Below are 57,671 nucleotides of genomic sequence, written 5' to 3'. Positions count from 1 at the left end.
CAGGTTCGGGACGGGAAGAAGATCGCCGACCTGGGTGCGGCGCTGCGGCCTTTTCCGGCGGTGGCGGCCCGGTTCGATGGCGGGGACTGCTCCTTCGATCATGCCGTGTTGATCGTGGCGTTCTGCGAATCACCACCGAAGGGCATGCCGGACGCCGCGTTGCCTCGCTGTATCGATTTGTTGTTGGCTGCCGCGTCGGGCGTGGAGGCCACGACCACGAAAGTACGGAACGTCATCGCGACCTTGGAGCAAGTGTTCGAATCCGATGAGATTCCGCCCGCCGAAGATACCGATCGGAACGAGCTCCGGATCGCGTCGACGTTGAATGGTCGGGTGGTGGTGCGCGGGGATTTCGACGCTCTCACCGGCGAAATGTTGTTGTCGGCGTTGTCGAATCTGACGATGCCCACCCCGGCACCGGATGGAACCCCGGATTCTCGGTCTGCGGCGAAACGCACGGCGGACGGGTTCACCGAACTGATCCGCCGTTACCTCGACTGCGCCAAAACCGGTGTCGATGGTGGTCAGCGTCCGCACGTGAACGTGCACATCAACGCCCGTGATCTCGCGGAGCACCGTGACTGCGCCGCAACACCCGCTGCTCCTGATGGTGGAGCGGCTGTGTCGGATCTCGATGTCGGGCACATGCCCTGGCTCGGACCACTGTCGGTATCGCAGACCAGACTCCTCGGGTGCGACTGTTTCCTCTCGACCGTGCTGCTCGACGATCACGGCGCGCCGCTCGATGCGAAACCCGGGAAACGGTTGGTCACCGCGGAGCAGCGAGTGGCGTTGATCGCCCGGGACAAGGGTTGCGCCTTCCCCGGCTGCACATGCGTGCCCGCCTGGACGGATGCGCACCATATCCGGCACTGGGCCAACGGTGGCCCGACGGTGATGAACAACCTTGTCCTGCTGTGCCGTTCGCATCATCGATTGATGCACCGAAAAACCGGATTCGTCGGGAAATGGGAAATCCGAATAGGCACCGACAACAAACCCTGGTTCATCCCACCACCCTCGATCGACCCCGGCCAGCACCCACGGCCCGCGAACACCACCTTCAAAACCTGAGGTAGTACTCCTCGGGCACAACAGAACACGGGCCAGCACCGCATCGAGCAGATCTCGATGCGGTGCCGAAAGCCGTGAATTCCGTCAGACCGCCTGCGGAACTTTGGTGGTGCGTGGGAATCGCTCCCGAATCTCCGCTGGCGTGACAACTCTCGGGTCGAGGGGTTGCTCGTCACGCAGGTGGCGCTCCAACACCTTGCCAGTCATCGGCGCGATGACCTTCAGAGCAGTGGTCATGTTCTTCGGTGAACTGCCGACCCGGACCGCAGTTCGCACCGCGGGCGCAATTGCCCTGTCCAACAAAGCGGGTTGATCGAAGCCGCCCATGGTTCGCATCCAGCCCGGCAATGTTGCGATAGTGGCCGGCGCGACCAATCGGCTGAACGTCGCGAACTTCGTCTTCCCCTGCGCCCTTGGCGTTCTCAACAAGTAGTGCATCGCCCGGTTGGCACGCTCGGAGGTACACAATCTGGGCCTGACTTCAGCGAAGTACTCCCGTACCTCATCTCGCGAGCGCGGAACGTCGGACGCTTTGCATGTCTGCAGTTCGGCGGCGATCACGCATTCTTCCCAGTACCGCTGCTCTTCGACGGCGGAGAGTGGGCCCGGCCCGTACATCTCGTAGCACTTGAGCACCGAATGCCAACCGGTCACGTGGATCCACAGTTGTGACGCCGGATTGTTTGCACTGTAACGAGTTCCGGTGATCGGTTCGATACCCGTGGCCTGAGCGTGAACCGTCATGAGATGGTCGGACAACGCCAGTGCCGTCCGCCCGTCGGCAGTGGCGACGGTCAGGAAGTACGCCAAGGTTCGGTCGAGTCGCCCGGCGGGATCGCTGTAGATCCCGCTCATATCTGCCACCGCGGCAGCAAGGAAGGGGTCGAAGTGCTCGAGCACCACTGACCGCTGGAAACCGATCAATGCTGTCGGAGCCGCCCAGATCTTCCAACTGGGTGATCCTGGGCCGAAGAAGCCGTAATCCTCACGCGGTCGATTCATCGTCAGTTCAGACATTTCATTCCTCCCCGTTCGTTGACCCTGCACCGTTCATTTCGTAGGCACCAGACAAGGCGACTACTTGCTGCCAGACGTACTCGAATCGCTCGGCCGCGAATTTGGGGCGCCGAATAGATGCGAGAGCCAACCGCTGCTGATCTTCACTGGCGCTGGGTTTTCCGTACAACTCCACCGCTGCAGCACTGAAGTCGCGGACCAGGACGTCGAAGATCTGATCCAGCACCCCATCGCTCCGCTGCCCCTCGTCCAATCCCAAGATCTCGGCTTGTTCGAGGATTAACTGGCCGTAGACGACGAGGGTGAAGAGTTCGGTGATCGCCAGGCCGAAGTCCAAGTCGACCTGCTGCGCCGCATCCGGTGCAGCTTCGGCAAGGAGGGTCACGAGAGCTTCGGCCTGCTCCACGAACAGTGCGACGTTGGGAACATCCGCAAACTTCGCGTACACCGCTCGCCAGTCGTCGAATCGAACCTTGGACAACCCCCGTGCCGGGCCCTGACGGAACAGGAACTCGTCGTCGGCTGCGTCGTTACGCGTCGGAATCGCCGGAAATGACTCGGGGGCAAAGAGGTACGCCGGCATGAACTTGGCGATCAGGGCGAGATTGACGGCGACGGTCCCCTCGAGCTTGGGCAGCCCGTCGACATCCATCTTGGCCACCGCGAGGTAGCTGTCCTTCTCGAAGCCCTTTGCCGCAGCGATGTCGGAGAGCAGTCCGATCACCTTCTGTGCCTCGGTTGTCACCTTCATCTTGGTGACGGGATTGAACAAGAGGTAGCGGCGGTCCTCGGGCGATGCGGTGCGGAAGTAGTCCACCGCACGATCCGAGAAGAGCCTCATCGCCAGCAGGCGCGCGTACGCGTCGACGAATTCACGTCGTACGTGTGGGAACGCCGTGACGGGATTGCCAAACAGGATTCGATTGTGCGCGTGGGTAATCGTCTCGTACAAGGCATGAGTCGACATTCCGATTCCGCCGAAGCACAGGTTGAATTTTCCGATGTTCACGGTGTTGAGTGCGGCACTGAATGCTGCCTCGCCGGTATGCAGGATATCCTCTGCCGCAACGGGATAGTCGACGAGTGAGAACTCCGCTACGTACATCTGGGCCGGAACGATGTTCTTCACCACGGTAAATGCCGGATGGTCCGAGTCGGCGTAGAAAAAGACGTACTGATCGGCGCCCTCCACTCCGTCGACGCGACCGAAGACAGAGACCGTGTTGGCGCAGTTGCCATTTCCGATGTAGTACTTCGAACCGCTGGCCAGGTACCCGCCGCTGCCGTTCGACGTCAAGACCATGTCGGTGGAGTAGACGTCGGCGCCGTGCTCTTTCTCGGACAATCCGAATGCCGCAACGCCTCCGGAAACCAAAGCGGAAGCTGCTCGCGCCCTTGCAGTCTCGTTGTCGCTCTGCCACACCGGCCCGAGGCCGAGAATGGTCACCTGCCACGGGTACCAGTAGTTGAGTCCGTAGAAACCGAGGATCTCGGACAGCGCGGCGATACGGCTGGTATCCCAGCGCTTGTCGGAGTCACCGCCGCTGTCGCGGGCGGGGGTCAGGAAAGTCGCGAACAGGCCTTCCTTTGCCGCGAAGTCGAGGAAGTCGGAGTAAAAGGTCTTGTCGTGATAGTCGGCCAGAAGTCGATTCTTTCCACGCGCCTCGAACCAGTCGACGGTCGCGCCCAGCAGTCTCCGCGTGGTCGCGTCGAATTCCGGCCGATCGTAAGTGGAGGGATGGAGCAACAGATCATTCGGCACTAAAGAGGTCGACGCTGTCATCGCGGTTGTTCTCCTAGAGATCTCGGCAGAGGCGCCTCACTGACCGCCTCTTCGAATACAACGCCACCGTAACAATTGATGACGACGAATACAACGGTTGCGTATGATTCACGAAGAATTGGCAGGCAGATTAGGGTGGGAGCGGAGGTGAGGCACACGATGACCAGGTCACAAGCTGACGCAACGGATACACCGCGACGCAAATACGCCCCTCGCATGGCGCCCGAGCAACGACGCGAACAGCTGCTCGACGCAGCATTCGAGGTCACCGGCCGCGTAGGTCTGCACAACCTCAGCATGGAATCCGTCGCTGCCGAAGCCGGCGTCGGCAAGCCCGTCCTCTACACGATTTTCGATACCAGGACCGATCTCGTCGCCGCACTCCTGCGCCGCGAGCACGAGCGAGCCATCACTCAGGTGCTCGAAACCATGCCGACGGATCTGAGCGAACTCGGCCCAGCGGCGTCATACACCGGAACCGTTGGCGCCTTCGTCGACGCCGTACTGGAGAACCCGACGCGCTGGCGCCTGATTCTGACGTCTGTCGAGAACGCCCCCAGCGAGTATCACGGCTTGCTGAAGCTCTCTCGCGGAGCTGTCTTCGCCCGCGCCGAAGAACTGGCGCGTGCCGGGATTGCCCTCGAACCGAAGCTCGAAGGCCTTGATCCGGTTCTCCTCGCACACACCATGATGTCGTTTGCCGAAATGCTCGGACGACTGGCCGTCAGCGACCCCGAAACCTATACCCGAGAAAGACTTTCCAGTTTTGCCGTTGCGCTCGCTCAGTCGGTCGGGCGTTAGCAGACCACTGAAACCTGTCGGTCGGATCTGCTTCAATACACGCATGACATCACCATCGATCGAACCGCTACAGCTTTTCGAAACGTCTCCGGGCAACTGGTCACTGATGCTCACCGACCAGCATTTCGGCAAGGTAGCAGCGGTATTCGAGCAGGTAGAGGGTTTCGAAGGCTCCGGCTACGACTGGGCGTCGGTGGCCCATGCGGTGGTGGGTCGCGACGCTCCCCATCTGGACGGCCGCTTCGGCACCGATCCCGAGGCCGGCATGTTTGTTGCGTACGGCGGCGACAACGAAGCTCTTGGTGAACTCGGAGTGCTTCTCGCCAAAGCGTATTCGGATGCCGAGTACCTCGGCGGCCTGGTCGCCATTTCCGAACTCGACTAGAGCTCCTACTGAAACGACACCGGCCCCACACCTAGGTGCGGGGCCGGTACCGAACAAAAGATCTAGCCGACCAACAGCTCGGCAATCTGAATCGTGTTGAGAGCGGCGCCCTTACGGAGGTTGTCCCCCGAAACGAAGAGCGCGAGTCCGCGTCCCTCCGGGACACCCGGATCCTGACGGATACGACCGACCAGCGACGCGTTGCCACCGGCAGCGGCCAGCGGCGTCGGAACCTCGACCAACTCCACTCCGGGAGCGTCGGCGAGGATTTCCTTCGCACGAGCGACCGAGAGCGGGTTCGCGAACTCTGCGTTGATCGCGAGCGAGTGTCCGGTCACGACGGGAACGCGCACGCAGGTGCCCGAAACCAGCAGATCAGGAAGTCCGAGGATCTTGCGGCTCTCGTTACGGAGCTTCTGATCCTCGTCGGTCTCGCCGCTTCCGTCGTCGACCAGCGAACCTGCCAGCGGCAGGACGTTGAACGCGATGGGGGCGACGTAGTTGTTCGGGGCCGGGAAGTCGACGGCGCTGCCGTCGTGAACCAGCTTCTCGGCGTCACCGACAACGGCGCGCACCTGGCCGAGGAGTTCCTCGACGCCGGCGATGCCGCTACCGGACACAGCCTGGTAGCTGGAGACGATCAGACGCTGCAGACCGGCTTCGTCGTGCAGAACCTTCAGCACCGGCATCGCTGCCATGGTGGTGCAGTTGGGGTTCGCGATGATGCCCTTGACCAGGTTCTTCGTGTCCTGCGGGTTGACCTCGCTGACCACGAGGGGAACCTCGGGATCCTTGCGCCATGCGGAAGAGTTGTCGACAACCGCCGCACCGGCCGCGGCAAAGCGCGGGGCCTGCACACGAGACAGCGTCGCACCGGCGGAGAAGAGGGCGATGTCGATGCCCTTCAGATCCTCGTCGGACGTTGCTTCGGCATCCTCGACAACGATCTCTTCGCCGCGGAACGTCAGCTTCTTACCGGCGGAGCGTGCCGATGCAAAGAACCGCACCTTGTCCGCGGGGAAGTTACGTTCTTCGAGCAGAGTGCGCATGACGATGCCGACCTGACCGGTCGCACCGACAACAGCGATTGTTGTCATCAGAAATTACCGTCCTGTTCCTGCGTGTACTACAGCTTCTTCGTCGCCGCCGAGACCGAAAGCGGCGTGGATAACGCGCACGGCGTCGTCGAGTTCGGTGTCCTTGACCAGCACGGAGATGCGAATCTCGGAGGTCGAGATGAGATCGATGTTGATGTCGGCCTTGGCCAGGGCCTCACAGAACGTGGCCGTGACGCCCGGGTGGCTCCGCATTCCGGCACCGACCAGGGAAACCTTGCCGATGTGGTCGTCGAACAAGATCTGCGTGAAGCCGATGTCTTCCTGACGCTTGGTCAGGATCTCGACGGCGCGGGGGCCGTCGGCGGTCGGCAGCGTGAAGGTGATGTCCGTCTTGTTGGTCTCCACCTTGGAGATGTTCTGCAGCACCATGTCGATGTTGATCTCGGCATCGGAGACAGCGCGGAACACCTTGGCAGCATGTCCCGGTGTGTCCGGCAATCCGACAACGGTGATCTTGGCTTCGCCGCGATCGTGCGCGACTCCGGTGATCAGGGCCTCTTCCACAGGAATGTCCTCCATCGATCCGGACACGATTGTTCCGGGCTTGGTGGTGTATGACGAACGGACGTGCACGGGCACGTTGTAACGACGGGCGTACTCGACGCACCGGAGCATGAGCACCTTGGCACCACACGCTGCGAGTTCGAGCATTTCCTCGAAGGAAACCGTCTCGAGGCGGTGAGCGTCGGGGACGATGCGCGGGTCGGCGGAGAAAACGCCGTCGACGTCGGTGTAGATCTCGCACACGTCGGCGTTGAGCGCAGCTGCCAACGCAACGGCGGTGGTGTCGGAGCCACCGCGTCCGAGCGTCGTGATGTCCTTGCTGTCCTGGCTGACGCCTTGGAATCCAGCGACCAGAACGATCGAGCCTTCGTCGAGGGCGGTACGAACACGGCCCGGCGTGACGTCGATGATCTTGGCGTTTCCGTGGCTGCCGGTCGTGATGACTCCGGCTTGTGAGCCCGAGAACGAACGAGCTTCGGCGCCGAGGGAGTGAATTGCCATCGCTACCAAGGAGTTGGAGATGCGCTCACCCGAGGTCAGCAGCATGTCCATTTCACGGGCCGGCGGGGAAGGGCACACCTGCTGAGCCAGGTCGAGCAGCTCATCGGTGGTATCGCCCATCGCTGACACCACGACGACGACATCATTGCCGGCCTTCTTGGTCTCGACGATCCGTTCAGCGACTCGTCGGATGCGCTCGGCGGTTGCCACCGAGGATCCGCCGTACTTCTGGACGACGAGAGCCACGCGTTTCTACCTCCAGGTCGAAATTGTTTACAGATACCAGAGGTCGAGCTTACCGAGGTGGTCCTGGGACTTCCCGATGCGTACTGCTGTTCGCCTCAGATCCGCGCGGGATCAGTTGCGAGATCCGCGCTCGCATCAACGTCGCAGAACGCGAACCACCGGCAACGTAACCGACCACCGCGACGGCAACTCCGCAGGCGAGAAGCACGCGGATACTGCTGACCAGGGAAACTGCCAGCGCGTCGTACACCGCCACAGCCGCCTCGGACGACGGTATGTCTGAATTCTGTAAATAGACCCGGCGCACGACGGCCAGCGCCACCAGCAGGGCGATCATCGCCACCGCCGTCGCCAGCCCGACCAGGGACAGCGCGCGCATGCGCCCCGGTGCAACTACGACGGCCGCAATCGCGCAGGCCACCGACGCCCACGGCAACCAGGTCGCTGCTCGGTCGAGAGTGTTCGAGAAATCCTGGGCCCGCACCAACTCGTCGGATTGCAGGATCTCGAACTGCGGATCGAGCGCCGGGAGGCGATCGATCACGGTGAATCCGCGATCGCGCAGGTTCGTCCTCAGTTCCGTCATGACCGGTTCGAGGGAGACGGTGACCGTTCCGCTGTCGTCGGCCCGAACTATGCCGTCGGCGGCTCGGCCGGTCACCATCGCGGCAAGTTGCGCGTGCGCTCGACGGTTGGCCGCGGTCCAGAGCGTCGCAAACTGGTCGCTCGAGACCAACGACTGAGCGGCCTCACGAACAAGTCTCTCGGCCTGTCTCGTCACCACCTGCGGAAACTCGTCCAACCGCTGCGTCAATTCCTCGGTCAGCCGATCAACGACCGCCGATTGGACAGCGGGGTCGGCAGCCAGCGGGGCAACGGACTCGACATAGCTGTCGGTGTCGTTCACCTGGGTGTGGACGAACAGCGCGAGCACCGAGCCGGCAAAACCGAGACCAGCGAGAACGATCAGCAGTGAACAGACGATCCAGCGGATCGAGCGCATCACGTGTGCTTGGCGCGCGCCGGTCGAATCTTCGCGGTGATGTGGTGAATGCGGTGATCGTCAGCGGGTATCCGGAAGGTCTCGGTAACCCGAACGGTCATCAGGTTGCGCCCGAACAACCCGGCGTCAAGGAGGTAGTCAGCCGTCAGGTCGTCCCCGTCGACCGTCCACTCCACCTCACGAATGTCGCGGATCACGCGATACTGAGGACCTCCGGAAAGGCTGCGCCGCAAATGATTCCCCGAAAATCCGGTCTTCAACCCGACCTCGTGACGTACCGCGTCCGGAGCCAGCGGTACGGAACTGCCATCGTGACTACGGAGCGCGTCGAGGTACGTGCTCGCCACGGCGATTCGGGGATCCATGGACGACAGTCCACCATTTTCGAGGCCGAAACGGCAGCACAATTCGGCGACAAATTGGACATGAGGGCGAACCCCACCGATTTCTCGCGAAATCCAGGAGTAGAGTGCTGTGCATGCAGCGCGCACTCCTTCTTGGTTGCCGCGACGGGGTCTGATCCAGACTGGCCTCCCGCCGCGGGGTTTTTGTGCGCCGGTCGACCAAGCCTTCCGGACTCATGGTCTTGACCAACAGGTCATCAGGCCAGGTCCACAATCCTGGAGATCACACCAATGTCCCCCGCTGACGCATTCACCACCGGCACTCGCACCATTACCCCGCCCACGAAGCCGGCACCTTCCGACCAGCCTGCGTGGAACACGCAGAAGAACTCGTCGATGCCGACGTTCCGCTACCGCCCGTTCGCCGAAGAGGTCGAGACGGTCACGCTGCCCGACCGCACCTGGCCGGACAAGATCATCGACCGAGCACCCCAGTGGTGTGCCGTTGACCTGCGCGACGGCAACCAGGCGCTGATCGATCCGATGAGCCCGGCGCGCAAGCGTCGCATGTTCGATCTCCTGGTCCGTATGGGCTACAAGGAGATCGAGGTCGGATTCCCGTCCGCGAGCCAGACCGACTTCGACTTCGTTCGCGAGATCATCGAGGACGGCGCGATCCCGTCCGATGTCACCATCCAGGTGCTGACGCAGTCGCGTCCCGAACTGATCAAGCGCACATTCGAGGCGTGCGAAGGTGCCGAGAACGCAATCGTGCACTTCTACAACTCCACCTCGATCCTGCAGCGCCGCGTCGTGTTCCGCGCCGACAAGGACACGATCAAGAAGATCGCCACCGACGCCGCCGAACTGGTCCTGGCCGAGTCGAAGAAGTACCCGGACACCAACTGGCGCTGGGAATACTCGCCCGAGTCCTACACCGGCACCGAGCTCGAGTACGCCAAGGAAGTATGTGACGCCGTCACCGAAACCCTGGGTGCGACGCCTGCCAACCCGGTCATCCTGAACCTGCCCGCCACCGTCGAGATGGCGACACCCAACGTGTACGCCGACTCCATCGAGTGGATGGACCGCAACCTGGCCCGCCGCGATTCGGTCATCCTGTCGCTGCACCCCCACAACGACCGCGGCACCGGCGTCGCTGCAGCCGAGCTGGGCTACCAGGCCGGCGCAGACCGCATCGAAGGCTGCCTGTTCGGTAACGGTGAGCGCACCGGCAACGTCTGCCTGGTCACCCTCGCGCTGAACATGTTCACGCGCGGCGTCGACCCGCAGATCGATTTCTCGAACATCGACGAGATCCGTCGCACGGTCGAGTACTGCAACCAACTGCCCGTCCACGAGCGTCATCCGTACGGCGGCGACCTGGTCTACACCGCGTTCTCCGGCAGCCACCAGGACGCGATCAACAAGGGCCTCGACGCCATGAAGGTCGACGCCGACAACCAGGACTCGGACGTCGACGACATTCTCTGGCAGGTCCCCTACCTGCCGATCGACCCCAAGGACGTCGGCCGCAGCTACGAGGCCGTCATCCGCGTGAACTCGCAGTCCGGCAAGGGCGGCGTCGCGTACATCATGAAGGCCGATCACGGTCTGGTGCTGCCGCGTCGTCTGCAGGTCGAGTTCTCGCAGTCGGTCCAGAAGATCACCGACGGCGAAGGCGGCGAGGTCTCGCCGAAGGAAATGTGGGACGTCTTCCACGAGGAGTACCTCGCCCCCGTCACCCCGCTCGAGCGCATGAAGCAGAAGGTCACCGCCTCCGAGGAGGACGGCGGCACCGACGCCATCACCGCCATCGTCAAGGTGAACGGCAAGGAGCAGGAGATCTCGGGAACCGGTAACGGCCCGCTCGCTGCCTTCGTCGACGCGCTGGGAAGCATCAACTTCGACGTTCGTGTCCTCGACTACTCCGAGCACGCAATGTCCGCCGGCGACGACGCCCAAGCGGCGGCCTACGTCGAGTGCGCAGTGACTGGCCCGGACGGTCAGAGCACCGTCGTCTGGGGTGTGGGTATCGCCACGTCGATCACGACGGCGTCGCTGCGCGCCGTGGTTTCGGCAGTGAACCGCGCGAGCTGACACTCACGCAATACGAACCCGGCTCTTGAACAAACCCTGGTCTCACCTGATTTTCGGGTGAGACCAGGGTTGTTTTCACGGCACAGAAGTTCTTCGGTCCGTGTTTTCGCTTCGGCATGACATAGGTCCCGAAAGAGTCGCTTAGCGAAGTTAACAAACAGGATTCACCCATCGAGGATGATGCAGCCGACCCCGGCACGTGAGATAGTCACCTCAGACAAATCCGACTTGTGAAATGGGGCTCGACAATGGATTCCTTTTGGGACTTCCTCTGGCTGATCATCATCAGCTTCGCGTTCATCGCGTACCTGATCCTGCTCTTCTCGATCATCACCGACCTATTCCGCGATCACAAGACTTCCGGCTGGGTAAAGGCAATCTGGATCGTCTTCCTGTTCTTCATTCCGCTGCTCACCTCGCTCGTCTATCTGATCGTCCGAAGCGACGGAATGGCCCAGCGCTCCATGGAGGCTGCTCAGCAGGTCAAGAATGCACAGGACAGCTACATCCGTGAGGTTGCCGGAAAGTCCCCGGCCGAGTCCATCGCAGATGCAAAGGCACTTCTCGACGCCGGCACCATCAGCGAAGAAGAATTCGCAGCGCTGAAGGCCAAGGCCCTCGCCTGATTCAGGCCCTCACTAATCAGTGAGGATTGCACTACCGAAACGGGAGCGACACTAATCGTGTCGCTCCCGTTTCGTATTCATTCACCATCCGCCGTTCATTCACCGACCGCCCGGGCGACGTCGCGAAAAGCGTCGAGAACCACTCCGATAGCCGGGCTGCGGTCGATGTGTAATCGAGTTGCCAATTCATAAACGCGTGCAGCGCGCACGCCTGCCACCGGTTTCCTCGACACTCCAGGATGTGTGATCGCGTAACGCGGCATCAAAGCCACACCGTGGCCCGCCGCCACCAACTCTTCGATAACTCGGAAATCGTTTATCCGATGAGCGACTCGAGGTTGGACCCCGGTGACAGATGCAACGGACAACAGAACGTCGTCGACCGGAAACCCGCCGCGCACGCTGATCCAGTTCTCGTCGGCCAATTGTTCCAACCGGACCGAATCCTGCTCGGCGAGTGGATGATCAGGCCGCAGCACCAGATCAATCGGTTCACGCATCAGCGGTTGCACGCTGACCCGGGGAAACGAGGTCTCGGCGCCGCGTTCGTCACGGTGAGTGAGGATCACGTCGTGATCGGCCAACAGTCCAGGGACGGCCGACGCCGGTTTGTCGACGTCGTGGGCGTCGATGTCCACGTCCGAGTTCTTCAGCGCCGTCAGGACGCCGGGCAGCAGGAGAGCTGCTCCGGAGGGAAAGAACGCGACTCGCACCTTGCCGCGCGGCGAGCCTCGGTACGACGCCATCTCGTCCGCTGCCCGGTCGAGCGCCGCCACCACGTCGTCGGCGCGGAGCACCAGCGCTCGACCAGCGTCGGTGAGGCGCAGCGTGCGCCCGTCCGGTTCGAGGAGCGAGACCCCCGCCTCTCGGCCGAGGATCTTGAGTTGTTGCGAGACGGCGGACGGTGTCATCGAGAGAGCGAGAGCAGTAGCGCCGACGGTTCTTCGGTCGGCGAGCTCACGGAGGATCCGCAAGCGCGTGGCATCCATACGGTGACGAATATCCATGTAGCAAAACTACATGGATAGTGCATCTATATTCGCTTGTTCTGATGCTTCGTACGGCTCACGATTAACGTCATGACTCCCCGCGACCGTCTCCTCGGCCTGACCGTGATCGTCTTGTGGGGTCTGAACTTCCTGGCCATTCGCGTCGGCCTGGATCATTTCCCGCCGTTCTTCTTCGCGGCGCTGCGGTTCCTGATCATCGCGATTCCGGTGGTCATCTTCGTGCCGCGTCCGCAGGTACCGCTCCGTTGGTTGCTGCTCTACGGATTCGGTTTCGGATTCGGCCAGTTCGTCTTCCTCTTCTGGGCGATGCATTCGGGGATGCCGACGGGTCTCGCATCACTGGTCCTGCAGTCGTCCGCGCCGTTCACCGTCCTACTCGGCGCGTTCCTGCTCCGCGAGAAGCTCAGCGTCTGGCAGGTCTCCGGGATCGCCGTCGCCGTAGTCGGTATGTCGTTGATCGGCTGGGACCGTTCACACCACGCGGCACTGCTGCCAGTGATCCTCACGCTCCTCGGCGGCCTGTCCTGGGCGTTCGGCAATCTCGGCAGCCGCTTGGCCGCAGCGAACACCGTCGGCGAGCCCGCACCGATGCGCTTGATGCTGTGGATGTGCGTCATCCCGCCGTTGCCGATGCTCGCCCTGTCCGCGGTGGTCGAAGGCCCCACCGTCGGATGGCACGCACTTGGTACCGCGTTCAGCGCCGACGCCTGGCCGTCACTGGTCGGGCTGGCCTACATCATTCTGCTCGGCACCATCGCCGGATCCGGGCTCTGGACGATGCTCATGGGCCGCTATCCCGCCGGCATGGTGGCGCCGCTCTCCTTGCTGGTACCGGTAGTGGGAATCGGCGCGTCCTGGCTGTTCCTGCACGAGGATCCGAGCCCGTTGTCCCTGGTCGGGGCAGTCATCGTGATCGCCGGAGCGAGTGCCGCACAGATGAGGCGCAAGCCCGCGAACACTGTTTTCTCGGACACACCTGCAGCCTCACCACCGGCGCGACTCGGCGTCTGACGATGCCCTGTGCCAAACTCGGGCCGTGGGAACTGGACTATCGATCACAGTGCGCGGAAAGCTCGCCATGCGAGCTGCCGCAGCAGCATCTTGGGCATCGCAGAAGGCCGGTCGCGGCAAGGGTTCGATGATCGGCGGGTTGATCGCCCTCAAGATCGACCCGACGCTCATGACTCAGCTCGGACGCGGCAAGCGCACCGTCGTGGTCACGGGCACCAACGGCAAGTCGACGACCACGCGTATGACCGCCGCAGCGCTCGCGACACTCGGTGACGTCGCCACGCAGGCCGACGGCGCCAACATGGATGCCGGGATCGTGGCCGCTCTGGCCGCGCGTACGGACGCAACGCTGGCAGCACTCGAGGTCGACGAACTGCACGTCCCCCACGTAGCCGACGCCGTGAACCCGGAAGTGATCGTGCTGCTCAATCTCAGCCGCGATCAGCTCGACCGGGTCGGCGAGATCAACATGATCGAGCGGAAGCTCCGCGCGTGCGTCAATGCGCATCCGAACGCGGTGATCGTCGCCAACTGCGATGACGTACTGGTCACCTCCGTGGCGTACGACGCCGCCAACGTCGTGTGGGTTGCTGCCGGCGGCGGCTGGGCCGGCGATTCCGTCAGCTGCCCGCGCACCGGTGAACCCATCGTGTGGGAGGGAAAGCACTGGCGCAGTACCGGTTCCGACTTCGCGCGGCCCGAGCCGACCTGGTGGCTCGACGACGACAATCTCTACGGCCCCGACGGCCTGAAGATTCCGATGACGTTGACTCTCCCCGGAAAAGCCAACCGCGGTAACGCCGCTCAGGCCGTAGCTGCTGCGGCTGCTTTGGGCGCAGATCCGGTCGGGGCAGTTGCCGCCGCGTCGACGGTCCAGGAAGTCGCCGGCCGCTACAGCACCGTCGAGGTCGGACCGCACTCCGTTCACATGCTGCTCGCGAAGAATCCCGCCGGTTGGCAGGAAGCGCTGTCGATGATCGATCCCACGGTGGACGGCCTGGTCATCGCGGTGAACGGTCAGGTGCCGGACGGCGAGGACCTCTCCTGGCTGTGGGACGTGAAGTTCGAACACTTCGAAGGCGTAAAGGTAGTGGCCGCCGGCGAACGCGGAACCGATCTCGCCGTTCGCCTCACTTACGCAGGCGTCGAGCACACCCTCGATCCGGATCCGTTGCGCGCCATCGCTTCCTGCCCTCCCGGACGCGTGGAAGTACTGGCGAACTACACAGCCTTCCGTGATCTCAACACCGCCATCGCGAAGGAATCTCGCAATGTCTGACTCGACAATTCGCATCGGACTGGTTCTCCCCGACGTCATGGGCACCTACGGCGACGGCGGCAATGCCCTGATCCTGCGTCAGCGTCTGCGGATGCGCGGCTACGACGCCGAAATCGTGGACATCACCTTGAGCGATCCGGTCCCCGATTCGCTCGACGTGTACACATTGGGTGGCGCCGAGGATTCCGCTCAGCGACTCGCAACGCGCCATCTCGCGAAATACCCTGGCCTGCAACGCGCCGCCGAGCGCGGCGCACCTGTTCTGGCGATCTGCGCTGCCATTCAGGTGCTCGGCAACTGGTACGAAACCTCCAGCGGCGAACGCGTCGACGGTGTCTCGATGCTCGACGTCACGACCTCTCCGCAGGAGAAGCGTTCCATCGGCGAGGTCATCACGAAGCCCTTGATCGACGGGCTCACAGCACCTCTCTCAGGTTTCGAGAATCACCGCGGCGGAACAACTCTGGGTAGCTCAGCCTCTGGATTCGCACGTGTCACCCATGGTGTCGGAAACGGCGTCGGCGACGGATTCGAAGGCGTCGTACAGGGTTCGGTGATCGGGACGTACATGCACGGACCCGCCTTGGCCCGGAATCCGGAACTCGCGGACCTCCTTCTCATGCGGGCCTTGGGCGTCAACGAACTCGAACCCCTGCATCTGCCCGAGGTCGACAAGCTCCGCAAGGAGCGGCTCGCGATTCGCTGAGCCTGTCGTCCGTTCGGACGACTGTTGGTGGGCGGCGGCACCTCGTAGCCTCATTCCATGCGTCTTCGTGTGGCGATCTGTATTGCGGCGACTGCGATCATTGCCGTCGGGTGTTCGACGCAGGGCAGTGGCGGGCCCAAAGAAGCAGGTGGGACCCAGGAAGTAGGCGGGCCCCAGCAGGCAAGTGTCACTGCTGATCCGGTTTCAGAGGCGAGCGCAACGGCGCCTAGCATCATCGTCCTGGACGCCTCGGGGTCGATGAAGCAGGACGACGCTCCCGGTCCTCGAATCGATGCCGCCAAGAACGCGATTCACACTCTTGTCAGTGGTCTTCCAGACGACACAGCGCTCGGTCTGATCGCGTACGGCACCGCCACAGGTAGCAGCGACGCCGAGAAGGACGCGGGTTGCCGCGACATCAAGACCGTCGTGCCACTCGGACCACTCGATCGAAATGCATTCGCAGCGGGAATCGACGGGTTGTCCGCGTCGGGATACACGCCGATCATGGCTGCGCTTCAACAAGCCGCCGCCGCACTCCCGACCGATGGCGAGCGCACGATCATCCTCGTCGCCGACGGAGAGGACACCTGCTCAACCGAACCTCCATGTGAGTCCACGGAAGCGATACCTCACGATCCTGACCTGACTATCCACACAATCGGATTCAAGCTCGACGCCGCTGCGTCCGGCCAGTTGAAATGCATCGCCGACGCGACCGGGGGCATGGCGATCGACGCCGCCAACGCAGCGCAACTCACCGCACGGCTGGCGGTTGCCTCGAATCCCGAATCCGCACGGGAGCGACTCTCCACCAGCGGCTTCCGTAACCTTCGGATCGGCAAGACGGAGGAGGACGCACGGAAAGCGGCCGACGATCTGGCGTCGGTATCGAAGACCGGAACGGTGGTGGTCGAATGGCAAGACTGCGAATTGACCTTTACCGATGGCGTTCTCGTCGAAATTGCACCCCGGACCGGTGCTGTCACACTGGACGGACTGGCCGTCGGCCAGAAGATGCAGCGCGCCGCCGAACTGTACGGTCCCTTCACTGCCACAACCAATTCCGACGGCGAATCGGTTGCAGTCTTTCCGGCCGACTCCGAAGCAGGAACCGGGTATCGCATCACCTTCACACCCGAAGGCAAGAAAGCGGATGAGGGAACTATCACCCGCATAGTCCTCTGCCGGTGCTTGCCCGCGACTGCGGGATCATCGGCGGGCGGTACACCCACCGAGATCGTGAATCTTGTTGCCGTCGACGGTTCCGGCAAACCCAAATCCGGTTGGAGTGTCAAGACACCGGCCATGAAGATCAGCGAGTGCTACGGAGCATCTCAGTCGGCCGTCACGCCGGGAGTCATCACCTGCGGAAGCACCGCAGACGGGGCGGACGCGTGTTGGGTCGGCCCGGAGCCCGATTCGATTCTCTGCCTGCAATTTCCCTGGGGAACAGAACTGATCACCGCTCGAGGCGTGGACGGCGTCGAGGCCTATCCGCCGCCCGCCGACCCGACTCCCTTCGGGCTCGAACTCGAGAACGGCCTTCTCTGCCGCGTCCGGCACGGCGGTTCGTGGCCCTCTGCCGAATCCGGCCCCCGTCTGGCGGGCGCCTACTCCTGCCGAGGGCAAGGGACGGATACACCCATCGTATGGGCCGAAAGCACCTATCCGATCGATCGTTCCGAAGATCGGTGGACCGTGCTGGTCGGACCGTCGAAGGGACCGCTGGAGACCGTCGCCGTCACCAAGGCGATATTCCTTGCCGCCGAATGAGCGCTCAGACGGTTTCGGATTTCCCCTCGGTCAGAACCAGTTCCACGGCCAACAGCGCGGCGCAGGCCAGTCCCGCGACCAGTTCGGGCACCGCCGTGTAGGTACCACCGAGCACGACGACTATCGCGACCGAGAACGGCACGAGGGTGCGTACCGAGGAGTCGTGTAGTCGAACGTGAATGAACCACAAGGCGGCAAGGATGACCGCGACCGGAACGGTGACGGCAGCACCCGTCACCAACGCGCTGCCGTCACCGTGATGAGTCCAGAAGTCGACGCGCGAAGCCAACCCCGCACCGATGGCGGCAGCGGCGGCGAAGATGAAGTAGTGACCGAACCCCCAGACGAAGGGTGAGACGTTGTCACCGCCGATCACTTCGCCTGCATTGCGTTGGAAGTAGAGCCACCACAGGCTGAAAACAATCAGAATGCCGCCGATCACGACGTAGGTGACCTGCGCTGCCGGATGCTCACCGTCGACCGCGTCCTGAATCGCGATGGTGGTCGAGAGGATCGTCTCGCCCAGAACGATGATGAAGAACAACGAGTACCGCTCCGCGATGTGATGCGGGTGCCACGGCGTCATGCCCGGCTTCTCCGACCAGATCGGTACCGCGAATTCGCACAGAACCAACACCAGGAACGTCGGGACGTAAATGGCGGATGGAACGAAGTAGAAACCGATCCAACCGATCTGGACCAACACGATTCCGAGAGCGTATCGACGAGCCGTGAGCGCATGTTCGGGGTCGTTCCGCGACACCCTGAGCCATTGGATGACCAGGGCTATTCGCATGATGACGTAGCCGACGATGATGAGCAGGGCGTCGTCGTTGAAGAAGCGGACGATGCCGGCTGCAAGGACCAGCGATCCGAGGATCTGGAAGATGGTCAGCAGCCGGGCGATTCCGTCGTCGTTGTCGTACGCCGAGGTGAACCACGTGAAGTTCAGCCACGTCCACCAGATCGCGAAGAATGCCATCGCGAAGTGCCCGACGCCCGAAGCCGCGTGCCCTTCGCTGATCGCGTGGTGCAGACCGGTGGCCGCTTGAGCGACCGCCACGACGAAGCAGAGGTCGGTGAGCAGCTCGAGCGGCGTCGCCACCCGATGCGGCTCGTGCGGATCCCGCGGAACCAACGGCCGGATGAACGAACTGGTGCGATTCACGAAGGGCAGAGTAGCGCGATGATTGCCGACGCGCTGCCCGTGACTGCAACCTGTCGTCTCAGATATTCACGCCGACGCCCCGATCTGGGCTCGGATTTCCAACTGATCGGCGAGTTCGGCGCCTATCGCCCCCGCGCTCCCCAAGGTGAAGGCGATCTGCCGTCCCCACAGGAAATAGCGGTGAATCGGGTAGTCGACGTCCGCTCCGATTCCGCCGTGCAGGTGCTGGGTCGCGTGCACCACGCGCAGGCCGCCGCGCGACGCCCACCATTTGGCGACCAGCGCAGCTGCTTCCGCTTCGCTCTCGACTCCGCTGTCCATCAGCCAGGCAGCGCGGTGCGTGGTCAACCTTGTGCTCTCGGTGTCGAGGTATGCGTCGGCGGCCCGGACGGCAACTGCCTGGTTGGTCGAGAGTGGACGACCGAATTGCACTCGCTCGGAGGTGTATTTCGCCGTCATCGCCAGCGCTTCCTCGCAGACGCCGGTAGCCAGGGCCGCAAGAGCCACCCGTGCACGCCGCAACGTCCAGTCTCGAACCACCGCGCCGTCGGCGGGAAGTGCGTCAGCTGCAGTAACCGCAACCCCGTCGAACTGCACAGCACTGTTGCTCTCGCGGTTCGTCACCGCAAGCGGTGTACGCACCAGCGCGTCCCGGTCCGTGGGCACGATCATGACGCTGACACTGCCGTCCGGCATCGTCACCGGAACGACCAGCGCGGCCGCGAACTCCGCGGCAGGCACGGAGTCGACGTGGCCTGACAGAACCCAACCGTCAGGCGCCGGCTCGGCGCGAACCGCCGTCTCGGCGTTGTAGCCGGTGTCGAATGCGCCGGTGACGATCACCGAGCCGTCGAGCAGTCCCGGAAGCCACGACGCTTTCTGCTCCGTGCTGCCGAACTCGGAAATCGGCAGCGCCGCCGTGGAAATCACCGACCAGAGCGGCACCTGGGCGACCCGGCGGCCCTGTTGTTCGAGCACCGCAGCCAGGCCGAGCATTCCGAGTCCTGCTCCCCCGACCTCTTCCGGCAGAGCGATTCCCAGAACGTCGGAGTCGGCGAGGAGCTTCCACAGTTCGGCGTCGAAACCGCTGGTGCTCTCCACTTCCCGCAGTCGGTCCACTCCGGACTTCGCCGAGAAGATCGATTCACTCAGATCCCGCACGGCGGACAAGTTGTCGTCGAATTCGAATTCCATGTCAGCTCTTTTCGTTCTGTGCAGCGGGCCGGCGACGCGCAGCAAGCGCCATGCCCAGGCATTTTGCGGCGACAATTTCACGCATCACTTCGTTGGTACCACCACCGAAGGTGTTGTTCTGGGCGCGCCGACCCAGGTTCTCGACCCGCCCTTCCAGTACCGCTCCGGGTGTACCGGGGCGCAGTAAGCCTTTGGCACCCAGCACTTCCTGCAGCATGCCGTACGCACTGACGACGGCTTCGGTACCGAAGATCTTGGCCGCGGCCGAATCCCCGCCGCCCAAGGTGTTGGCGGCGACGTCCGCCACCAGTCGCAGGTTCATCAGGTCGGCGGCGCTGAGCAGCGCGTAGACTTCCGCCAATTTCTCACGTACCCAGCCGATGTCGTAGACGTGGCCGTCACCGGCGGGTTCTGTCTTTGCCCACTCGACCACCTCGGCGAAGAGCTCGTTGGCGATGCCACCGCGTGCTGCCAGGGCAACACGTTCGTGGTTGAGCTGGTTGGTGATGAGCTTCCACCCCTGATTGAGCTCACCGACGACATTGCTGATCGGCACCCGAACATCTTCGTAATAGGTTGCCGAAGTGCTGATTCCGCCCACAGTGTGAATTTCGGTGACCGAGAACCCCCGCGAATTGGTCGGTACCAAGACCACGGAAATGCCCTGATGCGTCGGCGCGTCAGGATCGGTGCGAACGGCAAGCCAGACCCAGTCGGCAAACACACCCGCACTGGTGAAGATCTTGTTGCCGTTGATGACAAGCTCGTCGCCCTCGATGCGGGCGCGTGTTTCGAGTGCCGCGAGATCGGTGCCCGCATTGGGTTCGGTGTAGCCGATGGCAAAGATCAATTCACCCGCCAGGATCGGACGCAGGAAGAAGTCCTTCTGAGCTTGCGTCCCGTGCTTGATCAGAGCGGGTCCGACGGTGTTCAGCGTGACCAGTGACAGCGGCGCATTCGCGCGAATCACTTCGTCGTAGAACACATACAGAGCTTCGGGGTTCTCACCCCGACCGCCGAATTCCTCCGGCCACCCCAAGCCCAGCCAACCGTCTTTACCCATCCGGCGCAGGATACGATCGAAGACGGGGCCGCCTTCGGTCTGATCCACGAGAGCACGGCGGTCTTCGTCGTTGATGATCTCTGCGAAGTATGCGCGCAATTCCTTGCGCAGAGTCTTCGACTCCTCCGACAAATCCAAGTACATGGTGAAGCTCCTAAGATCTACGAACGCGGCAGGCCGAGTACGCGCTGCGCGATGACGTTGAGTTGGATTTCGACGGTTCCGCCGCCGAACAGAATCGAGGGAAGTCCGATGTGGTCTATCGCGTAATTCGCCGACGGGTCGACAACTGCGGCGCGCGGTCCGAGCAGTCGCAACAGGTCCCGCGAGCCCTCGCGCTGCGCCAGGGCGTTGTACACCTTCGACACGCTGATCTCGGCGCCCGGTTCCTGACCCGCCAGTCGCGCCGACACTCCGCGCAGATTCATCGCGGACAGTGCCAACTCACGAGAGATACTGCGGCCGAGGCCTTCCACTGCATCTTCGCGGGGGCAGTCGTGGCTCGCGTCGGCAATCACCTGACGGAACAGTCGACTCGAACCGTGATGCAGCGTGCTGCCCATGCTCAAGCGTTCGTTGGACAGCGTTGTCGCAGCCAGTTTCCACCCTTGCCCCGGTTCGGCCACCAGGCAGTCGTCCGGGACGAAGACGTCGTCGAGGAATACCTCGTTGAATTCCGACTTGCCGGTGGCTTGCTTCAGCGGACGTACGTCGACGCCCTTCGAGGTCATGTCGACCAGGAAGTACGACAGCCCACGATGTTTCGGAGCGTCCGCGTCGGAACGCGCCAGGCATACTCCCCAATCTGCCTCGTGCGCACCCGAGTTCCACACTTTCTGACCTGACAGGACCCAGCCACCGTCGACCTTGCGCGCTTTCGTGCTCAGACCGGCCAGGTCTGATCCCGCGCCCGGCTCACTGAACAGCTGGCACCAGATGATGTCGGCGCGCAGCGAAGGCTCGACGAACCTGTCCTGCTGCTCGGCGTTGCCGTGTTCGAGAATCGTGGGCAGCACCCATTCCCCGATCACCGTGGACGGTTGAGCCCAACCTCGCATCGCGAATTCATGTGCGATGACGGCCTGTTCCCTCGGTCCCGCTCCCAGCCCGTACGGCGCCCGATAGTGCGGGGCAACCAGTTTGGCGTCGGCAAATCGGGCGCGTCGAGCGCTCCCCTTGGCCGGCGCCCAACTGGCGCTGGTGGTTCCGTCGTCGGGCAGCAGCGCAACCTCGTCCAGAACCCTACGAACCTGCTCTCGTAACTCCGGCAGCATTTCCGGGTCGACAAAGGAGAAATCCCGTTCCGAATCGGCGGACCGGTCTCCCAATGTGTGTGCCCACTTCACCTCGGAACCCGCCACTGCCGCGATACTGATCGCCCGGCGCCAGTACAGATGCGCGTCATGCTCCCAGGTGAATCCGATTCCGCCGAGCAAAGTTACACATTCGAGGGCGTTCTCGATGCCGACGGGCAAAGCGGCCAACGCAGCTTGAGCCGAGACAAGTTTCTGCTGATCCTCGTCGTGGTCTTCGGATCGAGCGGCGTCCCACGCTGCAGCACAGGCAATCTCGGAGCGGACCAGCATCATGGCCGCCTTGTGCTGAACTGCCTGGAAGCTTCCGACCGGACGGCCGAACTGCTGCCGGGACTTCACATAGTCGACTGCGGTCCGTAGCGCCCACCCGGCGATACCGCTCGCCTCCGCAGCCAACACCGTGTTGACGATCAGTTCGGTTCGGTGCGCCTGGAGGCCGTCGACGATCAGCCCAGCCTCGACCTGGTGATCGGTCAACGTCAGTGTTCCGATCGACCGTGTCAGATCCACCCCGTCTTCGATCACCACCGCAGCGGAAGTCGACGGTTCGAGCCGGAACCACAACTCGCCGTCTTCGCTGTTCGCCCGCACGAGAACGACATCAGCTCCGGGCAGACCCAGAGTGGGGTCGGCAGAACCGCTCACCGTCCACCCAGCGTCGCTTCGAACCGCGCGCAATCCCGCGCCTGTACAGACTGCTCCGGTTGCACCGGCGGCCAATTCGGTCAGCATTGCTTCCGCAGCCGAGCCTGCGGCTGTTGCGAGAATCCCACTGGCGATGACCGTCGGAACGTACGGTCCCGGATAGAGCGCATCACCCAATTGCTCGACTACCACTGCAAGTTCGGCAAGACCCGCCCCGTCACCGCCGTACTGCTCCGGCAGGTGCACTGCGTGCAGGCCCTGACGGACCAACCCATCCCACGAGTCCGGCCGATCACCGGCGGCGTACCGCTTGACGTTGCTCCGCGTATCGGCGATTCCACCGAAGCGGTTCGCGAATGCGGCTACCGCTTCCGCCAGGTCACGGTGATCTTCGAGCAGGGGTAGTGCCATGGCAGGTTCCTCAATCTTCGATTCTTGTCAGATGCGTTCGAGAATCAGGCAGGTGGTTGCGGCGGACGCGCAGATCGCGATCAGTGCGATGGACTTGTTCCGGCGCTCCAATTCGTCGATGACATTGGCCAACAGTCTGATTCCGGTTGCACCGGCCGGGTGGCCCAGTGCGATTGCGCCGCCGTTGACGTTCAGCAATTCGGGATCGACGCCGTGAACCTGCGCGAACGACATCGGTACCGAAGCAAATGCCTCGTTGACCTCGAACAGATCGATGTCGTCGATTGTCAGCCCGGTGCGTCCGAGCACGATGTTTGCCGCGTCGACGGGACCGTCGAGCATGAACTCGGTGTCACCGCCGATGACGCACTGCGCCAGTATCTTTGCCCGTGGCCGCACGCCGAGGGCCTTGGCTCGATCCTCGGACATCAGCAGAGCGGCACTCGCACCGTCCGAGACCTGCGAAGACGTTCCAGCGGTGTGCAATCCGCCCTCTTGAACGGTGCGCAGCTTCGCGAGCCCTTCGAGAGTCGATTCGCGCAGACCCTGATCACGGTGAACCGGAACGTCAGAGCCCGGAGCGACCACATCGATGATGTGCGAGTCGAAGCGTCCTGCCTCCCAGGCTGCTGCGGCTCGCTGCTGCGAGCGCAGCCCGAAGGCGTCGAGATCCTCGCGGCTGAAACCGCGCTTGACAGCAATCCGATCGGCCGCGGTGTACTGGTCGACGGTATCGAGTGACCACGACTCCGGACGCGGCGTTCCCAGACCGGTACCCACCTTGTACGTCAACGGAGCGCGGGACATCAACTCGACACCGCACGCCACACCCACGTCGACTGCACCGATGGCAATCTGCCCGACGATCAACTGCACCGATTGCTGCGCTGTGCCGCACTGCGCGTCGATCGTGGTGCAACCCGCTTTCAACGGAAGGCCCGCATGCATCCAGGACGTACGCACGATGTTTCCGAACTGCTCACCGAGAGGCGTCACACAGCCGCCGATGACCTGGTCGACCGCGTCAGGATCCACGCCCACCCGATCCAGCACGCCTCTCTGCGCATAACCCAACAGTTCCGCCGCGTGGACTCCGGACAGCCAACCCTCACGCTTGCCGAACGGCGTTCGTGCTGCGTCCACGATGACGGGCTTCATGCCAACTCCTCGGTTCGTAGTGCCGGGTTCTCCGGTAGTGCTGCGCCGTCCAGACCGCGTACGGTCAGGGACCACTCGTCGATCAGGTCCAAGCTGACGCTCGAGCGCGCGGTGAACTCGGTGTCGCAATCACACAGCGCTGTGACCGCTTCCACCATTTCTTCCATAGATTCGACCTGATCCGGCCGGATAGTCTCACCGACCAGGACTCTGGCGCCCTCACTGAGCACCGCTGCCCGCGGTTGAACCGTGTTGACGCGAACCCCCTGGCCGTAAAGTTCCACGCCCATGCCGTTGCTCATCCTGTTGAGCGCTGCTTTGGACGCGCCGTACACGGTCATGGCAGTTCCCGGTTCGACCCACGTGAACGGCGGGCCATGCCACGGTTTGACGGTGCCACTGGACACGTTCACGATCCAGCCGTATCCGTTTGCCACCATCCCCGGCACCACGGCTTGCATCAGATCGAGCGGTGCATGGACATTTGCCTCGAACATCAAACGTCGCCGCCGCAGTGGGTAATCCGACAGCGGCTGATAGATCGCCGCTGCCGCGTTGTTCACCAGGATGTCGATCGTCCCGCCAAGCTTCTCGATCGCCAGCGGCACCACCGTGTCGCGCTGCTGCTCGTCCGTCAGATCTGCGACAACTATCTCGACTTTGGTTCCGTACTTGGCAATTCGAGCCGCAGTCTCTTCGAGACTGCCCGGCAGGGTTGCATGCGTGCCGAGCGTCCGAGCCACGAGGGCGACGTCGGCACCCTCGGCTGCCAGTCGCTCCACGACGCCCGCACCGATTCCGCGACTGGAACCGGTGACAAGCGCTCGGCGGCCGTCAAAGCGCCTCGTCATGCTATTTGAACTTCGAGGCGAAGCGATTGATGCTCTCCGCAATCCGAGTAACTTCGTCGTCACGTAGGCCGTGACTCATGCCGAGCGTCATTCCTCGGGCAAAGACCGCGTCGGCTTCCGGCAATCCTTCGGCCGGCTGACGGAACTCGATGTTGTTCATCATCGGGTGACGAGTGACGTTGCCGCTCCACACAGTTCGTGTGTCGATACCGTCGGCCTCGATGGCTTCCTGCAGGTCGCTGCGCGTGAAGGGGGCGTTCTCGTTGATCATCACCGGGTAACACAGCCACGCCGTGTCGAGACCGTCGAGTTCTACCGGCGTCGTGAAGAATTCAGGATGGGCGCCGTATGCCGCCGTGAAGGCCGCAAACGTTGCCTTACGCGTCTTGTAGTTCTCTTCCAGCTTGTCGAGCTGCACGACGCCGTAGGCTGCGCCGAGTTCGGAGGGCTCGAAGTTCCATGACATGAGCTCGAAGATGAAGTCGTTGTCGTAGTCGACGCCGTCGAGTTCTTCACGGAAGACTCGGCCGGACTTGGTACTACCGAACAGATTCGGCTCGCTGCGACGGCCCCAGCGGCGAAGCAGCAAAGCCTGGTCGCGGCTGGCTTCGTCGTCGACGCACACCATTCCACCGGTTCCCGCGCACGTGATGATGTGTGCCATCGAGAAACTGGTGACGACGATGTCCGCCCGAGACCCGGTGGGAGAACCGCGGAGCGTGGCGCCGATCGCGTCACACGAATCCTCGATCACCTTGAGTCCATGGCGATCAGCGATATCACGAATGACGTCCCAGTCCGGGCAGTTGCCGGCGAGGTTCGGCATCAGGATGGCACCGGTCTTCTCGGAGACCATTGCCTCGATCTTGGTGACGTCGACGTTGAACGTGTTGGGTTCCACGTCCACGAACACCGGCACCAGACCGGCACGCACGATCGGTGCGATATCGGTGGAGAACGTCAACGGCGACGTGATGATCTCGCTTCCCGTAGGCAGTCCGAGCAGCTCGACTGCCAAGTACAAACCCGAGGATCCCGAGTTGCACATGACGCCGAACTTCTTGCCTGCCAAGGCCGCGATACGTTCTTCCATCTCGAAGACGTTCTTGCCGATGCGCAATCCTTGATGACCGCTGCGCAAGACGTCGACAACCGCCTGTATTTCTTCCTCGCCGTGTGTAGCCCTGGCGTAGGTGATCCGCTCACTCATCTTGTTCCTGCTTTCTCGAATAGGCGGCAGATTCAGCGATCTGCCGAGAGGACGAGCGCACTGTGCGGGACGGGAGAGCCGCCGGTCACGAGCACGTTGTCCAAAGTTTTGGTGGGTTGGTTGGTGGAGGTACCGCGGATCAGGCGAACACCTTCGGCAATACCGTTGACGCCGTGGATGTATCCCTCACCGAGTTGACCGCCGTGGGTGTTGATCGGCAGGCGACCGTCCAGCTCGAGATTGCCGTCGGCGATGAAGTCTTTTGCCTCACCCCGACCGCAGAATCCGTACTCCTCGAGTTGAAGCAGAACCATCGGAGTGAAGGCGTCGTAGAGAATTGCGGCATCGATGTCGTCCGGGCCGATACCGGCCTGGTCCCATAGTTGGCGCGCCACGAGTTCGACTTCCGGCATGCTGTCGATGTCGTCGCGGTAGTAGCTGCTCATCGAAATCTGTTGTGGACCTACACCTTGCGCAGCACCGCTGATGATCGCAGGTTTGTGCGGCAGGTCGCGGGCGCGCTCCGCGCTGACGATGACCAGCGCCTGTCCACCGTCACTTTCCTGGCAGCAGTCGAGCAGACGGATGGGGTCGGCGATCATGCGCGAGTTCTGATGATCCTCGATAGTGATCGGGCGTTCGTAGAACCAGGCCTTCGGGTTGTTCGCGGCATGCTTGCGTGAGAGAACCGAGATCTGACCGAAGTCGGCGCTGGTTGCCCCGTACTTGTGCATGTAGAGCTTGGCGAGGAAGGCTTCCTGCTGCGCCGGGGTCAGAAGCCCGTACGGGTTGATCCAGTTCCGATACTCCTGGTCCGTCGACGCGTTGTACGCAAAGGGTGGTGGCCCGGCGCCGAATCGGTGACCTGATCTTTCGTTGAAGGCACGGTAGACGACCACGACGTCGGCGACACCACTGGAGACGGCAAGCGCGGCTTGTTGAACCGGTGCACAGGCGCCGCCGCCGCCGTGTGGAATACGACTGAAGAACGTCAGTTCCGGGATCCCGAGAGCGCGTGCGACCGCAATCTCGGGATTGTTCTCCATGGTGAACAGTGCAAATCCGTTCACCTCTTCTGCCTCGATGTGAGCGTCGTCGAGCGCGGCGATCACGGATTCGCACGCCAACTGCCATTCACTGCGACCGGAGTTCTTGGAGAACTCGGTGGCGCCGATCCCGGCGATGGCGGCTTGCCTCGAAAATCCTCGTGTCATGCGATTACCCTTTCCGCCGGTTCGAGGGTCACGTCGGCTGTCACGTGCGTTCCGCGAGCGTTCTTGCCGAGAACCGTCACGGTGAGCGTCCGGCCGTCGGTGTCGATCACTTTGCCGGTGAACGTCATGGTGTCTCCGGGAAAGCTCGGAACACCAAGCCGTAGTGATGTTTTGACGATTCGCGATCCCGGGCCTGACCAGTCGGTGATGTAGCGGTCGATGAGCCCGTTGGTGGTGTTGATGCTCATGAAGATGTCGGGAGTTCCGCGATCCTGCGCCTTGCCCGGATCGTGATGCACGTCCTCGAAATCCTGAGAAGCGATCGCCGTGGCGACGATGAGCGTTCGGTCCAACGGCAGTTCGAGGCTGGGAAGGGTCGAACCTACCTCGTAATCAAAAAGATTCGTCATTGCACCGATCCCCGTCGCCTCAGTTGCGGCAGCATCTCGCCGTGAGCGTGCTCGGAGAACGCCACTTCGAGTTCCATACCGAATTCGAGTTCCTCGTGATCGATGCCCGCGATGTCGGCAACCAGACGCGTGCCTTCTTCGAGATCGACGAGTCCGACGGCGAGCGGGTACTCGAAGGCAGGATCCTTCGGGTGATGAATGACCGTGAAGCTGTGCAACGTGCATCGCCGCGTGGATTCGACTGTGTCCCAACTGAACGAGCGGCATTCCGGGCAGGCGGGCGCTGGCGGGTGGCGCAGAGTCTTGCAATCCGCACACCGTTGGATCTCGAGGCGACCCTCTTTGGCCGCGGAGAAGAAGAAATCGTTGTCGTCGGTGACGGTGAGTCTCGGCACCGCGGTGTTGCGGGAGCCAGTCTCGCTCATGCGATTACCTCCTGGGCTTCGGGCTTGGTATCTGTCTGGGTATCTGGTTTGAATCTGAGCAATCGAAAGCGCTCTTCGACCAGCGTCTTTCCGTCCTGGTCCACGTACTTCTTGAACAGGGTGATGAAGCACCCGTGACCGAGAGCCGTCTGTTTGAACGGTGAGATCGCTTCGATGGTGAAATATGCGGTGACGTGGTCTCCGGGACTCAACTCCGCGAAATACTCCTGCTCGACGTTGGTCGCGACTACGGACGTGTAGCCGGCCTCGTCCAACAGCCCGAGTAGTCGTGAATAGGCGAAATCCTCGGAGGCTCCGTCGGCGCGAAGTTGTTGGACCTGCCGATAGCGGCGGTAGCCCGCCATCACCCAGGTCGAGATCATGGCGGGTGGGCAGACGACGTCTCGACGGCCAGTGCTGCGAGCAGCGTCGGCGTCGACGTAGATCGAGTTGCGGTCGTCGTGTGCCTCGACCCAGTTGCGGATCATCGCCTCGTTGACGGCGTAGCGGGCGACGCGGGGTGGTTCGGCCTCTGCGCCGATGAAATTCGGAAACTGCGTCTGCAGGCTCTGCACTGAAATCCTCCGTGAACGAAAGTTGAGCAAGCGCTTGATTTTGAAGCTAGCATAGGAATCCGGAAGTGGAAACACGCGATCTCACCGACGAATTGGTTCGAGCCGGAGCCATCAGGCAGGATTGCGCTACGTTCGACGCCGGCAGCCCGGCACCCGCGAAACCCTGCTCTGAGCAGGACCGACAACCAGTGGAGATTTCAGTGGCATCACCAGATCGTCGGGAGAAGATCCTGGAGAGCTCAGCCGAGCTGTTCGCCAGGAAGGGTGTCGCCACCACGACCGTTCGCGAGATCGGCGACGCCGCTGGAGTGTTCTCGGGCAGCCTTTACCACTACTTCAAGTCGAAGAATGCGATAGTCGCCGAGCTCATGCGCGGCTTCATCACCGACATTCAACTCCGCTTCGATCAGGTGGAGAAGACGGCGAACGACCCCGAGGACGTCCTACGCGGCCTGATCCGCGAGACCCTGGTCGTCATCGAACTGCACCCGCACCCGACGGCGATCTACCAGAACGATCGGGCGTATCTACGCGACAACGATCTCCTGCAATCCGTCGACGGGCCTTCACGCCAAGTCCGCGAGCACTGGATGAAAGCGATCGCCGAAGGCGTCGATCAGGGAATCTTCCGCAAAGACGTGGCCCCGGAGATTTTCTATCGATCGGTTCGCGACACCCTGTGGTCGACCACGCATTGGCCGGACCGCCAGAAGTACACCACCGAAGAGTTCGCGGATCTGATGATCACACTCTTCCTCTCGGGATTCAGGGTCGCCTGACGAGATCCGGCAGATCGACGTGTTTCGGGGTTCGCCCCTGCGGCAACAGGATCGACACCGCGAATACGACCACCGCGCAGCCCGCGCACACCAGGTAGGCGACGGAGAATCCGGTCCACGACGTGGAATGTTCCGAACCGCCGATCACGAACGCGGCGAGGATCGTTGCCACCGTCGCGCTGCAGATCGTGCTTCCGGACGTCCGCAGAAGTGAGTTCACCCCGTTGGCTGCCGCCAGTCGCTGACGAGGCACGGCAACCAGAATCAGCAGCGAGAGCGTGCTGTAGACGATGGCGGTCCCGACTGCTGTGATACCCAGTGCTGCAACCACTCCCCACAGCGGCTTACCGGCAACGGCGTGAATCCCGTACCCGCCGGCGAGGAACACGGCACCGGTCAACATCGCGGTCCGTGAACCGAAGCGGTCGGTGATCCGCACCGCAACCGGTGAGAACAGCACCATCGCGATACTCGCCGGAATCTGGCAGAGCGCTGCTGCGATGATCGACAGGCCGTACCCGGCGCCCGGCCCCTTCATCCCCTGGAGGAGTTGTGTAGTGATCAGTGTGTTCCCGAAAAATGCGAACCCGACCAGCAGAGCCGCCAGATGCGGGATCAACACCGCACGCTTCACGAGAGCACGGACGTCGACCAGCGGATTGACGTTGCGCCGCTGTTGAATTACCCAGAGCGTGAACAGCACCGCCGACGCGGCCAGCATGGAGATCACCGCTCCGCTGGTCCATCCCCAACTCGATCCCTGAGTGATCGGCACGAGCAGAGCGATCATCGCGGCGCTCAGACCGACAGCCCCGACGCCGTCGAATCTTCCCGACGGATTCGGCTCGGACTCTCGAATGAACAGCACCGCAGCAAGAGTCACGGACAGCCCGATGGCGGTGGTTACCCAGAACAGGACGTGCCAGTTCGAGTACTGCGCGATCATCGCAGAAAACGGTATGCCCAAAGCGGTTCCGACGCCGAGCGTCGAACTCATCATGGCCACTGCGCCGTTGACCTTGTTGCGTGGCAATTCGTCACGCAGCATGGAGATTCCGATGGGGATGACCGCCGACCCGGCTCCCTGCAACGCTCTCGCGAAGATGAGGACAGCGATGTCCGACGACAGCGCACACAACATCGAGCCGAGAGTCATCATCGAGAAGGCAACCAGAAGCATCTTCTTCTTGCCGAACATGTCGGCGAGCCGGCCGAAGATGGGAGTGACGACGGCGCCGACCAGCAGCGTTACGGTCACCAGCCAGGACACGGCCGTGCGTCCAGCGCCTGTGAAGTGCGGCAACTCCGGCAGCAGTGGAACGATGACCGTCTGCAGAACAGCCTGGAACACGGCGGCGGCGACAACGATGGGAAAGAGGAAGCGGGAGCGCGGCTGCGCGAGACTCGCGTCGGGGGTGGTGGCTGCAGGCGTGCCCGGCGGACGGTCGAGCGTCGTCACCCCACACCGCCTGTTCCCACTAGGTAAATATCCGTTCACCTACATTAGGTGAACGGATATTTACCAAGCAAGAATTGTGATGCCGCTCACCCGTCGAGCAGCTTTTGGACAAGTGGTGCGTACAGCGCAACCACTTCGTCCTGGGTGCCGGTGGCATGGCCGGCCATCATCCGTCGGCGCATGATCGCCACTCCGACCACCATCGACATCGCCAGTTCCGCGCGCAATCTCGCGTCGGGGCCGGACAGGCGAGCGGCGAGGGTGTCGATCATCTGCGTCGAATAGTTCTCGCGCAGCTTGCGGTTGCTCTCTTCACTGACGCCGCTCATGAACAACAAGCTCATGGACAGCGGCTTGTACGACTCCAACGGCTTGGTGAACAGCGAGACCATGCGCTCGCCGAGCGAGTCGTTCGGGGCGTCGAAGACCGTGACCGCTGCTGCCCGGAAGTCGACCAACTCGTCGTACAACTGCTCTTTGGAACCGAAGTACTTGATGATCAGAGGTGCGCTGACGCCTGCGTCTTCGGCGATGTCCTTGAGCGTGATTTCGCGGTACGGCCGAGTCGCGAATGCTTTCCCGGCCGACGCGATGATCTGCGCACGCGTCTGCTCGGACGTACGACGCACCTGCTGACCTTGCTCCGTGCCGCTCATCAAGCGTTCCGCGACAATTCACGACGGCCGGACAATGCCCGACCCAGCGTCAACTCGTCTGCGAATTCGAGATCGCCACCCATCGGAAGACCCGAAGCCAACCGAGACACCGTCAGCCCCGGAATGTCTCGCATCATGCGAACGAGATAGGTAGCTGTCGCCTCACCCTCCGTGTTGGGGTCGGTGGCGATGATGACCTCGGACACGTCGACGCCGTCCTCCTGATTTGCGATGCGAGCCAACAACTCCCGGATGCGCAACTGGTCCGGCCCGATCCCCGAGAGCGGATTGAGCGCACCGCCGAGCACGTGATAGCGACCCTTGAACTCACGGGTTCGCTCGACAGCCTGGACGTCCTTCGGTTCCTCCACGACGCAGATCACCGTGCGATCGCGACGTGCGTCGGCGCAGATGCGGCACTTCTCCTGATCGGACACAGTTCCGCACACCGTGCAGAACTGAACGCCGTCACGGATGCGCTGCAATGCATTTTTCAAACGGTCGATCTCGGGAGGCTCCACGGAGAGCAGGTGAAAAGCGATGCGTTGAGCGCTCTTCGGCCCGACTCCGGGAAGCTTCCCGAGTTCGTCGATCAGATCCTGAACCGGACCTTCGTACACGCGTTCTCGTTTCTAGAAGCCGGGGAGACCGGGAAGGCCTCCGCCGAGTCCGCCGGCCAACGGGCCGAGCTTCTCAGCAGCGACTTCCTGTGCTTTGCGCGAAGCGTCCTCGATCGCGCCGATCACCAGATCCTGCAGCGTCTCGACGTCTTCAGGGTCGACGACCTTGGGATCGATCTGCAGACCAACAACCTCGCCGGTGCCCTTGACCGTGGCGACAACCAGTCCGCCACCGGCCTGACCGGTCACTTCGGCCTGAGCCATTTCCTGCTGCGCCGCCATCAATTGCTGCTGCATCTGCTGAGCCTGAGCCAACAGAGCAGACATGTCGGGTGCTCCACCTGGTTGCACGAGCGGTCCTTTCTACAGAGTTATCCCCACCAGCGTAGTCGGTGCGCGCTACCGTGAGCGGGTGCGCCGGAACCAGTCAGACACCGTAAAACCGTCAGGTAGGTCAAACATGGCATCACGTGTGTTCCGCTCCACTGCCCTGATCGCCGTGGTCGGGGCTGGGCTTCTGAGCGCTGCGTGCACGATTCCGACCGAGACTGCCGAGGCCACGACTTCGGTCGAGGTGTCTCCGCTCAGCACTGTGGCCGCTGGCGTCCCCGCTGCACTCACCGGCAAGGTCGTCTTCCTCGATCCCGGGCACAGCGGGGCGAACGACGACAGCATCAACACCCAGGTCCCCACGGGCCGCGGCGGCACCAAGAACTGCCAGACCACCGGCACCAACACCGATGCCGGGTTCCCCGAGCACACCTTCAACTGGGAAGTCGCGAGCCTGGTCAAGAGCGAGCTCGAAGGACAAGGCGCAACTGTCGTCCTGAGTCGACCCGATGACGTCAGCGTCGGATCATGCGTCGACGCACGTGCCGAAGCCGCCAATTCCTCCGGCGCCGACGTAGTGGTGAGCATTCACGCGGACGGCGCAGCGGCCGGGGCCGAGGGCTTCCACGTCTGCTACTCCGCGCCCCCGCTGAATACGGTGCAGGCCGGCCCGTCCGTCGCCTTTGCCGAAACCATGCGCGACTCACTCGTCACCGCCGGGCTCACCCCGTCGACCTACATCGGTGACGACGGGTTGGCGCCACGCGCCGATCTGACGGGTCTCAATCTGTCGCAGCGGCCGTCGATTCTGGTCGAACTCGGCAACATGCGAAATGCCGACGAGGCAGCGCGCATGACGAGCCCGGACGGTCAGCAGGAGTACGCAACCGCCGTCACCAGCGGAGTCACCGCCTTCCTGACAACCCCCTGACCTCGCTACTGTGGAGAAATCCCGATTGTCCACAGGAAACTCGGCACCGTCCCGCTAGCCAGCTCACCTGGATACGGTTCTGCCATGGGGCCGATACTTCAGGTAGATTTCGCTGCTCTGCAGCAACTTTCAGCTGATCTGTCTCGAATTGCGGATCAGATCTCGGGGATCGATTCCGCCGGACCGATTTTCGAAGCCGCGGCGGCCCTGACCTCGTCCGCTGTCGCGGCTGTGTCGACTGGGAATGCCGGAGTCATCGCCGACGCGTACCGGTACCTGGCTACGCAATTGGGACTCATGGCGTCGGGAACCGCTGCCGCAGCACGTCTGTACGACGCTGCCGAGGGCGAAGTGGTGTCCGAACTGCGCGGAACCTACTGATGCAGTCCACCATCTCTCAGCTTCGAACGTGGTCACCGGAGAAATTGCGCACGAGCGCTTCGGAACTGATCGACATCGACCGGCAGATCGAAGCTCTCGGCAATGACGCCGGACGCAGCATCGACGGCGTCCGCGAATTCTGGCAGGGACAAGCGTCGAGCGCGGCGGCAGTGCAGTGGTCTGGCATCTCGCTTTCCTCGTCGCGGCTGTCGATTGCTGTTCGCATAGTTGCGGATCTATATGGCAGAGCAGCCAATACGATCGGTGCAGCGCGAAAATCAGTTCTGGACCTGGTCGAGGAGGCGACTCTCGAACACGGCTTGACGGTGTCAGACAGTGGAGCTGTATCGGCGCCTGAGACGAAGCAGCCGTGGAATCTGGCCGACGTCATGCAAGATTCCGAAAACGCCACGGCTGCAGAGATTTTTCAGCAGAGGATCTCCACTGCATTGACGGCACTCGACGATGAAGAAAACCGGGCCGCGACTGCTCTGGGTGAGGCATTCCGGGAGATCGGATCACTCCTTGGCAATCAGACTGATCGCCTCAACCGCACTGTCGTCGACATCATCGATGGGAGGTCGACACTCCCCGGGACACCAACGGAGCTACACCGACTGTGGGAATCGCTCACTCCCAACGAGAAAGACGCGTTGGCGAGGTGGGATCCGTCCATCGGTAGCCGCGACGGCCTTCCCGCTCTAGACCGGGACTACTACAACCGGCGGTACCTCTCTGCGCTCGAGCAGTTGCCGGATCGAACGGTAGCTGCCGGATACACGGCCGTGCGCGGCGAACTGCGACCGGACACGTTCCTTCTCTCGGTCACGGATGGGCACGCCGTAGTGGCAGTCGGTAATCCCGATGCCGCCGACAACGTCGCAACACTGGTTCCCGGAACCGGCTCCGGGCTGTCGGGCGTCGGCGGAGATCTGCAACGAACCAAGGCCATGTACGACTCGGCGGTGAGGGCGGCGCCAACGGAAGCCACATCAGTGATCCTGTGGTCCGGATACGACGCTCCCCCAGGCATTCCCGATGCAGCCTCGGATCAGCACGCCAACTCCGCGGCACCGAGGCTGGACAGCTTCCAGGACGGGTTACGAACCTCGCATGACGGTCAGCCGTCGCACAACGTGGTGATCGGTCATTCCTACGGCAGCACCGTCGTCGGTGCTGCGACTACCCGTGGCGCTTCTCTCGACGTCGACGAACTGGTTTTTGTCGCAAGCCCGGGCGTCGATGCCGAGCGCGTGAACGAACTGAGCCTGGACGGCGTCGACTCGGACGAGGTGGCGCGCCATGTTCATTCGACGACGGCCTTCTGGGATCCGGTCCAATTGATCCCCAAGATCCTCGGAGTCCACGGGTTCGACCCGTCGGATCCGGAATTCGGCGCGCAGATATTCGCCGGATCACCCGGGCAGCCTGGGTTCGGAGTTCACAGCGACTACTGGGAAAGCGGAAACCCCGCACTCACCGAATTGGGGCGGATCATTACCGGCCCATGAAAGAAGGCGCCGTACCGGTGAAGGTACGACGCCATCTCGGTGATGCAGGATCAGTTAGACGAGTTCGCGCTTGAGGTTGTCCAGGACCTGGGCCTGGATGCGCTGCAGACCCTTCGGGGCGAACGTGCGCTCGAAGAATCCGCCGATACCGGTGGCACCCTGCCACTGGGTGAGCGTCGTCACCGTCGTTCCGGTGCCGTTGGGGGCAACGGTCCAGGTGGTGACGAGGCTGGAGTTCGCGTCCTTCTCGGTGATGACGTTGCCGTCGACCGTAACGGTGGCCTTGACGTTGCGCGAGCGCTTTTCCGTCGCCTTCAGCGTCCACTGCGCGACGGTGCCGTCACCCTGGCCGCCTTCGACGACCTTGTAGTCGAGGTACTGCTCGGACAGGATCCGCGGGCGAACCGTCTCGTAGTCCGCGAGCGCCGCGAGCACCTTGTCGGGTGCTGCTGTGACGACTATCGAACTCATTGCATTGACCTGACCCATATGCCCTACGTCTCCTTGCTCGACCAACGCGGCTCGATACCGCGAATGACTACCCGAATCCGCACCTCGAACTGCGCAGATATTCCTTTCCATACTGCCTGCTGCGCCCGGGTATCTCGACCATCTACCCATTCCGTGTGAGCTGGTTCACCACTCGGAGCATTTACCGAGTTCGATTGCAACAACTCGATCAAATTCGGGCATTAATACCCCTCCGGATAGCTTGCACACGCAACTACCGATAGCGTCAGGGTGTGACTCTCTCGTTCAATGGGGTAGTTCAGAAGTTAGATCGAATCCGGACAAAGCAAGGCCCGGGTTCCGATGCTGCGCGTGAAATGGGGTTCGAGCAGCACAGAGAAGGCGTCGAACGCCTACTCGCGTCATACCGCGCCATTCCCGCCGATGCTTCTGTACGCCTGGCAAAGAAGACATCCAATCTGTTCCGCGCTCGCGCCAAGACGTCGGCCCCCGGCCTCGACGTCAGCGGTCTGGCAGGTGTCATCGCCGTCGATGCGCAGGCGCACACAGCCGACGTCGCCGGCATGTGCACCTACGAAGACCTCGTCGACGCGACGCTGCCCTACGGTCTGGCGCCACTGGTCGTACCTCAACTCAAGACCATCACCCTGGGCGGTGCGGTGACGGGCCTGGGCATCGAGTCCACCTCGTTCCGCAACGGCCTGCCACACGAGTCGGTGCTCGAAATCGACGTACTGACCGGCAGCGGCGAGATCATCACCGCAACGCCGGACGGCGAACACGCCGAACTGTTCTTCGGTTTCCCCAATTCCTACGGCACACTTGGCTATTCGACGCGATTGAAGATCGCACTCGAACCCGTCAAAAAGTACGTCGCCCTGCGTCACGTGCGCTTCGATTCGTTGAAGAAGCTCGAAGAAACGATGGATCGCATCGTCACCGAGCGCGAGTACGACGGGATCGCCGTCGACTATCTCGACGGGGTGGTCTTCACCGATTCCGAGAGCTACCTCACACTCGGCGTACAAACCGACGAGGAAGGCCCGGTCAGCGATTACACCGACCAGGACATCTTCTACCGGTCGATCCAGCATCCGTCACTCACACAGCCCAAGACGGATCGCTTGACCATTCGGGACTACCTGTGGCGCTGGGACACCGACTGGTTCTGGTGCTCACGGGCTTTCGGTGCACAGAACCCGAAGATTCGACGCTTCTGGCCCAAGCAGTACCTGCGCAGCAGCTTCTACTGGAAGCTGATCGCCCTCGACCACAAGTACGACATCGGAGATCGCCTCGAAAAGCGCAAGGGCAAGCCCCCGCGCGAACGCGTCGTCCAGGACGTCGAGGTACCCATCGAACGAACCGCGGACTTCGTCTCGTGGTTCCTCGAGGAAATTCCGATCGAACCACTGTGGTTGTGCCCGTTGCGTCTTCGTGAGCCCAGCCCGGCCGCTGCCTCAGCTTCTCGGCCGTGGCCCCTCTACCCCCTCGAACCCAAGCGCACCTACGTCAACATCGGCTTCTGGTCTTCGGTGCCGATCGTTCCCGGCGAGCGCGAGGGGGCAGCAAATCGACTGATCGAAGAAAAGGTCAGCGATTTCGACGGACACAAATCGCTCTACTCCGACTCCTACTACTCGAAGGAAGACTTCGAGGAGCTGTACTACGGCGGCGACCGGTACATCGGACTCAAGGAACGCTACGACCCGAAATCCCGTTTATTGGATCTATTCTCTAAGGCGGTGCAACGTAAATGACCACGTTCAAAGACTCCAAAAGCCAGGACAAGCTCTCTATTGCCGAGATTCTCGAGACGCTTTCCGACGGCATGCTGCCGCTTCGATTCACCGCGTACGACGGCAGCACCGCCGGCCCCGAAGATGCCGACTACGGACTGCACCTCAAGTCGACTCGCGGAACCACTTATCTCGCAACGGCGCCCGGCGATCTCGGCATGGCCCGCGCGTACGTCTCCGGCGATCTCGAAGCCGAGGGTGTTCACCCCGGTGATCCGTACGAGATCCTGCGCATCATGGGTGACGAACTCCACCTCAAGCGCCCGTCGGCACTGACACTCGCCAGCATCACCCGCTCACTTGGCTGGGATCTGTTGCGGCCCATCGCCCCGCCGCCCCAGGAACACCTTCCTCGCTGGCGTCGCGTCGCAGAAGGACTGCGTCACTCCAAGACTCGTGACGCCGAAGTCATCCATCACCATTACGACGTCTCCAACACCTTCTACGAGTACGTCCTCGGCCCGTCCATGACGTACACCTGTGCCGCCTACGACAATGCGGAACAGACGCTCGAAGAAGCCCAGGAGAACAAGTACCGCCTGGTGTTCGAGAAGCTCGGACTCCAGAAGGGTGATCGACTTCTCGACATCGGTTGCGGCTGGGGCTCGATGGTTCGCTACGCGGCCCGACGCGGCGTCAAGGTGATCGGCGTGACTCTCTCACGCGAGCAAGCGGATTGGGCACAGAAGGCCATCGAGGACGAGGGCCTCGCCGATCTCGCCCAGGTCCGTTTCTCCGACTACCGCGACGTGGCCGAAACCGGATTCGACGCAGTGTCCTCCATCGGCCTGACCGAGCACATCGGCGTCGGAAACTACCCGGCGTACTTCGAGTTCCTCAAGGGCAAGCTGCGTGAAGGTGGGCGCCTGCTCAACCACTGCATCACCCGTCCGGACAACCGAAGCAGTGCCAAGGCAGGCGGATTCATCGACCGGTACGTCTTCCCCGACGGGGAGCTCACCGGTTCGGGTCGCATCATCTCCGAGATCCAGAACGTCGGTCTCGAGGTGCGCCACGAGGAGAACCTGCGCGAGCACTACGCACTGACGCTCGCCGGATGGTGCCAGAACCTCGTCGACAACTGGGACGCCTGCGTCGCCGAGGTCGGCGAGGGAACCGCACGCGTCTGGGGCCTGTACATGGCCGGCTCACGACTCGGGTTCGAGCGCAATGTCGTTCAGCTGCACCAGGTTCTGGCCGTCAAGCTAGGCCCCAAGGGTGAGGCGCATGTGCCGCTTCGCCCGTGGTGGAAGGCCTAGGGAGCTCCGCTCCCTGTGAGTGGTTAAGGAGTCTCTGCACTCCTTAACCACTCACAGGCCCCGCAGGGGTTCTCCCCTCTTCTCTCCCAACCTCCCCGCCGCAAGACCATCTCCACCTCGTGCGCAACCTGGCACGGGGTCTTCATCACCTCGTCGAATCCGTAGACCAACCGCGGACGACGCGCCAGCTCTGCCGCGTTGTCACGACGGCGATCACGGAATGCCACCTCGGCCATGGAATGCGCCCACCGACCGTCGAGACGCACGATCAGCGGCACACTGACTTCGCTGTAATCACAATCCTCGTACAGCGTGCGACCGTCGACGCGAACCGGTGATTGGCGTCTGGCCGCGGGCAACCCGTGTGCTTGCTCCACATCCACCGCATAGTGATATTCGAGAGTCGATTGCACCCCGTCTGCCAAAAGCTTCACCGCACTTTCGAGGGCCTTCCGGTATCTACGGGGTGAGCGCTCCTCCATGCGTCGGCGGATGTCCGTCAAGCGGATGCGGCCGTTGGTGACTGTGGTGATGAGGCTGACATAGGCCTCGCGCGGAGTCGGTTCTGCGACGGCCAGATCGAGTGCTGTATCAGCCTTGCCGGTGCGCGGCATCTGCGCGTCGACGCCGATGTGACGATGAGCCCTCGAACGGTGGACCACAACGCCGGGATGGAGGACAGTGCCGATCAGGGGTGATGGATGTCGGTCGGCGCCGAGGCCACGAACGAAAGTGGCGGCCTGAGAGATTGCAGACTTCCCGTACGGAACGGTGATATGTACGGGTGCAGTGTTGTCCGGCCGACGCATCGACCATTCCTCAGCGGCGGTGTGATGGCTGAGCATCGACGACCCGCCACCGTACAAGAGCGCGGCCTCGAGTACGGCATACCTGGTCAATGGGCCCGTGGTGACGGAGTAGACGCCGCGAAGAACAGTTTGCCAGCGTCCGACCTCAACTCGTTGTTTCACGCGAGAGCGAGGAAATCCGATGGTGTGAAGTTGGGTGTGAGTGACCAGTCCGTGCTGAGCATCGACGACGGTCTGCAATGCATCGATTTCTGTATGTGAAGGCATACGACGAGCCTGCAAATACATACAGAAGGAATTCGCCGAGAAAACCAACCTGTGGATAAAGCTGTGCGCGGTTAGGAAGTGTTGAGACTCCCTAACCGCGCACGGGGGCTATGCCCCTAGCGAAGCCGGCGGGGTGAACCGCGGGCCGTACTGCGCAGCGAGTTCCTTTGCGCGAGCGACGAAGCCGGCCGTGCCGCCCTCGTATCCGACGATGAACTGGTGAACGCCACCGGTCCAGGCCGGGAATCCGATGCCCATGATGGAGCCGATGTTGGCGTCCGCCGTGGTGATCAGGACGTTCTCGTCGAAGCACTTCTGCGTCTCGATCGCCTCGATGAACAGCATGCGGTCGATGAGGTCCTGGATCGGAGCATCGGAGGTTCCGGAGTTGAAGTTCTCGCGGAGTCCGGACCACAGGCCGGTGCGCTTGCCCTCGGCGTAATCGTAGAAGCCCGCTCCACCGAGCTTGCCCTTACGATCGAACTTCTCGACGAGGGTGTTGATGACCTCGCCGGCCGGATCTGCCGGCAGTTCCTTGCCCTCGGCCTTGGCGGCGTCGGCAGATTCCTTGCGGATCTTCTGCATGAGGGTGAGGTTGAGCTCATCCGAAAGCTGAAGCGGCGCAGCCGGGTAACCGGCCTGCATACCGGCCTGCTCGATGGTGGCAGGCTCGACGCCCTCGGCGAGCATGCCGATGGCCTCGTTGATGAAGGTTCCGATGACACGCGAGGTGAAGAAGCCACGCGAGTCGTTGACCACGATCGGCGTCTTGCGGATCGCCTGGACATAGTCGAACACGCGAGCCAGAGTCTCGTCGGAAGTCTTCTCACCGCGGATGATCTCCACCAGCGGCATCTTGTCGACGGGCGAGAAGAAGTGGATGCCGATGAAGTCTTCCTGACGCTTCACGCCGGTGGCGAGACCCGTGATGGGCAGCGTCGAGGTGTTCGAGCCCAGCAGTGCCTTGGGATCGACGATGTCCTCGATCTCCTGGAACACCTTGTGCTTGAGTTCCTGACTCTCGAAGACCGCTTCGATGACGAAGTCGACGCCGGCGAAATCTGCCGGGTCAGCCGTCGGGGTGATCTTGGCGAGGAGTGCGTCGGACTTCTCCTGCGTGGTCTTGCCGCGCGAGAGTGCCTTGGCCTCAATGCCTTCGGCGTACGCCTTGCCCTTGTTGGCAGCCTCGATGCTGACGTCCTTGAGGACGACGTCGAAGCCGGCCTTCGCGGAGACGTACGCGATGCCCGCGCCCATCATGCCCGCGCCGAGGACGCCGACCTTCTTGATGGTGGACTTCTCGATGCCTGCCGGACGTGAACCGCCGCCGTTGATCGACTGCAGGTCGAAGAAGAACGCCTGAATCATGTTCTTCGCGACGCGGCCGGTCACCAGCGAGGTGAAGTAGCGAGCCTCGATGAGGAGCGCGTTGTCGATGTCGACCTGCGAGCCTTCGACGGCTGCGGCCATGATGGCGCGCGGAGCCGGCATCGGAGCACCCTTGAGCTGCTTACGCAGGTTCGCGGGGAACGCCGGAAGGTTGGCAGCGAATGCCGGGGTGGACGGGGTTCCGCCAGGGATCTTGTAGCCCTTGACATCCCACGGCTGAACGCCGCCTTCGGGGTTGGCCTTGATCCATGCCTTCGCAGCCGGAACCAGTTCTTCCACCGAGCCGACGACCTCGTCGATGAGGCCGACTTCCTTGGCCTGAACGGGTCCACGCTGCTGCCCCTGGAGCAGGACGCCCATGAGCGCGTTCTGCAGACCGAGCATCCGCACGGTGCGCACGACGCCGCCGCCGCCGGGCAGCAGGCCGAGGGTGACCTCGGGCAGGCCGATCTTGACGCCCTTGACGTCTGCCGCGATGCGGTGGTGGGTCGCGAGAGCGATCTCGAGGCCGCCGCCGAGCGCCGCACCGTTGATGGCGGCGACTACCGGCTTGCCGAGAGTTTCGAGGCGACGCAGGTCTGCCTTGATCTCGACGCTGTGGTTGTAGATCTCCTCGGCCTGCTCGGGGCCGACCTTGATCATGTTCTTGAGGTCGCCACCGGCGAAGAAGGTCTTCTTGCCTGAGGTGATGACGGCACCGGTGATGGAGTCCTTCTCGGCGACCAGACGGTCGACGGTGGCCTTCATCGACGCGATGTACGCGTCGTTCATGGTGTTTGCGCCCTGGTTGGGATCGTTGATGGTGAGCACGACGATGCCGTCGGCGTCCTGGTCCCAGTTGATGATGTTCTGATCAGTCACTTTGCTTGACTCCTGGTAAGCCTCGTTGGAAGGACGGACGCCGCGTCAGACGCGCTCGATGATGGTGGCAACGCCCATACCGCCGCCGATGCACAGGGTGATGAGGGCGCGCTTGCCGCCACGACGCTCGAGCTCGTCGACCATCGTTCCGGTGATCATCGCGCCGGTTGCACCGAGCGGGTGACCCATGGCGATCGCGCCACCGTTGACGTTGAGCTTCTCGTCCGGGATGTTCAGGTCCTTCTGGAACTTCAGGACGACGGAAGCGAATGCCTCGTTGATCTCGAAGAGGTCGATGTCGTCGACCGTCAGGCCGGCAGCTGCCAGAACCTTCTTCGACGCCGGCGTCGGGCCGGTGAGCATGATGGTGGAGTCGGCGCCGCTGGTGGCGGTGGCGACGACGCGAGCGCGCGGCGTCAGACCCATGTCCTTGCCGGCCTGCTCGCTACCGACGAGCACGAGGGCAGCGCCGTCGACGATTCCCGAGCTGTTGCCGCCGTGGTGAACGTGGTTGATCTTCTCGACCCAGTGGTACTTCTGCAGCGATACGGCGTCGAATCCGCCGATTTCACCGATCACACCGAACGCGGAAGCCAGGCCGGCAAGGTTCTCGGCCGTGGTGCCCGGACGCATGTGCTCGTCGTTGTCGAGGATGGTGATGCCGTTGATGTCCTTGACCGGCACTACCGACTTGGCGAAGTATCCGCCGGTCCACGCCTTGGCGGCGAGGTCCTGCGAGCGCACGGCGTATGCATCGACGTCGTCACGCGAGAAGCCCTCGATGGTGGCGATGAGGTCTGCGCCGACGCCCTGCGGCACGAAGTAGTTGTCGTAGTTGGTGGCGGGGTCGAGCGCCCACGGTCCACCGTCGGATCCCATCGGAACGCGGGACATCGACTCGACGCCACCGGCGATCACCAGTTCGTCCCAGCCGGACCGAACCTTCTGAGCTGCCATGTTGACGGCTTCGAGGCCGGAAGCGCAGAAACGGTTGAGCTGAACGCCGCCGACGGTGTCCGGCAGTCCCGCATCGTTGACTGCAACGCGGGCGATGTCCATTCCCTGATCGCCAACGGGGGTGACGACGCCCAGGATGAGGTCGGAGATCCGATCCTCGTCGAGGTCGGGAAAGCGCACGCGCAGTTCCTGGATCAGACCCGTGACCAGCGAGATCGGCTTGACCGAGTGCAACGACCCGGTCTTCTTGCCGCGGCCTCGCGGGGTACGGATGGCTTCATAAATGAATGCCTCTGTGGTCACTGTGAGGTGTTCCTTCCGTGTAATTCGTCGAACCGGTCTGCAGATCGTCCGCGCCGCCTTCGGTGGTGGCGCATGGCCGAGGTACAGACCTCAGCCCTTTCACTGTAGAACGTGTTCCAAATTCATGGGAAGGACCGAAGCGATCCTGCTAGGTGACCGAGGTGATCCGACGCGCGAACGCCCGCCCGCTTCGGTTCATTTCGAGAGCGCCCCCGGAAGCACTCACGGCACGATGCGATACGGCAACATCATGTCGTGATCTTCGTGATCGAGTAGATGGCAATGCCACACGTATCCCTGGAGCCGACCGGTGTTACTCGCGTCGTGGTTGCTCATGCCGTGGTGCCCGTTTCCCTGATGCGCCTGATCACCGCCCGTCATCCCACCGCCCGTCATCCCACCGCCCGCCATCCCACCGCCCGTCATCACAGCGCTCGGAAGACGATCGAACATCGCGTCGGGATCGAAACCCAGCTCATCCTCGGTGGGGAATCGCACGATGATCCGGGTGACAGTGCCGCCGTCCACCCTGACGGTGTCCTTCATCCCCGCTTCCCACGGCGCCGGCGCGATTATCGGCCCCGCCTCGAACCCGTCGGGCGACGGAGTCCACTTGTTGCCGATCACCGGCTGCGGATGGCGGATCAAGTACTCCAGCGTCCGCATCGGTGTCCTGCCGAGAATCCGGAAATTCACCAGGTGCAGGTGTATCGGATGCGGGTCCGGCGTGGTGTTGACGATGTTCCACTGCTCGACGGTGCCTTGCCGCGGCCTCTCGACGTCCGTGGTGCTGAACGTCAGGTTGTTCAGCGTCATCTGAGCCGGTGGATTCCGCAGTTCCAGTTGCTGGCTCACTGTCACCGTGCGAATTACCGTCGGCTGCTCCAACGGGGCGAGAACGTCACGTTGTCGGCGCCCACCGCGCAGTTGCGACGGAACACCACCGGTGAATCCGCGCCTGGAGTCGCCGCGGAACCGGCAGAACAGCGGCATAGTCACTTCACCGATGACAGCAGCGGGCAGCGGGGGCGCCTCGTCGTTGCGGAGCTCCACCGTCGAACCCTCCGACAGTCCGGTGAAATCGACGAGGAGGTCGTACCGCTCCCCCGGTGCGCAGCGGAAGGCATTGACCGCGACGGGTGCGTCGAGCATTCCGGCGTCGTTGCCGATGACCCAGAACGTCATCATGTTCGAGAAGTGAAGATTCCACACACTTGCCGACGACGCATTGACGATGCGGAAGCGGTAAAGGCCCCGAGCCACAGACAGTTCCGGCCACACCTTGCCGTTGACCAAGCCGACGTCGCCCACCGTGCCGCCTTCCCACGATCCTTCCGGGATCAAGATGGTGGATCGGCCGTTCTGGGCGCCTGTCGGCGTGAAGATCTTCTCCTGCAGGATCAACGGGATCTCGAATTCCTCGGCCGGCAACCCCAACGGATTTCCCAGTTTGCCGGTGTCGAATTCATCCCTGATCAGATAGTTGCCGATCAGACCGGCGTAGACGTTGAGCCGGGTGATGCCCATCGCGTGATCGTGATACCAGAGGTGGGCGGCTTCCTGGCCGTGCGAAAAGTGATGCATCGCAGCCTGTCCCGGCATCACCAGCAGTTCCGGGTGGCCGTCGCTCTCAGGTGAAGTGACTCCACCGTGCAAGTGCAACGACGTCGGCGGTTTCGCACGAAAGTCGGCCTGCATTCCGTGCAGCGTCATATCCATGTCCGCTGCCAACGGATGTCCGGTCAGATCGTTCTCGAACGTCAACATGATCGGCTCGCCGGAATGCGCCTCGACGGTCGGGCCCAGATAACCGCCACCGATCTCTCCGCTGCGGTACGACAGTGCCGGGGACGATGGAAAGTCCCGATGAAAGGCATGTTGCCCCACTTGCGCTGTCAGCGTGATCTCGTTTCCGGAAAGCGTCGACAACGAGGGTAGTTCGTCACAAAACGGCTCGAACTCCGGCGAATGAAAAATCAACGGCGACTCGATGTCCGCGCTCCCGGTTGGAACAGCACTTGCCTTTGCACCCAATGCAACCGCCACCGTGCCGACTGCCGACCCCTTCAGAACCGACCTTCTCGAAACCCCGATACCCATACATACCCCTCCCCATCGAAACGGGTTGCGTTCTCCGGCAAGGAAAACGCAACCCGTCTCTCCACTTCGATCTCGGAAAATCCCCCGTCTACTTTCCGTCGATCGCCTCCAGCACCGAATCGATCAGTGACTGCGGAAGTTTCGACGGCGGAGAGATTTCCAGTTCTCCCGGAGCGCCCGGCATCGTCCAGACAGTTCTGTGCCGAGCGATCGCGAGCTTCTCCCGTGATCCGTCCTGATTGACCTTGAAGTACTCGAACTCGAGGTCGATCCCCCTCTCGTAGAGGGCAGCCAAGGACATCGTGACCAGGACGTCGTCGAACGGCATGACCTCGCGCAGATGCTCAACCCTGGTGTGCACACAACGCAGTTCCCCGAGAGCGCCTCTGGCCGCCATGGCCTCACGCTGAGAACGGGCGAGGAACTTGTCCCGAACCCTCGACTGCCAGATGTAATAGTTGCCGAAGTAGATGTTGCCCACGACGTTTCCGTCCTGCATCGTCGTCGAGAACACCTCGGATTCGAGCAGGTACGGATTGCGCGGCACCATCGGAGCCGAGCGGATCAAGGAACCACGATCGACGTCCTTCGGTTGTGTGGGGACAGCGATGTTCTTCGCCCCCGTCGGAATCGTCATCGGCTCGATGAAATCGTGGAAGTACTGCGGCATCGGCCGTGCCGCCACCACACCGTGGGAGAGGATTTCCACCCACGTCGTCTGCATCGCACTCCATCCGATGTGTGTGCGCGTCTCGCCGTCGACCCGGCACCATTCGACATGCAGATTGGTGGTTGCCCGATCCGGACCGGTGAGCTCGGTGATCCAGATGGTCCCCTCGACAATGTCGTCGGTGTACAGGTTCGCATCGATGAACACCTCGGAGTTGTTGGTCACCATGCCCCAACGACCCGTCGCCATGTCCTCCACGATCTGCTTCGAGATCGGTCCGGTTCCCCTCTCTCGCAAAGCGCCCAACCACAGCGCGAAGCTCGCGAACCCCACTGATCCACCGACGTTGCACGCGTCCCGGAACCCGACGGGGAACCGGATCGACACCGCCGGGTAGCCGCTCCGAGCCACCACATGCACGTCGGAGCCGTAGGCCATCGGATCGAACTGCGCGAGAGACTTCGCCGACAACGGGCCGGTGTCGAACTGTGGTGCCGGGTCCTGCGCCGACTCTTCGGCATCCGCCTCGTCCGAAACACGCTCTTCGGCATCCGCCTCATCGGTCACGAAAGCGAGAATCCGCTCCTCGTTGTCCGTCAACAGAGCCGGAAAGGTCAGAACCACCACGCTTCCCTCTGCGCCGCCGCGGAAGGTCACTGCGTCGTCCTCCCTGGCGCCCATCGCCAGAGAAACCGACATCTGCCCCGTGGCCTTTCGGATCGCCTCGGCCGCCGCCCACAGCCTGGTTCCCGCACGATCGAGTGATTCGCCGCCTGCGATCAACTCGTCGAGCAGCGGAATCCGCGCCGAACCCAGAAGCGCCTTCCACTGCACGACGGTTCGGGAGCGAATCGGTTCGATGTCACACCCCTGAGGCCAGTCGCCGGCCGAACTGAGTGACTTGCTGCCGTCGTGCGAGAGCGAGACATCCACAGAGGGCGGAATATCACCGACAACGACGGGCTTTCCGGTTTCCTGCCATTCGATGGCAAAGGCATTACTCATTTGATCACCACATCCTCATCGAGATGAATGTTCACGGCCGCCTCGGCGATCGGTTTCTCCTGCTCGTGGCGTTCCGACTTGGTCAACTCGTGAATCCCCGGGGTGTGCGCGACCACAACCCGCGGGCTCTTCACTCCCAACGCCCGGCTGTGTTGCGCGAGCTTGTCGAGAATGATCTGTGCGTCGCGCGCAGTCGGATCCGCGATTTCCTCAGCCGTAGGACGGCTTTCGTCGTGGGAGAGAATCTGGGAGCGATATCCCTCGAGCTGCATCACCACTCGTCCGTCCTTCACCACCGCCACGTCGGCTTGCATGTGGGTCTCTGTCTGCACCTTGTCGTAGGCGTACGCGGTGAACGAACGAGCCTCGAATCGTCCGTCGTACATGTCGATTCGCGCAATGTTGACCGGAAGGCAGATCTCCCGCGGAACCATGATCTGGCCCGATTGGAGCAGGGAATCGAGGAAATACGGATCACCGAGGAGATGCTGCTTACGGTCGGCTCGCGAAATAGCACTGAAGAGAATGTGCTCGGAATCGAGGCTCGAGATCTCTTCGAGTCGGCGGAAATCGCCCTCCTGGAACAGCAACCACGAGTAGAGGTCGTCCAACGGATCGATGTCGAGCACAGGTCGCGGCAACTCCTTCTCGAACTCCGGCAGTGATTCGTCCAGCCCGAAGATGAAGTCGGCCGAGAAATGGGGCCGCCCGTACCCGGTCCGTTCGGTGCCGATCGTGACATGCACCCGCGTTCCTGCGGCATCACGATCCTGCTCCACGACGCTTGCCTTGATCTCGACTCTGGTGCCCTCGACCGTGTCGACGACGATCGGTCGATCCAGTTTGATGTCGTCGATGCGGACGCGACCCAGGGTCACGCGTCCCGTGACATACGCCGCCGCCTGCGACATCGCCTCGAGCCCGAACACCGTCGGAAGCAGCGCCGATCCCTTCCAGACATGATCGAGGACAAAGGGATCCGCCGACGTGGACAACGTCGTCCGGGTCACCAGTTCTACCTGAGGCTCGAATGTCACCACTTGGTCGATGTAGCGCGACACCGCCGGCAGAGCCGGTGCTGCAGGCGCCCAGGTGTCGAGACCGCCGAGTCGACTGGTCACGACGATACGACTCGCCTCGGGTCCGCTGTCGACCAGGCGAAGGAAATGATCCACTCCCGCAGCCGTCGAAATCGGCATGACACCCATCTTCGCGAGGTGGTTGACACTGCCCATGCGGGCGCCCATTCCGGTCTCTCCCCACACGCTGTACGCGAGTGAGAACGTCCGAGTCTTCGGGTGCCTGGCGGCATACCGCACCACCATTTCGTCGAGAAGCTCGTTTCCGTATGCATACCAACTGTTTCCGGGCATACCCGTGAATCCGATGATGGAAGAGAAGCCCACGAACAGCTTCAAGTCACGATCAGCGAGCGCTTCGACGAAGTTGGCTGCGCCCAGGACCTTAGGTGCAACCTCCTTGAAAGCCGCAGCGCTGTCGACTCTCTCGAACCGCCGCGGAACATTTGCCCCCGCACCGTGGACAAACCCGGTGATCGGCCCCACCTCGACCTCGATCTGGGCGACGACGCCGGCCACCGCCGCGGCATCCGTGACGTTGCAGCGATAGTAGTGAGCGCTCAAACCGGCAGACGTGAAGTCCGCAAGAGTGGAGGCGATTTCGTCGCCCGCTTGTCGCTGAGAGCTTCCGATCAGCACCAGTTCGGCGCCGGTCTTTCGACCGAGGGCCAGAGCACATTGGGCCATGATGCCTTTCGCGCCACCGGTCACGACCACGACATCCGAACTTCCCAATCCGCTTTCGCGGACGGTGTAGTCGTTGGAGGCGAGAACCCGCGGTTGCAGTGCCGTGCGTCCCATCTCGGCGTCGTAAGTCGCGAACACATAGGGTGCAACCGAATCCAACTCGGAGACGACAGTGGCTGCTACCTCCGCGTCCGCAGTCGAGCCGTCGAATCCTATGACGCGCACATCCAGTTCGGGACGCTCGTGATGCACCGAAGCGGTGAAAGCCGCCACACTCGGCACCGGCGCTGGATTGCTCAACTCGACATCGGTGAACTGAACCACTGCCAATGTGGTTCGCGCGCCTCCACTTTGCTGCGCCGGAACTATCTTGTACATGTGTTCGATCCCACGGCGCAAGCCGCTTTCGGTGACGGAATCATCGGTCACGCGCGGCATTACGGCAACCACGTGGTGTGCATTCGCAGTAGTGCTGTCGGAGAATGTGCGAATGTCGACCTGAGCGCCACGACCTCGAAGTTCGGATTCCAACCTTCCGACCAAACCGGCGTCGTCACCGATGACGACAAACGTCGTGTCCGTGAGGTCTCGGACTCCGTGCAACGCTGTCTCGCTCCGAACCTTTTCCAGGGTGTAATCGCGAACCCAGGTGAAGCTGTCGGCTGATATACCCTTTGCCTTCGCCGGCAGCGCCCGCGCAGCCGGCTGCTGCTGCCCCGACTTCTCCTTCGCGGACCGATCGAGCACTTCGATCAGTTCACCCAGGCTGACGTTGACGAGTTCGGCCGGATCCAGGTCACCCTGAACACCCAATCGTGTTGCCACCGTCGCGATTGCATCGGCGGCCTTGATCGAGTCCATGTTCAGGTCGTCCAGAAGGTGGAGATCGACGTCGAGAGACTCCACCGGAAATCCGGTGTCCTCCGCGATTACCTCGAGCAGTATTCGCGACACGTCCGACTGCGCCGAACTCGCTGCTGGAACGGCAGAACCGGGATGCGGTGATGCCGCAAGGATCAGCGATGCTGCTTCTCCGATGGTGGCGTTGGCCAACTCGGCAGGGTCGAGGTCGACAACCTCGAACTGATGTGCAACCTTCGAAATAGCCTCTGCCGCACTGATCGAGTCGAGATTCAGATCATCGAGCAGACGCAGATCCGTCGTGATCGACTCGGCGGGGAATCCCGTCGTATCGGCGAGGATCCTGATCAGCTCACTTTCCACGGACCCAGCGCCCGCGACAGCCGGCTCTTCGACTACCGGAGCCGAAACCGGCGAAGGAGCTTTCGCTGCTACAGATTCGTGGCCGTTGGTGACTGCCCGCGAAGTCGGAGCAGATGGAACAGATGGAGAAGATGGAGAAGTCGCTCCACTGCCTACATCCGCGCGAATGACGTCGACGAGGAAGGTCCCGCGTCGGCTCAGGTAATCGGCCAGCGCCGCAGCCGGATCCCCGCCGGACGTACCAAGTGCGAGCGGTTCGGGAGCAGAGGCAACCGTCAGTTTCGCCTCGGCCAGGTTCTCGATGAACACCTTCTGATCGGCAGGAACGAATTCGCGCACGAACCGGCCGTCGAAAAGTTCGTTCCAGCGGACCTGAGCGCCGTGTACGTACATCGCGGCCAGTGCGACGTTGAAGTCCTCGTCGCGTCCGGACTTGGACGCAACGGGGAAGCAGCGCACGCCGTCGGTCCCATTGATCGCCTTGGTGAGCCCGGTCAGCACACGGCCGGGTCCGACCTCGACGAGCAGGTCCACTTCCTGCGAGATCCCACTTACCGTCTTGACCCAGTCAACCGGTGAGACAACCTGTTTGGTGACCAGTTCGCGAAGTGCCAGTGGCGTCTGTACGCGTTCCCCTTCGACGCAGGAATACACGGGGCAAGTCAACGAATCGACTTGCTCGTCAACGGGCGCAGTGGACTTCAGCTCCCGTTCGGCCTCGTTCATCATCTCGGAGTGGAAAGCATTCGACACGGCAAGCGCCTGAGCCGACACTCCGCGGGTCTTCGCGATGGCAACCACATCGTCGACCGCGTCTTTGGTACCCGAAACCACACTCTGCGTGGGCGTATTCAGATTCGCGACGGTCGCGTAACCCTTTGCCTCCGCGATGATCGCCTCAGCCGTCGATCGGTCGCAGGTCAGGCTCGCCATTGCGCCGTTTCCACCACCACTGACAGCCATGGCCGCACCCTTCGCCGCAGCCAAGGTGATCAGCGTCTTCTGGTCGTAAGCTCCGGCCGCGTAGAGCGCAGTCAACTCCCCGAGACTGTGGCCGGCGACAGCACTGGGTGTGACACCCAATCGGCGGAGGTACTCGAACCAGAGCAGCGACGCCAAGGCGACGGCGGGCTGGGTGAACTGTGTCTGGGCGAGGTCCCGCTTCCACTTCGCCAATTCCGCAGCGTCTGCACTCTTGACCGGGTTCCGCAGAATCCGCGGCGTGATCGCCTCCGCTCCAACTCCCTCCAACCAGCCGTCCGCCTTGGTCGCCAGTTCGCGCGCCCACTCGAAGCGCTCGATCAGCACGCGAGCCATCTCGAGTTGTTGGGATCCCTGTCCAGGGAACAGGAATCCGATGTCGTGGCGGACGCTGTTCGAAATCGAGATCTCGTTGCTCACCACCTTGACCTGGCCGGAAGCTGGAGCGGAGTTCTCGCAGATCACGGCAAGCTGACGCATGCGTTCGGCCAACTGCGCGGGACGTCCGGCCACCACTGCGGCACGGAAGGGCGCGGTCGGCGAGATCACTCGCGAGAGTTTCGCCGAAAAGTCCAGCAGCTCGGCAACACTCAACGGAACCGCCAGATCTGCAACATCCCGCGCTCGGGTCGCCAAGTCCACCGCGGAATCTGCAGAGAGTACAAATACCTCGGTGTCCTGATACGACGCCATCATCGTGCGGACGTCTTGCGAGGGTGTCAGCTTGCTGGACGGTGCATCAGCCGATTCGATCGCGACGTGGCAGTTGATACCGCCGAAACCCATGGCTTGCGCACCGGCACGCATCTTCTCCGACGGATCTCTGATCTCGCCGTTGACAAGCGGAAAGAGTGCCGGTGCTTCGGTTCCGAACGCCGGGTTCGGGTCGGTGCAACCGGCGAGCGGCGGAAGGATTCGTTGATTGACGGCCATGGTCGCCTTGATCAGCGCAAGGATGCCCGACGCCGCCTTCGTGTGCCCGATCAGCGACTTCAGTGAGGTCATGCCGATGCTACGAGCCTCGACGGGTCCGTCCGTCTGCGCGGCCTGTTGGACGCCGGCCAATTCGACAGGGTCCCCGACGGGAGTACCAGTTCCGTGTCCTTCGACAAAGGCAACCTCGCTGGCCGCGAATCCCGCTCCCGAGTATGCGCGACGGATCATTTCGGCCTGAGTTTCGGCGCGGGGCTTGGTAATTCCACCCTTGCCATCGGTAGAGATACCCCAGCCGCGAATCGTCGCGTACACGTAGTCGCCGTCCGCCCTGGCGTCCTCGAGTCGTTTCAAGGCCACGAATCCGCAACCTTCACCCGGGATGAATCCGCTTCGGCTTGCGTCGTACACGTTCATGTCGCCGCGTGTCAGTGCACCCAAACGGGCGAATCCCACCAGTTCCAAAGGATCCAGGCTGACGTCGACTCCACCTGCCAATACGAAGTCGGCCGCGCCGGACGCCAGCTTTTCGGCTGCAGTCGCCACCGCGAGCATTCCGGACGCGCACGCACCGTCCACGACGTACCCGCCGCCGTTGAAGTCGAGGTAATTGCAGATACGGCCGGCGATCGTATTCGACAACATGCCGGCCAGAGTGTCTTCACTCGGCTCCACCAACGGGCCTTTGTAGACCTCTTCCATCGTCTCGGCGAGAGCATCGGCGACGGAACTGTCCAACTGGCGCGCTTCGGCTGCCACAGCGAGTGCGCGCTTGACGTAAGGCCAACGCAAACGCATCGACCACATCCGGGATTCTTCACCGGTGAGGGAGTTGCCGACGATTGCGGCGCTGCGTCCAGTTGGCACCGATCCTCGGCTGTAGCCCGCGTCCGTCAAAGCCCCGAGTGCTGTTTCCAGCGCCAACCAGTGTGTGAGATCTGTCGACTTGAAGGTTCGCTCCGGTATCCGGCGACCGACCCAGTCGAATTCGAAACCGTCCATGAACGCGCCGCGGTCGGCGTATGTCTTGTCGACGTCGTCAGGGCTCGCGCTCCAGTAGTCGTCGAGCGACATCCGCGACTCGGGAAACTTTCGGAATTGCATCCGTCGCGCGAGGACGTTCTCCCAAAATCCTTGCAGATCATGGGCACCGGGAGACCACATGCTCATCCCGACTATCGCGATCGCGGGATTAGTTGAATCTTCAGTCATCTTACACTTCCTATTTTCGCGCGCATCCACGGGAGACTCAATCGACCGAAGACTAACCACGCATTCAGCCGTGTGTAAAACGCAGATTCACCTCAAGGCATAAACAAATAACAAAGGTCGTTCAGCTCCGTGAACATGTGTCAGCAATTTGACAGCAATCGATAGTTAGCTGTAACTCGGAGTTACTTATTTGCTTCGTCGCCGGTCAAGCAGTGGTTTGAACATCCGTACCGGACACCGGTTTCACGGCCACCGTTTTCTCGAGATCGGCAAATGCTCAGTTGAGTGCGCACCGAAATGCCGCAATGCCGAATATGTGGCCAATTCGCCGAATGTCCCAAATTGGTCGATCACCGCAAAACAAACATCCGACAACTATCAATCTGAACATTCGTGACACACCGAGAATTAGCAACAGCACGCGAATGTCGATCAGACAACGAGAAATTCCAGATATTCTTCGGCGACCATCGTCCGAATCGATGTTTCGTTACACCGGAATTGAGCGAACGAATGTGCCAGCAAACCGGCCACACACAATTCAGCTTTGCCGGGCCGAGCCGGTGTCCTTTCGACACGTGCGCACACAAAAGGAACGGCACCTATAACAATTCGATCACACAGTGGTGCCGCGACATTCCGACAGCCGTTTCACGCGCACGGACCGAGTCGGCAACTCAGCTTTCGAGGCGGCGTGCCCCGAGGACGTCCTTGAGGAGTTCCTTTGCAACGTCCTCGGGATCACGTCTGGCAGTCGGATCAGCGGGCTCAGCCGCCTCCGCGAACATCTCGTCCTCGTCCTCCGGCGTTGCAGGCGGAGGAGTTGCCTCGTAGTCGACCTCAGGAGCAGGGGCCGGTCCAGGGTCTTCCGGATAGTCGGGGGCCTCAGGCGGCGGAATGTCGTCCGAATCTCCGCGCTGGGGCTGCGGGGCCTTGGGCTGCTGCGCTGCACGCTCCTGACTGGGGCGCGAGAAGCGGGGCGCAGCGGCCGGGCGGCTCGCAGCTTCCGTCGCCTTGGGTGCGCTCGATGCTGCCGGCGCTGTGGGCGCACCTTCTTGGTACTCGACTTGCCAAGTGCCACCGAACATCTCGGCAAGGACCTCGCAGATGACCGCCGCGTTGTGCGGTTGCGTCACACGAGCACCCAGGACCGGCGAGCCGTGAGCGATGACCACAACATGTCCACGCACGTCGTGAACCGTCGCAGCGGACAGCATGGCCGGAAGAACCTTGTTTCGTTCACCGACCTTGTTGCGCAAGGTGTTCCACGATTCACGGAGGGTCTCGACTGTGGGGCCCGCCGAGACCGGCGCAGCTTCTGCAGCCGCCGGCTCCTCGTACTCGGGCTCGGGCTCGTAGTCGGGTTCCGGCTCGGCAAGCCCGATCAGCTCTTCCGCTTCGACCGGAGCAGGAGCCGGTGGTTCAACCACAGGAGCTTCAACTATTGGAGCTTCGGCAACCGGAGCTTCAACCACTGGTGCTTCAACCACCGGAGCTTCAACCACTGGAGCTTCCGCAACCGGCGGTTCCACGATCTCGACGGTGGGAGGCTCGACCACGGGAGCTGCCGCTACCGGAGGTTCGACGACAGGAGCCTCGACGACCGGCGGCGCCGCCGGAGCCGGGGCGGCTGGTTCCGGCCGTGCCTCAGGCTCGGCCTTGCGTTGGGAGGGCCGTTGGAACTTGGAAGCAATCTCCGGTTCGAGCGGCGGCACAGTCGGTGCCGGCGTTGCTGCCGCGCGAGGGGCAGCGGCAGCCGCGACTCCGGCAGCCGGAAGACCTTGTTCCAGGCGCTCGAGCCGCTGCAACACAGCCGACTCGGTGTCGGAGGCCGAAGGAAGCAGCATTCTCGCGCACATCACTTCGAGCAGCAGCCGCGGCGCCGTCGCCCCACGCATTTCACTGAGACCAGCGTGGACGGTTTCGGCGAAACGGGTGAGCGTGGCCGGGCCGACTCGCTGAATCTGTTCACGCATCGTGACCAGCTCGGCCTCCGGCGCATCGACCAACCCTCGTTCGCTGGCATCGGAGACTGCCTGCATCAAAATGAGATCGCGTAGACGTTCGAGGAGATCGAGCGCGAATCGGCGTGGATCGTGACCGGCGTCCATCACCCGATCGACAGTGCCGAACAAGGCGGCTCCGTCACTGGCAGACAGGGCGTCTACTGCTTCGTCGATGAGCGCGACGTCGGTGACTCCGAGAAGAGAGAGCGCCCGCGGATACGTGACACCTTCTTCGCCGGCTCCCGCGAGCAACTGATCGAGGACACTCAACGAGTCGCGAGGCGAACCGCCGCCAGCCTTGATGACCAGGGGATAAACAGCAGGCTCGACCGGTACGCCTTCCTGGGCGCAGATCTTTTCCAGGAGTCCGCGCATGGTCGACGGCGCCAACAGGCGGAACGGGTAGTGGTGTGTACGAGAACGGATGGTCGGGAGAACCTTTTCCGGTTCCGTCGTCGCAAAGATGAAGATGAGGTGCTCCGGCGGCTCTTCGACGATCTTGAGCAGCGCGTTGAAGCCCGCCGCCGTCACCATGTGTGCCTCGTCGATGATGAAGACGCGGTAGCGAGAAGCGGCGGGGGCGTGGAACGCCTTGTCTCGGAGTTCTCGGGTGTCGTCGACGCCACCGTGACTTGCGGCGTCGAGTTCCGTCACGTCCAGGTTGCCTGTGCCGCCCGGGCCAAGCGAAACGCACGAGTCGCATACATCGCACGGCGTCGACGTCGGTCCCTGCTCACAGTTCAGCGAACGCGCCAGGATTCGCGCCGACGACGTCTTTCCACAGCCGCGCGGGCCGGAAAACAGATAGGCATGGTTGATGCGTCCGGTGTCGAGGGCCGTGCTGAGCGGTGCGGTGACATGCTCCTGCCCCACCACCTCGGCGAAGGACGCGGGTCGATACTTCCGGTACAGGGCCACGCGCAAAGACTACCGGCGACCCACGACAGGTGATCCGGTGCGGGTGCAACGCCGACTTCTCCCGAAACATGTTCGCAACACAATCGCAGTGCGGAGGAAACCGCACGCACCCATCGTGGGTTCCGTGCACGCGGGCTGGTCCGCATGCGTGAGGAGAAAACTGTGCCCGCCACCATCGATGCCGGAGCAACTGCCTGGTTGCTCGTCAGTACTGCACTCGTACTTCTGATGACGCCAGGACTCGCGCTCTTCTACGGCGGCATGGTCCGCTCGACCGGCGTACTCAACATGATCATGATGAGCTTCGTCTCCATCGCACTCGTCACGGTCGCGTGGTTGTTCGTGGGCTACAGCCTCGTGTTCGGCGACGATCACGGTGGCATCATCGGCGGACTCGAACACATCGGCATGGCGGGCATCGACCCGTCGACCGTGCACGGGAATGTCCCGGAAGTGTTGTTCGCAACCTTCCAATTGACGTTCGCAATCCTTACTGCAGCACTCATCAGTGGTGCGATCGCCGACCGCGCGAAGTTCTCCGCCTGGATGATCTTCGTCCCCATCTGGTCCTTGCTCGTCTATGTCCCCGTCGCTCACTGGGTGTGGAATCCGCAGGGATGGCTCGCCCAGATGGGCGCACTCGACTACGCCGGTGGCCTCGTGGTCGAAATCGTGTCCGGAGCGTCAGGCCTGGCATTGGCACTGGTCCTCGGCCAGCGGATGGGTTTCAAGGCCGAGTCGATGCGTCCGCACAATCTGCCGTTCGTCCTGCTCGGCGTCGGTCTGCTCTGGTTCGGTTGGTTCGGATTCAACGCCGGGTCGGCCCTTGCGGCCGACGGTATGGCCTCGCAGATCTTCCTCAACACACTCGTCGCCGGCTGTACCGGACTACTCGGCTGGCTGTTCGTCGAGCAGAACCGTGACGGACACCCCACGACGTTCGGCGCAGCTTCGGGCGTCGTCGCCGGTCTGGTCGCGATCACCCCGTCGTGCGGAACGGTGAACATGTTCGGTGCGCTCGTCATCGGTCTGATCGCGGGCATCGTCTGCTCGTACGCCGTGGGATGGAAGCACAAGCTCGGCTACGACGACTCCCTCGACGTCGTCGGCGTGCACCTCGTCGGCGGAATCGTCGGCTCGTTGCTGATCG

At 62.5% G+C, this 57,671-nt stretch carries 46 protein-coding genes (2 of these 46 only partly in view); 16 read left to right on the top strand and 30 right to left on the bottom strand.

Annotation, left to right across the window (positions count from 1 at the left end; genetic code table 11):
• Positions 1 to 1,074 carry the 3' portion of an HNH endonuclease signature motif containing protein gene (locus QM596_RS26230; protein ID WP_283310276.1) on the top strand. Its footprint begins 231 nt before the window's first position, so 1,074 of the gene's 1,305 nt are visible here — the last part of the coding sequence; its start codon lies off the left edge, out of view; its stop codon occupies positions 1,072 to 1,074.
• Positions 1,075 to 1,158: 84 nt separating this feature from the next.
• Here the strand turns inward: QM596_RS26230 and QM596_RS26225 are convergent, their stop codons facing one another.
• Together QM596_RS26225 and QM596_RS26220 are read right to left on the bottom strand one after the other, a co-directional pair.
• Positions 1,159 to 2,091, bottom strand: a complete 933-nt coding sequence (locus QM596_RS26225; protein ID WP_020968231.1) for an oxygenase MpaB family protein — start codon at positions 2,089 to 2,091, stop codon at positions 1,159 to 1,161.
• Position 2,092: 1 nt separating this feature from the next.
• Positions 2,093 to 3,874, bottom strand: a complete 1,782-nt coding sequence (locus tag QM596_RS26220) for an acyl-CoA dehydrogenase family protein (protein WP_283310275.1) — start codon at positions 3,872 to 3,874, stop codon at positions 2,093 to 2,095.
• Between the two features lie 159 nt (positions 3,875 to 4,033).
• Between QM596_RS26220 and QM596_RS26215 the strand changes: the two genes are divergently transcribed.
• Entirely contained in the window at positions 4,034 to 4,675 is a 642-nt protein-coding gene (locus tag QM596_RS26215) for a TetR/AcrR family transcriptional regulator (protein ID WP_042950461.1), read from the top strand.
• A 43-nt stretch (positions 4,676 to 4,718) separates the two neighbouring features.
• A complete protein-coding gene (locus tag QM596_RS26210; RefSeq protein ID WP_020968228.1) occupies positions 4,719 to 5,060 on the top strand; it encodes an Imm51 family immunity protein in 342 nt (113 codons plus the stop codon).
• A gap of 62 nt (positions 5,061 to 5,122) precedes the next feature.
• Here QM596_RS26210 and QM596_RS26205 read toward each other — a convergent pair whose 3' ends face one another.
• From QM596_RS26205 to QM596_RS26190, 4 genes are read right to left on the bottom strand one after another with little or no spacing between them, the layout of a single operon-like run.
• Positions 5,123 to 6,157 carry an aspartate-semialdehyde dehydrogenase gene (locus QM596_RS26205; RefSeq protein ID WP_283310273.1) on the bottom strand — a complete coding sequence of 345 codons (1,035 nt, stop codon included), beginning with the start codon at positions 6,155 to 6,157 and terminating at the stop codon, positions 5,123 to 5,125.
• Positions 6,158 to 6,163: 6 nt separating this feature from the next.
• A complete protein-coding gene (locus QM596_RS26200; RefSeq protein WP_019746567.1) occupies positions 6,164 to 7,429 on the bottom strand; it encodes an aspartate kinase in 1,266 nt (421 codons plus the stop codon).
• 49 nt (positions 7,430 to 7,478) lie between these two features.
• The gene (locus QM596_RS26195; RefSeq protein WP_046377823.1) at positions 7,479 to 8,432 is read right to left on the bottom strand and encodes a hypothetical protein; all 954 of its coding nucleotides are present in this window, start codon (positions 8,430 to 8,432) and stop codon (positions 7,479 to 7,481) included.
• The gene (locus QM596_RS26190) at positions 8,432 to 8,797 is read right to left on the bottom strand and encodes a DUF8021 domain-containing protein (RefSeq protein ID WP_003943492.1); all 366 of its coding nucleotides are present in this window, start codon (positions 8,795 to 8,797) and stop codon (positions 8,432 to 8,434) included. Before QM596_RS26190 ends, QM596_RS26195 begins: the two co-directional genes overlap by 1 nt.
• A 270-nt stretch (positions 8,798 to 9,067) precedes the next feature.
• On the opposite strand from QM596_RS26190, the gene leuA reads away from it, so the two are divergent.
• Positions 9,068 to 10,876 (top strand): 2-isopropylmalate synthase, encoded by a 1,809-nt coding sequence (gene leuA, locus QM596_RS26185; RefSeq protein ID WP_283310272.1) that lies wholly within the window; start codon positions 9,068 to 9,070, stop codon positions 10,874 to 10,876.
• A 248-nt stretch (positions 10,877 to 11,124) separates the two neighbouring features.
• The gene (locus tag QM596_RS26180) at positions 11,125 to 11,502 is read left to right on the top strand and encodes a PLDc N-terminal domain-containing protein (protein WP_020968226.1); all 378 of its coding nucleotides are present in this window, start codon (positions 11,125 to 11,127) and stop codon (positions 11,500 to 11,502) included.
• Positions 11,503 to 11,597: 95 nt separating this feature from the next.
• On the opposite strand, the gene QM596_RS26175 is transcribed toward QM596_RS26180, so the two are convergent.
• Entirely contained in the window at positions 11,598 to 12,491 is an 894-nt protein-coding gene (locus tag QM596_RS26175) for a LysR family transcriptional regulator (protein WP_069147130.1), read from the bottom strand.
• A 90-nt stretch (positions 12,492 to 12,581) separates the two neighbouring features.
• On the opposite strand from QM596_RS26175, the gene QM596_RS26170 reads away from it, so the two are divergent.
• The 4 genes from QM596_RS26170 to QM596_RS26155 are packed head-to-tail and all read left to right on the top strand — an operon-like array spanning position 12,582 to position 17,284.
• The gene (locus QM596_RS26170; RefSeq protein ID WP_070385887.1) at positions 12,582 to 13,523 is read left to right on the top strand and encodes an EamA family transporter; all 942 of its coding nucleotides are present in this window, start codon (positions 12,582 to 12,584) and stop codon (positions 13,521 to 13,523) included.
• A 25-nt stretch (positions 13,524 to 13,548) separates the two neighbouring features.
• Complete coding sequence (locus QM596_RS26165) at positions 13,549 to 14,802, top strand: MurT ligase domain-containing protein (RefSeq protein ID WP_283310271.1); 1,254 nt, start codon at positions 13,549 to 13,551, stop codon at positions 14,800 to 14,802.
• Positions 14,795 to 15,508 (top strand): type 1 glutamine amidotransferase, encoded by a 714-nt coding sequence (locus QM596_RS26160; protein ID WP_019746560.1) that lies wholly within the window; start codon positions 14,795 to 14,797, stop codon positions 15,506 to 15,508. The genes QM596_RS26165 and QM596_RS26160 overlap by 8 nt, the downstream gene beginning before the upstream one ends.
• Positions 15,509 to 15,565: 57 nt before the next feature.
• Positions 15,566 to 17,284, top strand: a complete 1,719-nt coding sequence (locus tag QM596_RS26155) for a vWA domain-containing protein (protein WP_283310270.1) — start codon at positions 15,566 to 15,568, stop codon at positions 17,282 to 17,284.
• 4 nt (positions 17,285 to 17,288) lie between these two features.
• On the opposite strand, the gene QM596_RS26150 is transcribed toward QM596_RS26155, so the two are convergent.
• The 11 genes from QM596_RS26150 to QM596_RS26100 all read right to left on the bottom strand — a co-directional run bounded on the left by QM596_RS26150 (position 17,289) and on the right by QM596_RS26100 (position 28,924).
• On the bottom strand, positions 17,289 to 18,452 hold the full coding sequence (locus tag QM596_RS26150; protein WP_283310269.1) for a low temperature requirement protein A: 1,164 nt from the start codon (positions 18,450 to 18,452) through the stop codon (positions 17,289 to 17,291).
• A gap of 66 nt (positions 18,453 to 18,518) precedes the next feature.
• Positions 18,519 to 19,646, bottom strand: coding sequence for an acyl-CoA dehydrogenase family protein (locus QM596_RS26145; RefSeq protein WP_214500083.1), 1,128 nt, complete (start codon positions 19,644 to 19,646; stop codon positions 18,519 to 18,521).
• A 1-nt stretch (position 19,647) separates the two neighbouring features.
• Complete coding sequence (locus QM596_RS26140; RefSeq protein WP_019746557.1) at positions 19,648 to 20,853, bottom strand: acyl-CoA dehydrogenase family protein; 1,206 nt, start codon at positions 20,851 to 20,853, stop codon at positions 19,648 to 19,650.
• A gap of 17 nt (positions 20,854 to 20,870) precedes the next feature.
• Positions 20,871 to 23,081 carry an acyl-CoA dehydrogenase family protein gene (locus tag QM596_RS26135; protein ID WP_283310268.1) on the bottom strand — a complete coding sequence of 737 codons (2,211 nt, stop codon included), beginning with the start codon at positions 23,079 to 23,081 and terminating at the stop codon, positions 20,871 to 20,873.
• A 27-nt stretch (positions 23,082 to 23,108) separates the two neighbouring features.
• Positions 23,109 to 24,239 (bottom strand): steroid 3-ketoacyl-CoA thiolase, encoded by a 1,131-nt coding sequence (locus tag QM596_RS26130; protein WP_283310267.1) that lies wholly within the window; start codon positions 24,237 to 24,239, stop codon positions 23,109 to 23,111.
• Entirely contained in the window at positions 24,236 to 25,090 is an 855-nt protein-coding gene (locus QM596_RS26125) for an SDR family NAD(P)-dependent oxidoreductase (protein ID WP_283310266.1), read from the bottom strand. The genes QM596_RS26130 and QM596_RS26125 overlap by 4 nt, the downstream gene beginning before the upstream one ends.
• A gap of 1 nt (position 25,091) precedes the next feature.
• Entirely contained in the window at positions 25,092 to 26,300 is a 1,209-nt protein-coding gene (locus tag QM596_RS26120; protein ID WP_283310265.1) for a DegT/DnrJ/EryC1/StrS family aminotransferase, read from the bottom strand.
• 32 nt (positions 26,301 to 26,332) lie between these two features.
• Positions 26,333 to 27,514 carry a lipid-transfer protein gene (locus QM596_RS26115; RefSeq protein WP_230816589.1) on the bottom strand — a complete coding sequence of 394 codons (1,182 nt, stop codon included), beginning with the start codon at positions 27,512 to 27,514 and terminating at the stop codon, positions 26,333 to 26,335.
• Positions 27,511 to 27,924: a hotdog family protein gene (locus QM596_RS26110; RefSeq protein WP_283310262.1), complete on the bottom strand. Its 414-nt coding sequence runs from the start codon at positions 27,922 to 27,924 to the stop codon at positions 27,511 to 27,513. Before QM596_RS26110 ends, QM596_RS26115 begins: the two co-directional genes overlap by 4 nt.
• The gene (locus QM596_RS26105; protein ID WP_007731532.1) at positions 27,921 to 28,349 is read right to left on the bottom strand and encodes a Zn-ribbon domain-containing OB-fold protein; all 429 of its coding nucleotides are present in this window, start codon (positions 28,347 to 28,349) and stop codon (positions 27,921 to 27,923) included. The genes QM596_RS26110 and QM596_RS26105 overlap by 4 nt, the downstream gene beginning before the upstream one ends.
• A complete protein-coding gene (locus tag QM596_RS26100; RefSeq protein WP_029254297.1) occupies positions 28,346 to 28,924 on the bottom strand; it encodes an FAS1-like dehydratase domain-containing protein in 579 nt (192 codons plus the stop codon). Before QM596_RS26100 ends, QM596_RS26105 begins: the two co-directional genes overlap by 4 nt.
• Before the next feature lie 65 nt (positions 28,925 to 28,989).
• On the opposite strand from QM596_RS26100, the gene QM596_RS26095 reads away from it, so the two are divergent.
• Positions 28,990 to 29,703, top strand: coding sequence for a TetR/AcrR family transcriptional regulator (locus QM596_RS26095; protein ID WP_175413859.1), 714 nt, complete (start codon positions 28,990 to 28,992; stop codon positions 29,701 to 29,703).
• On the opposite strand, the gene QM596_RS26090 is transcribed toward QM596_RS26095, so the two are convergent.
• The 4 genes from QM596_RS26090 to QM596_RS26075 all read right to left on the bottom strand — a co-directional run bounded on the left by QM596_RS26090 (position 29,690) and on the right by QM596_RS26075 (position 32,789).
• Entirely contained in the window at positions 29,690 to 31,162 is a 1,473-nt protein-coding gene (locus QM596_RS26090; protein WP_283310260.1) for an MFS transporter, read from the bottom strand. The two genes, QM596_RS26095 and QM596_RS26090, sit on opposite strands and share 14 nt — an antisense overlap.
• 86 nt (positions 31,163 to 31,248) lie before the next feature.
• Positions 31,249 to 31,818 (bottom strand): TetR/AcrR family transcriptional regulator, encoded by a 570-nt coding sequence (locus QM596_RS26085; protein WP_007731538.1) that lies wholly within the window; start codon positions 31,816 to 31,818, stop codon positions 31,249 to 31,251.
• Entirely contained in the window at positions 31,818 to 32,438 is a 621-nt protein-coding gene (recR, locus tag QM596_RS26080; protein WP_003943917.1) for a recombination mediator RecR, read from the bottom strand. The genes QM596_RS26085 and recR overlap by 1 nt, the downstream gene beginning before the upstream one ends.
• 12 nt (positions 32,439 to 32,450) lie before the next feature.
• Positions 32,451 to 32,789, bottom strand: a complete 339-nt coding sequence (locus QM596_RS26075) for a YbaB/EbfC family nucleoid-associated protein (protein WP_003943929.1) — start codon at positions 32,787 to 32,789, stop codon at positions 32,451 to 32,453.
• 109 nt (positions 32,790 to 32,898) lie between these two features.
• On the opposite strand from QM596_RS26075, the gene QM596_RS26070 reads away from it, so the two are divergent.
• The 3 genes from QM596_RS26070 to QM596_RS26060 all read left to right on the top strand — a co-directional run bounded on the left by QM596_RS26070 (position 32,899) and on the right by QM596_RS26060 (position 35,591).
• Positions 32,899 to 33,699 carry an Rv3717 family N-acetylmuramoyl-L-alanine amidase gene (locus QM596_RS26070; protein ID WP_021332905.1) on the top strand — a complete coding sequence of 267 codons (801 nt, stop codon included), beginning with the start codon at positions 32,899 to 32,901 and terminating at the stop codon, positions 33,697 to 33,699.
• An 84-nt stretch (positions 33,700 to 33,783) separates the two neighbouring features.
• Positions 33,784 to 34,080 (top strand): hypothetical protein, encoded by a 297-nt coding sequence (locus tag QM596_RS26065; protein WP_097387981.1) that lies wholly within the window; start codon positions 33,784 to 33,786, stop codon positions 34,078 to 34,080.
• Positions 34,080 to 35,591, top strand: coding sequence for an alpha/beta hydrolase (locus QM596_RS26060; RefSeq protein ID WP_097387982.1), 1,512 nt, complete (start codon positions 34,080 to 34,082; stop codon positions 35,589 to 35,591). Before QM596_RS26065 ends, QM596_RS26060 begins: the two co-directional genes overlap by 1 nt.
• A 54-nt stretch (positions 35,592 to 35,645) precedes the next feature.
• Here the strand turns inward: QM596_RS26060 and QM596_RS26055 are convergent, their stop codons facing one another.
• Positions 35,646 to 36,080, bottom strand: coding sequence for an SRPBCC family protein (locus QM596_RS26055; protein ID WP_019746544.1), 435 nt, complete (start codon positions 36,078 to 36,080; stop codon positions 35,646 to 35,648).
• A 338-nt stretch (positions 36,081 to 36,418) separates the two neighbouring features.
• Here QM596_RS26055 and QM596_RS26050 point away from each other — a divergent pair, with 338 nt between their 5' ends.
• Positions 36,419 to 37,822, top strand: coding sequence for an FAD-binding oxidoreductase (locus QM596_RS26050; RefSeq protein WP_019746543.1), 1,404 nt, complete (start codon positions 36,419 to 36,421; stop codon positions 37,820 to 37,822).
• Positions 37,819 to 39,120, top strand: coding sequence for a class I SAM-dependent methyltransferase (locus QM596_RS26045; protein WP_003943932.1), 1,302 nt, complete (start codon positions 37,819 to 37,821; stop codon positions 39,118 to 39,120). The genes QM596_RS26050 and QM596_RS26045 overlap by 4 nt, the downstream gene beginning before the upstream one ends.
• A gap of 23 nt (positions 39,121 to 39,143) precedes the next feature.
• On the opposite strand, the gene QM596_RS26040 is transcribed toward QM596_RS26045, so the two are convergent.
• The 7 genes from QM596_RS26040 to QM596_RS26010 all read right to left on the bottom strand — a co-directional run bounded on the left by QM596_RS26040 (position 39,144) and on the right by QM596_RS26010 (position 56,521).
• On the bottom strand, positions 39,144 to 40,196 hold the full coding sequence (locus QM596_RS26040; RefSeq protein WP_283310259.1) for a hypothetical protein: 1,053 nt from the start codon (positions 40,194 to 40,196) through the stop codon (positions 39,144 to 39,146).
• Between the two features lie 108 nt (positions 40,197 to 40,304).
• Positions 40,305 to 42,446, bottom strand: coding sequence for a 3-hydroxyacyl-CoA dehydrogenase NAD-binding domain-containing protein (locus QM596_RS26035; RefSeq protein WP_003943799.1), 2,142 nt, complete (start codon positions 42,444 to 42,446; stop codon positions 40,305 to 40,307).
• A 45-nt stretch (positions 42,447 to 42,491) separates the two neighbouring features.
• Positions 42,492 to 43,706 (bottom strand): acetyl-CoA C-acetyltransferase, encoded by a 1,215-nt coding sequence (locus QM596_RS26030; protein WP_003943886.1) that lies wholly within the window; start codon positions 43,704 to 43,706, stop codon positions 42,492 to 42,494.
• A 222-nt stretch (positions 43,707 to 43,928) separates the two neighbouring features.
• Positions 43,929 to 45,806 carry a multicopper oxidase domain-containing protein gene (locus QM596_RS26025; protein WP_283310258.1) on the bottom strand — a complete coding sequence of 626 codons (1,878 nt, stop codon included), beginning with the start codon at positions 45,804 to 45,806 and terminating at the stop codon, positions 43,929 to 43,931.
• Positions 45,807 to 45,894: 88 nt separating this feature from the next.
• Positions 45,895 to 47,481 (bottom strand): hypothetical protein, encoded by a 1,587-nt coding sequence (locus tag QM596_RS26020; RefSeq protein ID WP_283310257.1) that lies wholly within the window; start codon positions 47,479 to 47,481, stop codon positions 45,895 to 45,897.
• Entirely contained in the window at positions 47,478 to 53,597 is a 6,120-nt protein-coding gene (locus QM596_RS26015) for a type I polyketide synthase (protein WP_283310256.1), read from the bottom strand. The genes QM596_RS26020 and QM596_RS26015 overlap by 4 nt, the downstream gene beginning before the upstream one ends.
• Positions 53,598 to 54,274: 677 nt before the next feature.
• Positions 54,275 to 56,521: a DNA polymerase III subunit gamma and tau gene (locus tag QM596_RS26010; protein WP_211918636.1), complete on the bottom strand. Its 2,247-nt coding sequence runs from the start codon at positions 56,519 to 56,521 to the stop codon at positions 54,275 to 54,277.
• 162 nt (positions 56,522 to 56,683) lie between these two features.
• Between QM596_RS26010 and QM596_RS26005 the strand changes: the two genes are divergently transcribed.
• A protein-coding gene (locus QM596_RS26005) for an ammonium transporter (RefSeq protein WP_283310255.1) crosses the window boundary here: on the top strand, positions 56,684 to 57,671 show its 5' portion. The gene runs 326 nt beyond the window's last position; the window shows 988 of its 1,314 coding nt (coding positions 1-988); its start codon is at positions 56,684 to 56,686; its stop codon lies beyond the right edge, outside the window.

The organism is Rhodococcus sp. IEGM 1406, from assembly GCF_030056745.1.
Taxonomy (GTDB): Bacteria; Actinomycetota; Actinomycetes; order Mycobacteriales; family Mycobacteriaceae; genus Rhodococcus_F; species Rhodococcus_F erythropolis.
This window is presented reverse-complemented; position numbering and strand designations above follow the sequence as displayed.

Bases quoted from the DNA above. Each gene is read 5' to 3' on its own strand.
- QM596_RS26115 (WP_230816589.1), bottom strand. From the start codon at position 27,514: ATGACACGAGGATTTTCGAGGCAAGCCGCCATCGCCGGGATCGGCGCC.
- QM596_RS26160 (WP_019746560.1), top strand. From the start codon at position 14,795: ATGTCTGACTCGACAATTCGCATCGGACTGGTTCTCCCCGACGTCATG.
- QM596_RS26145 (WP_214500083.1), bottom strand. From the start codon at position 19,646: ATGGAATTCGAATTCGACGACAACTTGTCCGCCGTGCGGGATCTGAGT.
- QM596_RS26175 (WP_069147130.1), bottom strand. From the start codon at position 12,491: ATGGATGCCACGCGCTTGCGGATCCTCCGTGAGCTCGCCGACCGAAGA.
- QM596_RS26155 (WP_283310270.1), top strand. From the start codon at position 15,566: ATGCGTCTTCGTGTGGCGATCTGTATTGCGGCGACTGCGATCATTGCC.
- QM596_RS26050 (WP_019746543.1), top strand. From the start codon at position 36,419: ATGGGGTTCGAGCAGCACAGAGAAGGCGTCGAACGCCTACTCGCGTCA.
- QM596_RS26025 (WP_283310258.1), bottom strand. From the start codon at position 45,806: ATGGGTATCGGGGTTTCGAGAAGGTCGGTTCTGAAGGGGTCGGCAGTC.
- QM596_RS26225 (WP_020968231.1), bottom strand. From the start codon at position 2,091: ATGTCTGAACTGACGATGAATCGACCGCGTGAGGATTACGGCTTCTTC.
- QM596_RS26110 (WP_283310262.1), bottom strand. From the start codon at position 27,924: ATGACGAATCTTTTTGATTACGAGGTAGGTTCGACCCTTCCCAGCCTC.
- QM596_RS26070 (WP_021332905.1), top strand. From the start codon at position 32,899: ATGGCATCACGTGTGTTCCGCTCCACTGCCCTGATCGCCGTGGTCGGG.
- QM596_RS26190 (WP_003943492.1), bottom strand. From the start codon at position 8,797: ATGGATCCCCGAATCGCCGTGGCGAGCACGTACCTCGACGCGCTCCGT.
- QM596_RS26065 (WP_097387981.1), top strand. From the start codon at position 33,784: ATGGGGCCGATACTTCAGGTAGATTTCGCTGCTCTGCAGCAACTTTCA.
- QM596_RS26170 (WP_070385887.1), top strand. From the start codon at position 12,582: ATGACTCCCCGCGACCGTCTCCTCGGCCTGACCGTGATCGTCTTGTGG.
- QM596_RS26120 (WP_283310265.1), bottom strand. From the start codon at position 26,300: ATGAGTGAGCGGATCACCTACGCCAGGGCTACACACGGCGAGGAAGAA.
- QM596_RS26060 (WP_097387982.1), top strand. From the start codon at position 34,080: ATGCAGTCCACCATCTCTCAGCTTCGAACGTGGTCACCGGAGAAATTG.
- QM596_RS26085 (WP_007731538.1), bottom strand. From the start codon at position 31,818: ATGAGCGGCACGGAGCAAGGTCAGCAGGTGCGTCGTACGTCCGAGCAG.
- QM596_RS26055 (WP_019746544.1), bottom strand. From the start codon at position 36,080: ATGGGTCAGGTCAATGCAATGAGTTCGATAGTCGTCACAGCAGCACCC.
- QM596_RS26220 (WP_283310275.1), bottom strand. From the start codon at position 3,874: ATGACAGCGTCGACCTCTTTAGTGCCGAATGATCTGTTGCTCCATCCC.
- QM596_RS26205 (WP_283310273.1), bottom strand. From the start codon at position 6,157: ATGACAACAATCGCTGTTGTCGGTGCGACCGGTCAGGTCGGCATCGTC.
- QM596_RS26180 (WP_020968226.1), top strand. From the start codon at position 11,125: ATGGATTCCTTTTGGGACTTCCTCTGGCTGATCATCATCAGCTTCGCG.
- QM596_RS26020 (WP_283310257.1), bottom strand. From the start codon at position 47,481: ATGAGTAATGCCTTTGCCATCGAATGGCAGGAAACCGGAAAGCCCGTC.
- QM596_RS26105 (WP_007731532.1), bottom strand. From the start codon at position 28,349: ATGAGCGAGACTGGCTCCCGCAACACCGCGGTGCCGAGACTCACCGTC.
- QM596_RS26130 (WP_283310267.1), bottom strand. From the start codon at position 24,239: ATGAAGCCCGTCATCGTGGACGCAGCACGAACGCCGTTCGGCAAGCGT.
- QM596_RS26125 (WP_283310266.1), bottom strand. From the start codon at position 25,090: ATGACGAGGCGCTTTGACGGCCGCCGAGCGCTTGTCACCGGTTCCAGT.
- QM596_RS26195 (WP_046377823.1), bottom strand. From the start codon at position 8,432: ATGCGCTCGATCCGCTGGATCGTCTGTTCACTGCTGATCGTTCTCGCT.
- leuA (WP_283310272.1), top strand. From the start codon at position 9,068: ATGTCCCCCGCTGACGCATTCACCACCGGCACTCGCACCATTACCCCG.
- QM596_RS26040 (WP_283310259.1), bottom strand. From the start codon at position 40,196: ATGCCTTCACATACAGAAATCGATGCATTGCAGACCGTCGTCGATGCT.
- QM596_RS26045 (WP_003943932.1), top strand. From the start codon at position 37,819: ATGACCACGTTCAAAGACTCCAAAAGCCAGGACAAGCTCTCTATTGCC.
- QM596_RS26210 (WP_020968228.1), top strand. From the start codon at position 4,719: ATGACATCACCATCGATCGAACCGCTACAGCTTTTCGAAACGTCTCCG.
- QM596_RS26015 (WP_283310256.1), bottom strand. From the start codon at position 53,597: ATGACTGAAGATTCAACTAATCCCGCGATCGCGATAGTCGGGATGAGC.
- QM596_RS26135 (WP_283310268.1), bottom strand. From the start codon at position 23,081: ATGGCACTACCCCTGCTCGAAGATCACCGTGACCTGGCGGAAGCGGTA.
- QM596_RS26215 (WP_042950461.1), top strand. From the start codon at position 4,034: ATGACCAGGTCACAAGCTGACGCAACGGATACACCGCGACGCAAATAC.
- QM596_RS26140 (WP_019746557.1), bottom strand. From the start codon at position 20,853: ATGTACTTGGATTTGTCGGAGGAGTCGAAGACTCTGCGCAAGGAATTG.